General features: G+C 46.0%; 52 protein-coding genes (1 of these 52 running past the window's edge). 28 read left to right on the forward strand and 24 right to left on the reverse strand.

The features are described from left to right. Positions 1–367: 367 nt before the first annotated feature. From Q1A08_RS19390 to minE, 8 genes are all read left to right on the forward strand, one after another. Positions 368–1,306 (forward strand): alpha/beta hydrolase, encoded by a 939-nt coding sequence (locus Q1A08_RS19390; RefSeq protein WP_299776010.1) that lies wholly within the window; start codon positions 368–370, stop codon positions 1,304–1,306. Between the two features lie 146 nt (positions 1,307–1,452). Then, positions 1,453–2,511 (forward strand): quinolinate synthase NadA, encoded by a 1,059-nt coding sequence (gene nadA / locus Q1A08_RS19395; RefSeq protein WP_299776012.1) that lies wholly within the window; start codon positions 1,453–1,455, stop codon positions 2,509–2,511. A 175-nt stretch (positions 2,512–2,686) separates the two neighbouring features. Next, on the forward strand, positions 2,687–6,310 hold the full coding sequence (dnaE, locus tag Q1A08_RS19400; RefSeq protein ID WP_299776014.1) for a DNA polymerase III subunit alpha: 3,624 nt from the start codon (positions 2,687–2,689) through the stop codon (positions 6,308–6,310). A gap of 243 nt (positions 6,311–6,553) precedes the next feature. Next, positions 6,554–7,510 (forward strand): acetyl-CoA carboxylase carboxyltransferase subunit alpha, encoded by a 957-nt coding sequence (locus Q1A08_RS19405; RefSeq protein WP_299776016.1) that lies wholly within the window; start codon positions 6,554–6,556, stop codon positions 7,508–7,510. Positions 7,511–7,589: 79 nt separating this feature from the next. Beyond that, on the forward strand, positions 7,590–8,321 hold the full coding sequence (locus Q1A08_RS19410) for an SDR family oxidoreductase (protein ID WP_299776018.1): 732 nt from the start codon (positions 7,590–7,592) through the stop codon (positions 8,319–8,321). A 126-nt stretch (positions 8,322–8,447) separates the two neighbouring features. Next, on the forward strand, positions 8,448–9,299 hold the full coding sequence (minC, locus tag Q1A08_RS19415; protein WP_299776020.1) for a septum site-determining protein MinC: 852 nt from the start codon (positions 8,448–8,450) through the stop codon (positions 9,297–9,299). A gap of 8 nt (positions 9,300–9,307) precedes the next feature. After that, on the forward strand, positions 9,308–10,114 hold the full coding sequence (gene minD / locus Q1A08_RS19420; protein ID WP_299776022.1) for a septum site-determining protein MinD: 807 nt from the start codon (positions 9,308–9,310) through the stop codon (positions 10,112–10,114). 2 nt (positions 10,115–10,116) lie between these two features. Beyond that, entirely contained in the window at positions 10,117–10,368 is a 252-nt protein-coding gene (minE, locus tag Q1A08_RS19425; protein ID WP_166845039.1) for a cell division topological specificity factor MinE, read from the forward strand. 102 nt (positions 10,369–10,470) lie between these two features. Here minE and Q1A08_RS19430 read toward each other — a convergent pair whose 3' ends face one another. The 4 genes from Q1A08_RS19430 to Q1A08_RS19445 all read right to left on the reverse strand — a co-directional run bounded on the left by Q1A08_RS19430 (position 10,471) and on the right by Q1A08_RS19445 (position 15,012). Then, positions 10,471–11,976, reverse strand: a complete 1,506-nt coding sequence (locus Q1A08_RS19430) for a parallel beta-helix domain-containing protein (RefSeq protein WP_299776027.1) — start codon at positions 11,974–11,976, stop codon at positions 10,471–10,473. A gap of 2 nt (positions 11,977–11,978) precedes the next feature. Next, positions 11,979–13,142: a cytochrome c peroxidase gene (locus Q1A08_RS19435; protein WP_299776029.1), complete on the reverse strand. Its 1,164-nt coding sequence runs from the start codon at positions 13,140–13,142 to the stop codon at positions 11,979–11,981. A 55-nt stretch (positions 13,143–13,197) separates the two neighbouring features. Beyond that, positions 13,198–13,848: a c-type cytochrome gene (locus tag Q1A08_RS19440; RefSeq protein WP_299776031.1), complete on the reverse strand. Its 651-nt coding sequence runs from the start codon at positions 13,846–13,848 to the stop codon at positions 13,198–13,200. A gap of 93 nt (positions 13,849–13,941) precedes the next feature. After that, positions 13,942–15,012: a helix-turn-helix domain-containing protein gene (locus Q1A08_RS19445; RefSeq protein WP_299776033.1), complete on the reverse strand. Its 1,071-nt coding sequence runs from the start codon at positions 15,010–15,012 to the stop codon at positions 13,942–13,944. 327 nt (positions 15,013–15,339) lie between these two features. Here Q1A08_RS19445 and Q1A08_RS19450 point away from each other — a divergent pair, with 327 nt between their 5' ends. The 4 genes from Q1A08_RS19450 to Q1A08_RS19465 all read left to right on the forward strand — a co-directional run bounded on the left by Q1A08_RS19450 (position 15,340) and on the right by Q1A08_RS19465 (position 21,387). Further along, entirely contained in the window at positions 15,340–17,886 is a 2,547-nt protein-coding gene (locus tag Q1A08_RS19450; protein ID WP_299776035.1) for a TonB-dependent receptor, read from the forward strand. A 195-nt stretch (positions 17,887–18,081) separates the two neighbouring features. After that, positions 18,082–19,641: an alanine/glycine:cation symporter family protein gene (locus Q1A08_RS19455; RefSeq protein ID WP_299776037.1), complete on the forward strand. Its 1,560-nt coding sequence runs from the start codon at positions 18,082–18,084 to the stop codon at positions 19,639–19,641. A 126-nt stretch (positions 19,642–19,767) separates the two neighbouring features. Continuing rightward, positions 19,768–20,145 carry an MmcQ/YjbR family DNA-binding protein gene (locus Q1A08_RS19460; RefSeq protein WP_299776039.1) on the forward strand — a complete coding sequence of 126 codons (378 nt, stop codon included), beginning with the start codon at positions 19,768–19,770 and terminating at the stop codon, positions 20,143–20,145. Positions 20,146–20,181: 36 nt separating this feature from the next. Continuing rightward, positions 20,182–21,387, forward strand: coding sequence for an RDD family protein (locus Q1A08_RS19465; protein WP_299776041.1), 1,206 nt, complete (start codon positions 20,182–20,184; stop codon positions 21,385–21,387). 4 nt (positions 21,388–21,391) lie between these two features. Here the strand turns inward: Q1A08_RS19465 and Q1A08_RS19470 are convergent, their stop codons facing one another. The 5 genes from Q1A08_RS19470 to Q1A08_RS19485 form a co-directional block, all read right to left on the reverse strand. Continuing rightward, positions 21,392–22,393, reverse strand: a complete 1,002-nt coding sequence (locus Q1A08_RS19470) for a glycosyltransferase family 2 protein (RefSeq protein ID WP_299776043.1) — start codon at positions 22,391–22,393, stop codon at positions 21,392–21,394. Then, complete coding sequence (locus Q1A08_RS19475; protein WP_299776045.1) at positions 22,384–23,598, reverse strand: hypothetical protein; 1,215 nt, start codon at positions 23,596–23,598, stop codon at positions 22,384–22,386. Before Q1A08_RS19475 ends, Q1A08_RS19470 begins: the two co-directional genes overlap by 10 nt. Before the next feature lie 178 nt (positions 23,599–23,776). After that, positions 23,777–24,109: a GtrA family protein gene (locus Q1A08_RS21525; RefSeq protein WP_363323554.1), complete on the reverse strand. Its 333-nt coding sequence runs from the start codon at positions 24,107–24,109 to the stop codon at positions 23,777–23,779. Positions 24,110–24,380: 271 nt separating this feature from the next. Continuing rightward, positions 24,381–25,955, reverse strand: a complete 1,575-nt coding sequence (locus Q1A08_RS19480; RefSeq protein ID WP_299776047.1) for a transglycosylase domain-containing protein — start codon at positions 25,953–25,955, stop codon at positions 24,381–24,383. 35 nt (positions 25,956–25,990) lie between these two features. Further along, positions 25,991–26,374: a BlaI/MecI/CopY family transcriptional regulator gene (locus tag Q1A08_RS19485; RefSeq protein WP_299776049.1), complete on the reverse strand. Its 384-nt coding sequence runs from the start codon at positions 26,372–26,374 to the stop codon at positions 25,991–25,993. Positions 26,375–26,597: 223 nt separating this feature from the next. Here Q1A08_RS19485 and Q1A08_RS19490 point away from each other — a divergent pair, with 223 nt between their 5' ends. Beyond that, entirely contained in the window at positions 26,598–26,993 is a 396-nt protein-coding gene (locus tag Q1A08_RS19490; protein ID WP_299776051.1) for a hypothetical protein, read from the forward strand. 100 nt (positions 26,994–27,093) lie between these two features. Here Q1A08_RS19490 and Q1A08_RS19495 read toward each other — a convergent pair whose 3' ends face one another. The 4 genes from Q1A08_RS19495 to Q1A08_RS19510 form a co-directional block, all read right to left on the reverse strand. Then, the gene (locus Q1A08_RS19495; RefSeq protein WP_299776053.1) at positions 27,094–28,200 is read right to left on the reverse strand and encodes a phosphoribosylaminoimidazolesuccinocarboxamide synthase; all 1,107 of its coding nucleotides are present in this window, start codon (positions 28,198–28,200) and stop codon (positions 27,094–27,096) included. Between the two features lie 265 nt (positions 28,201–28,465). Continuing rightward, positions 28,466–28,705, reverse strand: coding sequence for a YdcH family protein (locus tag Q1A08_RS19500; RefSeq protein ID WP_299776055.1), 240 nt, complete (start codon positions 28,703–28,705; stop codon positions 28,466–28,468). A gap of 197 nt (positions 28,706–28,902) precedes the next feature. After that, on the reverse strand, positions 28,903–30,408 hold the full coding sequence (nhaC, locus tag Q1A08_RS19505) for a Na+/H+ antiporter NhaC (protein ID WP_299776057.1): 1,506 nt from the start codon (positions 30,406–30,408) through the stop codon (positions 28,903–28,905). Positions 30,409–30,491: 83 nt separating this feature from the next. After that, complete coding sequence (locus tag Q1A08_RS19510; protein WP_299776059.1) at positions 30,492–31,328, reverse strand: 6-carboxytetrahydropterin synthase; 837 nt, start codon at positions 31,326–31,328, stop codon at positions 30,492–30,494. Positions 31,329–31,428: 100 nt separating this feature from the next. On the opposite strand from Q1A08_RS19510, the gene Q1A08_RS19515 reads away from it, so the two are divergent. Continuing rightward, positions 31,429–31,749 (forward strand): YqfO family protein, encoded by a 321-nt coding sequence (locus Q1A08_RS19515; protein ID WP_299776061.1) that lies wholly within the window; start codon positions 31,429–31,431, stop codon positions 31,747–31,749. 76 nt (positions 31,750–31,825) lie between these two features. Here the strand turns inward: Q1A08_RS19515 and Q1A08_RS19520 are convergent, their stop codons facing one another. Both Q1A08_RS19520 and Q1A08_RS19525 read right to left on the reverse strand, forming a co-directional pair. Continuing rightward, positions 31,826–32,434, reverse strand: coding sequence for an NUDIX hydrolase (locus Q1A08_RS19520; protein WP_299776063.1), 609 nt, complete (start codon positions 32,432–32,434; stop codon positions 31,826–31,828). Positions 32,435–32,553: 119 nt separating this feature from the next. Continuing rightward, on the reverse strand, positions 32,554–32,901 hold the full coding sequence (locus Q1A08_RS19525; RefSeq protein WP_299776064.1) for a DUF3135 domain-containing protein: 348 nt from the start codon (positions 32,899–32,901) through the stop codon (positions 32,554–32,556). 354 nt (positions 32,902–33,255) lie between these two features. On the opposite strand from Q1A08_RS19525, the gene Q1A08_RS19530 reads away from it, so the two are divergent. After that, entirely contained in the window at positions 33,256–33,858 is a 603-nt protein-coding gene (locus Q1A08_RS19530; protein ID WP_299776066.1) for a CoA pyrophosphatase, read from the forward strand. 51 nt (positions 33,859–33,909) lie between these two features. On the opposite strand, the gene Q1A08_RS19535 is transcribed toward Q1A08_RS19530, so the two are convergent. Then, positions 33,910–34,641 carry a PepSY domain-containing protein gene (locus Q1A08_RS19535; RefSeq protein WP_299776068.1) on the reverse strand — a complete coding sequence of 244 codons (732 nt, stop codon included), beginning with the start codon at positions 34,639–34,641 and terminating at the stop codon, positions 33,910–33,912. Positions 34,642–34,849: 208 nt separating this feature from the next. On the opposite strand from Q1A08_RS19535, the gene Q1A08_RS19540 reads away from it, so the two are divergent. The 11 genes from Q1A08_RS19540 to Q1A08_RS19590 all read left to right on the forward strand — a co-directional run bounded on the left by Q1A08_RS19540 (position 34,850) and on the right by Q1A08_RS19590 (position 49,081). Next, a complete protein-coding gene (locus Q1A08_RS19540) occupies positions 34,850–35,374 on the forward strand; it encodes a gamma carbonic anhydrase family protein (RefSeq protein WP_299776070.1) in 525 nt (174 codons plus the stop codon). Then, positions 35,374–35,577: a DUF1289 domain-containing protein gene (locus tag Q1A08_RS19545; RefSeq protein ID WP_299776072.1), complete on the forward strand. Its 204-nt coding sequence runs from the start codon at positions 35,374–35,376 to the stop codon at positions 35,575–35,577. Before Q1A08_RS19540 ends, Q1A08_RS19545 begins: the two co-directional genes overlap by 1 nt. A gap of 48 nt (positions 35,578–35,625) precedes the next feature. Then, positions 35,626–36,813: a formate-dependent phosphoribosylglycinamide formyltransferase gene (purT, locus tag Q1A08_RS19550; RefSeq protein ID WP_299776074.1), complete on the forward strand. Its 1,188-nt coding sequence runs from the start codon at positions 35,626–35,628 to the stop codon at positions 36,811–36,813. 179 nt (positions 36,814–36,992) lie between these two features. Beyond that, the gene (locus tag Q1A08_RS19555) at positions 36,993–39,032 is read left to right on the forward strand and encodes a TonB-dependent receptor (protein ID WP_299776076.1); all 2,040 of its coding nucleotides are present in this window, start codon (positions 36,993–36,995) and stop codon (positions 39,030–39,032) included. 235 nt (positions 39,033–39,267) lie between these two features. Further along, complete coding sequence (gene hrpA / locus Q1A08_RS19560; protein WP_299776078.1) at positions 39,268–43,200, forward strand: ATP-dependent RNA helicase HrpA; 3,933 nt, start codon at positions 39,268–39,270, stop codon at positions 43,198–43,200. Between the two features lie 419 nt (positions 43,201–43,619). Continuing rightward, positions 43,620–44,201: a hypothetical protein gene (locus tag Q1A08_RS19565; RefSeq protein ID WP_299776081.1), complete on the forward strand. Its 582-nt coding sequence runs from the start codon at positions 43,620–43,622 to the stop codon at positions 44,199–44,201. Between the two features lie 346 nt (positions 44,202–44,547). Beyond that, positions 44,548–45,438 (forward strand): DUF692 domain-containing protein, encoded by an 891-nt coding sequence (locus tag Q1A08_RS19570; RefSeq protein ID WP_299776084.1) that lies wholly within the window; start codon positions 44,548–44,550, stop codon positions 45,436–45,438. Next, positions 45,431–46,186, forward strand: a complete 756-nt coding sequence (locus tag Q1A08_RS19575) for a putative DNA-binding domain-containing protein (RefSeq protein ID WP_299776086.1) — start codon at positions 45,431–45,433, stop codon at positions 46,184–46,186. The genes Q1A08_RS19570 and Q1A08_RS19575 overlap by 8 nt, the downstream gene beginning before the upstream one ends. Before the next feature lie 520 nt (positions 46,187–46,706). Further along, complete coding sequence (locus Q1A08_RS19580) at positions 46,707–47,633, forward strand: porin (protein WP_299776088.1); 927 nt, start codon at positions 46,707–46,709, stop codon at positions 47,631–47,633. A 129-nt stretch (positions 47,634–47,762) separates the two neighbouring features. Continuing rightward, a complete protein-coding gene (locus tag Q1A08_RS19585) occupies positions 47,763–48,176 on the forward strand; it encodes a hypothetical protein (RefSeq protein WP_299776090.1) in 414 nt (137 codons plus the stop codon). A gap of 176 nt (positions 48,177–48,352) precedes the next feature. Further along, positions 48,353–49,081, forward strand: coding sequence for a VacJ family lipoprotein (locus Q1A08_RS19590; RefSeq protein WP_299776092.1), 729 nt, complete (start codon positions 48,353–48,355; stop codon positions 49,079–49,081). Between the two features lie 57 nt (positions 49,082–49,138). On the opposite strand, the gene Q1A08_RS19595 is transcribed toward Q1A08_RS19590, so the two are convergent. Further along, the gene (locus tag Q1A08_RS19595) at positions 49,139–50,374 is read right to left on the reverse strand and encodes an ABC transporter permease (protein ID WP_299776094.1); all 1,236 of its coding nucleotides are present in this window, start codon (positions 50,372–50,374) and stop codon (positions 49,139–49,141) included. After that, positions 50,374–51,042, reverse strand: a complete 669-nt coding sequence (locus tag Q1A08_RS19600) for an ATP-binding cassette domain-containing protein (protein WP_299776096.1) — start codon at positions 51,040–51,042, stop codon at positions 50,374–50,376. Before Q1A08_RS19600 ends, Q1A08_RS19595 begins: the two co-directional genes overlap by 1 nt. 159 nt (positions 51,043–51,201) lie before the next feature. Between Q1A08_RS19600 and Q1A08_RS19605 the strand changes: the two genes are divergently transcribed. Further along, positions 51,202–51,918 carry a DUF3299 domain-containing protein gene (locus Q1A08_RS19605; RefSeq protein ID WP_299776097.1) on the forward strand — a complete coding sequence of 239 codons (717 nt, stop codon included), beginning with the start codon at positions 51,202–51,204 and terminating at the stop codon, positions 51,916–51,918. 35 nt (positions 51,919–51,953) lie between these two features. Here the strand turns inward: Q1A08_RS19605 and Q1A08_RS19610 are convergent, their stop codons facing one another. From Q1A08_RS19610 to Q1A08_RS19630, 5 genes are read right to left on the reverse strand one after another with little or no spacing between them, the layout of a single operon-like run. Then, positions 51,954–52,514: a DapH/DapD/GlmU-related protein gene (locus tag Q1A08_RS19610; RefSeq protein ID WP_299776098.1), complete on the reverse strand. Its 561-nt coding sequence runs from the start codon at positions 52,512–52,514 to the stop codon at positions 51,954–51,956. Continuing rightward, positions 52,507–53,439, reverse strand: coding sequence for a GTP cyclohydrolase FolE2 (gene folE2, locus Q1A08_RS19615; protein ID WP_299776099.1), 933 nt, complete (start codon positions 53,437–53,439; stop codon positions 52,507–52,509). The genes Q1A08_RS19610 and folE2 overlap by 8 nt, the downstream gene beginning before the upstream one ends. Next, entirely contained in the window at positions 53,436–54,770 is a 1,335-nt protein-coding gene (locus Q1A08_RS19620; protein ID WP_299776100.1) for a dihydroorotase, read from the reverse strand. Before Q1A08_RS19620 ends, folE2 begins: the two co-directional genes overlap by 4 nt. Before the next feature lie 5 nt (positions 54,771–54,775). Then, positions 54,776–55,387: a DUF2796 domain-containing protein gene (locus Q1A08_RS19625; protein ID WP_299776101.1), complete on the reverse strand. Its 612-nt coding sequence runs from the start codon at positions 55,385–55,387 to the stop codon at positions 54,776–54,778. Continuing rightward, complete coding sequence (locus Q1A08_RS19630; RefSeq protein WP_299776102.1) at positions 55,387–56,013, reverse strand: DUF1826 domain-containing protein; 627 nt, start codon at positions 56,011–56,013, stop codon at positions 55,387–55,389. Before Q1A08_RS19630 ends, Q1A08_RS19625 begins: the two co-directional genes overlap by 1 nt. 236 nt (positions 56,014–56,249) lie before the next feature. Between Q1A08_RS19630 and Q1A08_RS19635 the strand changes: the two genes are divergently transcribed. Continuing rightward, a complete protein-coding gene (locus Q1A08_RS19635; RefSeq protein ID WP_299776103.1) occupies positions 56,250–56,711 on the forward strand; it encodes a Fur family transcriptional regulator in 462 nt (153 codons plus the stop codon). A gap of 65 nt (positions 56,712–56,776) precedes the next feature. Here Q1A08_RS19635 and Q1A08_RS19640 read toward each other — a convergent pair whose 3' ends face one another. Then, positions 56,777–57,671: the 3' portion of a Zn-dependent hydrolase gene (locus tag Q1A08_RS19640; protein WP_299776104.1), read on the reverse strand. It continues 767 nt past the right edge of the window; 895 of the gene's 1,662 nt are visible here — the last part of the coding sequence; its start codon lies off the right edge, out of view; its stop codon occupies positions 56,777–56,779.

Consider the following 57,671-nt stretch of genomic DNA (forward strand, 5'->3'; position numbering starts at 1 on the left):
TGCAAGTGGTATGGCTAAGTTTTAACAAAGCCCCATTTTTCCTGTTCTTATAGTCAATCGATCCAATTCAACACCTCAACCCCGAGTACCTGCACGATGCAAGTGGTATGGCTAAGTTTTAACAAAGCCCCATTTTTCCTGTTCTTATAGTCAATCGATCCAATTCAACACCTCGGCTCCAAAATGGGGTCAGAACCCATGGGTTCTGACCCCGCCTCGCAGCCGAGGTGCTTAATCCAAAACAACACAATCAGAATCCACACCTCTCCTCACAGAAGTAGTAAACAAGCCCAGCCTACCCCCTTCCCCCAATCAAGCTCGCGCTTTATAGTACCCAGCTATTCCAAATAACAATAAAAGGCAGTACATGAGCCATAACCCAGAAACCCAATTCGAGGAATGGCAAAAGGCCATTCATGGCGACAAGCTTTATCGCTGCAGTTGGCGAATTGAAACCCCCAAGGCTGTTGTGCAGTTGGCCCATGGTATGGGGGAGCATATTGCTCGCTACGATCGCTTTGCACGCTTTCTAAATGCTAACGGCTACAGCGTTTATGGTGCTGATCACCGTGGTCACGGTAAAAGCTCTATTCCTAGCAGTTATGGGCATATGGGCAAGCGAGGCTGGGAAGGCTGCCTAGACGATATGGCTGAGCTGGCAGGAATCGCGCGCGAGCAGAACCCTGGACTGCCCTTGTTTCTTTTCGGCCACAGTATGGGGGCTGTGCTTTCTCAACAGCTAATCACCGATATAGAAGAGCCATACGCGGGTGTCGTTTTATCGGGTTCTCCTGGCTTTGTAAACAAGGCTCTAAGCAAGGTGGGGCGTTTGGTGGCTCGTTTTGAATCTTGGCGTCTGACTGAGGCTGGTAATAGCGGGCTGCTTAAAGCTTTGGTGTTTGATGGCAATAACAAGCCTTTTAAAAACGGAGGTGATACCGGTTTTGAGTGGTTAAGTCGAGATGCCTCAGCGGTGCAGGCTTATATTGCCGATGAGGCCTGTGGTTTTGTGTTGAGTAATGGCAGCATGGCCGAGTTCTTTGCGGGAATGTTGGCAGGGCAAGATGCGCAGGCTATTTCCAGCATTCCGAAAAGCCTCCCCATGATGATTCTATCAGGCACGGCTGACCCGGTTCATGAGGACACCAAAAACCTAAGGGCTATGCGCCTTGCCTATGAGCAAGCGGGCCTAAAGCCGGACTATAAGCTCTATCGCGGTGGTCGACACGAAATGCTTAATGAAACCAATGCAGAGCAGGTGTTCAGCGATATATTGGCCTGGTTGGACAAAAGTATTGACGTTTAAATTCTCTTTGGTGTGAGTGCAAACTACGCTTTCAGGTCATGCCCTGGTTGGCTTTATGATTCTTCACGATTGAAATTGCCCAGTATTGCTGGGCTCTGGCAGATATGTGGTAGAATCGCCCTCCGATTAGCCAGTTGGATAAATGCATGACCATTGTGAGCGATAGACATTCAAAGGATGTCTATGACTTAGTTAAAGATCATATCGCCAATCTTAGCCAGACCCCAAAGTTTACTCCCGAGCAACAAGCGGCCTATAAAGAAAAAATCAAAGCCAAGTTAAAGGAGCATAATGCGGTACTGGTGGCGCATTACTACACCGATCCTATCGTCCAAGCTTTGGCCGAGGAGACCGGTGGCTGCGTGTCTGATTCCTTGGAAATGGCTCGCTTTGGTCGTGACCATGATGCCGATACTTTAATCGTAGCCGGCGTTAAGTTTATGGGAGAGACAGCTAAAATACTGACCCCCAATAAGCGTGTTCTGATGCCAAATCTAGAAGCGACCTGCTCTTTAGATTTGGGTTGTCCAATTGATGAGTTTTCGGAGTTCTGTGATCAGCATCCAGATCGCACGGTAGTTGTCTACGCCAATACCTCGGCGGCTGTTAAGGCGCGTGCCGACTGGGTGGTGACTTCGTCTATTGCTCTCGATGTGGTTGATCATTTAGATGCTCAGGGTGAGAAGTTTATTTGGGCACCTGATAAGCACTTAGGGACTTACGTGGCTGATCAAACGGGCGCCGACATGATCTTGTGGGATAGCGCTTGTATTGTGCACGAAGAGTTCAAGGCGAAGGGCATTCAGGACCTTAAGGCTTTGTACCCTGATGCTGCAGTGCTTGTTCACCCAGAGTCGCCTAAAGCTGTTGTTGAGCTGGCCGATGTTGCGGGCTCTACCTCACAGCTAATTAATGCGGCTCAAACCTTGCCAAACCAGCAATTTATCGTGGCAACAGATCAGGGCATTTTTTACAAAATGCAACAGCTATGCCCAGAGAAAGAGTTCTATATTGCCCCAACGGCAGGCTCGGGCGCGACTTGTCGCAGCTGCGCCAATTGCCCGTGGATGGCGATGAATGAACTGGAAGCTTTGGCCAGCGTATTTGATAAGCCTGAAAATGAGATTTTCGTTGATGAGGATCTGATTCCCGCAGCAATGAAGCCATTACAGCGTATGTTGGATTTTGCGAAAGCTAATAAGTGATTGCAGAAATGTAGTCGCTAGGCGCCCGCAGTAGCGGGCGTTTTTGTTTGGCTTGAGTAAAAATTCAAGGGCCAAAAGCCTTGCCATTCAGTCTGAGTAATGTCTGAATAAGGGCTGTGTATTTTTCTAATGGGTAGGGCATTGAAGCCAGCCCAATAATAATTAGCGAGACTCCATGTCCACCTCATTTATCCATTTGAGACTCCATACTGAATACTCTTTGGTAGACAGTATCGTCCGTATTAAGCCCCTTGTCGCCAAAGTAGCTGAAATGGGCATGCCGGCGGTGGCGGTTACGGATCACTGTAATTTCTATGGTTTGATCAAGTTTTATAATGCCTGCTATGGGGCAGGTGTTAAGCCTATCGCAGGCGCTGATTTTTGGATGGCGCCTGAAGACGCTGAGGGCAAACCCACATTGATAACCTTGCTATCAATGGGCCCCAAAGGCTACCGTAATATCACCGAACTTATCTCAAGGGCCTACCAAGAAGGTCAGGTGCATGCGCACCCTTATTTAAAGCGTGAGTGGTTGGAAGAAAAGAGTGATGACATCATCGTTTTATCTGGTGGTCGTCACGGTGATATTGGCTTGTCTTTATTGGCCGATCGTCAAGCGCAAGCGGAAGAATCCTTGCAGCGCTGGTTGCAGCATTTCCCCGATCGTTTTTATCTTGAGTTGCAGCGCACTGGGCGTGAACACGAAGAAGATTATTTGCATGCGGCGGTGGATTTAGCAGCGCGTTTCAATTGCCCGGTAGTAGCTACCAACGATGTACGCTTCTTGGCGGCGGAAGAATTTGAAGTGCACGAAGCGCGAGTGTGTATCGGTGAGGGTATGGCCCTTGATGATAAGCGTCGTGAGCGTAAATATTCCGATCAACAATATTTGCGCAGCCCGGCTGAAATGGAAGAGTTGTTTAGCGATATTCCCGAAGCCCTGCAAAACTCCGTAGAAATTGCCAAGCGTTGTAGTGTTGATATCGAATTGGGGACTTACTATCTACCGGATTACCCCATTCCCGATGACTTTGAATCCGATCCATTTTTTAAAGAACATATTCCCTATGAGACTTTAGCTGGCTGGGCCGCTAAAGCGATGGAAGAAAAGTGGGCGGGTCGCGAAGAAGAAAAAGAATATAGAGAAATGCTACAAACCAATATCTTCTTCCAGAAGATATCTTATGAAGGTTTGTACGAGCGCTTGGAAATTATTCTGCCCGATAAACAAGCAGAAGATTACCCTGCGCAGTTAAAAGAATATACCGACCGTTTGCAGTTCGAGCTCGATATTATTATGCAAATGGGTTTCCCGGGTTACTTCCTGATCGTAATGGACTTTATTCAGTGGTCAAAAGATCACGACATTCCTGTAGGGCCTGGCCGGGGCTCCGGTGCCGGTTCCTTGGTGGCATACGCTCAAAAAATTACCGATCTCGATCCGCTAGAATACGATTTGCTGTTTGAGCGATTCCTAAACCCTGAACGTGTATCCATGCCCGACTTCGATATCGATTTTTGCATGGACCGTCGAGAAGAAGTGATTGAATACACCGCGCGCCGCTACGGTAAAGACGCGGTATCGCAGATTATTACCTTTGGTACGATGGCCGCGAAAGCGGTGGTGCGTGATGTGGCTCGCGCCCAGGGTAAATCCTATGGCCTGGCGGATAAGCTTTCTAAGCTAATCCCTGCTGACCCAGGTATGACTCTCGCCAAAGCTTACGATGGTGAGGAAGCCTTGCGTGAATTTTTGGCCGACGATGCCGATGGCCAAGAAATTTGGGATATGGCCAAGCAGCTAGAAGGTGTAGCGCGTAACGTAGGTAAACACGCCGGTGGTGTAGTAATTGCTCCCACTAAGCTGACCGACTTTGCGCCCTTGTATTGTGATGAAACTGGCGCGGGCCTCGTTACCCAATATGATAAAAACGATGTGGAATCGGCGGGCCTGGTTAAGTTCGACTTCTTAGGTCTACGTACTTTAACGATCATCGATTGGGCGAAAAAGATGATCGATAAGCGCCTGCTGGCCAAGGGTGAGCCGGAGCTGGATGTTGCCGCAATCCCCCTTGATGATGACGAAACTTTCGCGCTATTAAAGCGCGCAGAAACCACCGCAGTATTCCAGCTGGAATCCCGTGGTATGAAGGATCTCATTAAGCGCTTACAGCCCGATAATATTGAAGACATGATCGCACTGGTGGCGCTGTTCCGTCCGGGACCATTGGATTCGGGCATGGTTGATGACTTCGTAAACCGTAAGCACGGCCGTGCTGAAGTTGCCTACCCCGATGCTAAATACCAGCATGAAAAACTTGAGCCCATTCTAAAGCCTACCTATGGCGTTATCGTTTACCAGGAACAGGTAATGCAGATCGCCCAGGAGCTAGCCGGCTATACCTTGGGTGGTGCAGATATGCTGCGTCGAGCTATGGGTAAGAAGAAGCCTGAGGAAATGGCCAAACAGCGTTCTACTTTTGAAGAGGGTGCGATCAGCCAAGGAATCGATGGCTCTCTTGCCATGAAAATTTTTGACTTGGTAGAGAAGTTCGCCGGTTACGGATTTAACAAATCTCACTCGGCCGCTTATGCGGTAGTTTCTTATCAGACCGCTTGGCTAAAAGCTCATTATCCGTCGCAGTTTATGGCGGCTACTATGTCTTCGGATATGGATAAAACCGAAAAGGTTGTAACCTTTATCGAAGAATGTCGCGAGATGAAGCTCAAAATGTTACCACCTGATGTGAATATGGGTGAGTTCCAGTTCTCGGTAAACGATGAAGATGCTGTGGTATACGGTTTGGGAGCGATTAAAGGTTTAGGTGAAGGCCCTGTTGAAGCCATATTGAATGCTCGGAAAGAGGGGCCATTTAGTGATCTTTTTGACTTCTGTGCCCGTGTTGATTCGCGCAAAGTTAATAAACGTGCCCTAGAGGCTTTAGTTCGCTGTGGTGCATTCGATTCGGTTGGACCGCAAAGCGATTTGGATTTATCTCGCGCCATTTTAATGGAAGCTATTCCTGAGGCCGTTAAAGCGGCCGAACAAGCCAACGCCAACGCCAACGCCGGCATGATGGATATGTTTGGCGAGGTAGTACCACAAGCATCGGCAGGTGATGTTTATGAAGAGTTTGCTGATCGCACTCGTCGCTGGAGTTTGAAAGAGCGCTTAGAAGGAGAGCGCTCCACTTTGGGCCTTTACCTGACGGGCCACCCCATTGATGAATACCATGCTGAGATGAAGCACCTGGTAAGCTCGCGCATTAGTGACCTTCGCGCCGATAAAGAATCCCAGCAAGTGGGCGGTTTGGTGGTCGATATGCGGGTAATGAAGACAAAGAAAGGCGCTTCTATGGCGATCGTTTCGCTGGATGATCGCACCGGCCGTATTGATGTGGCAATCTTCCCAGAGGCCTTTGAGAAGTTTAAAGATTTGTTGGCGAAAGATAACTTGCTGATTTTAACCGGTAAGGTTAGCCACGATGACTACTCTGGTGGCTTGAAAATGAGCACCGATGCGGTTTCCAGTCTTACTCAAGCTAGGCAGCAGCGAGCTCGTGGCCTTAAGTTGCAAATCGACAGTAGCAGCATGCCGAAGGGCTTTATTGCTAGCTTGGCGGGCGTTTTTAACCCGCACCTTAACCAAGAGGGTTGCCCATTATTAGTGGAGTATAGTCGCCAAGATGCCCAGGCGGAGCTGGTCTTGGGTGGGCGCTGGCGTGTGGCCCCCAATGACGAGCTGATTGATGAATTGAAGTCCAGTCTTGGCAGTGAACGGGTAAGCTTGGTTTATTGAGTGTAAATTGGCAGCTCAATTGGCGAGTTTGTCCGTCTTGAAAGGCTGAATTATAGTCGACTCCAGAGACGCTTTCGCGTATCGTTACGGCTATTTAAATGATGGTGAAATCACCGCACATTCGGTGCCAAAACAGCCCAAAATCAAGCTGTATAGGCGCTGAATGATTGTAGGTTTTTTGAGCACTTTGTGGCTCTAAGATTTTGCTAAAGACCCCATTAGTGTAAAGGCGCCCAAGCACCTATGAACCCGAATTATCTGGATTTTGAGCAGCCCATTGCTGACCTAGAAGCAAAGATCGAAGAGCTTCAGTTGGTGAGTGCGGATAACGATCTCAATATCACCGAAGAGATCAGCAAACTGCGTGAAAAGAGCAACAAGCTGACCGAAAGCTTGTACTCCAATCTAAGCCCATGGGATATCGTAAAAGTAGCCCGTCATCCACAGCGCCCTTATAGCTCTGACTATATTGCTCGCATCTTTGATGATTGGGATGAGCTGCACGGTGATCGCCACTTCGGTGACGACAAGGCTATCATTGGTGGTGTTGGCCGTTTGGAAGGCAAGCCCGTAATGGTTATCGGCGAAGAAAAAGGTCGCAGTGTTACCGAGAAGGTTAGCCGCAACTTTGGTATGCCGCGCCCGGAAGGTTATCGCAAGGCTCTGCGCTTAATGGAAATGGCTGAGCGTTTTAAAATGCCAGTGCTCACTTTAATCGACACCCCAGGGGCCTACCCAGGTATCGATTCAGAGGAGCGTGGTATCTCTGAAGCAATCGCACAAAACTTGGCGGTAATGTCTCGTCTGCGCACGCCGATTATTTGTACCGTTATCGGTGAAGGCTCCTCTGGTGGTGCATTGGCAATTGGTGTGGGTGATCAGCTCAATATGCTGCAGTATTCCACCTACTTTGTTATCTCACCAGAAGGCTGTGCCAATATCATTTGGAAAACAGTTGAAAAAGCTCCACTGGCCGCTGAGGCTATGGGGGTGACTTCTGACAATCTGGAAAACTTGGGTATTGTTGATACTACTATTCCAGAGCCCCTAGGTGGTGCCCACCGAGATATCGATGCCATGGCGGCCAGTTTAAAAACTCACTTGGTAGAGCAGGTCGATCGCTTGGCCCAAGTGCCACTCGAAGAACTACTCGAACAACGCTATGAGCGTTTGATGAGCTACGGCAATCCCGATGCCTAAGTGATGTTCGAAAAAAAAAGCCCGCTGATGCGGGCTTTTTTGTGCCTTGCGGTTTAATAAGTTAATAGTGAGCGAGTATATGACAAAGCGAGTCTTAATCACCGGCGCCGGTCGAGGTATAGGTGCAGCGGTCGCAAAAGAGCTGGCAGCTTCAGCTTATACCGTAATTATTAATTACCGCCAAAATCGTCAAGCCGCTGAGGTATTAAGTAAAGAAATCGAAACTGCTGGGGGCGAATCCTATACGCTGCAAGCGGATATCAGCCAGCGGGCGGAAGTCTTGAGATTATTCGAAGATATTGATCGGCAGTGCGGGCCAATCACCCATCTTGTTAATAATGCGGGAATTTTATACGCGCAGTGTCGCTTTGAAGATATCGGCGAAGATCGTTTTCAGAAAATTCTTGATACCAATGTTCTCGGAAGTTTCTATTGCTTACAAGAGGCGATAAAGCGAATGCAGTCAGGCTCGGCCATTGTCAATGTATCCTCCTTGGCAGCCATCACAGGATCACCTAATGAATACATCGATTATGCTGCCTCAAAAGGCGCTCTCGATAGCATGACTATTGGTTTGGCCAAAGAACTGGCTAGCAAGAATATTCGAGTCAACGGCGTTCGCCCGGGTTTTATTTATACCGATATGCATGCCGATGGGGGTGAGCCAGGCCGTGTTGATCGCTTAGCCAGTCAAATTCCTTTGCAGCGTGGCGGCCAGCCAGAAGAGGTGGCTAAGGTGATCGCATGGCTGCTATCGGATGAGGCGTCTTATGTGACTGGAAGTTTTATTGATGTGGCTGGCGGGCGCTGATTTTTTGTTTGAAAAGTGTTCAATATTTCCCTGTGCCCATAGGGCTGGGATTTTGCACTACCTTTTTCCCTCAAAGCCAGTAAACTAGCGCCTTTGGCGAGTTTTATATAAGGCCCTTTGGCAGTAATGAGTGTATCTGAAGTCTGCTTCCAGTTAAAAGGAAGTAATATCACCTCCATAGTATTGGAGCTGAAAAACTACCCCTCCTCTGATTTTCTCAATCAATTGCAGAATAAGGTGTCTCAGGCGCCACAGCTGTTTGCGGATTCGGCGGTGGTTATTAGCCTGGAAAAGTTTAGCCCTGATTCAGTGGTTGATTTTCATGCCTTAATTGGCGACTGCTTTGAAGTGGGCCTGCACCCTATGGCCTTTCGGGCCGTAGCTGATGAGTTGCTGGATGCGGTGAAGCAAACAGGTCTGCCGGTTTTACCAGGTGCTGCTCGATCAGCATCAGTTCAGGAGGCCGGAGAAGATAATAGTGCTCAAGAGCAGCCCTGTGCTGTAGTAGGTGATGGGGAACAGGTCGAGATGAGCTTGGAGGCAGTTCCGTCAGCTAGCCAGCAGGGTGATATTCCACCGGAACCTGAAGCCGTTAAAACCATCATAGAAACACGGGTTGAGATTCAAGAGAAGCTAGTACATAGGCCGGCTAAAATCATTGAGCGACCTGTGCGGGGCGGTCAGCAAATCTATGCAGAAGGCTGCGATCTTATCGTTTTAGCACAGGTGAGTGAGGGCGCTGAGGTTTTAGCCGATGGCAATGTGCACATCTATGCTCCATTACGAGGTCGTGCTCTTGCGGGCGTTAAGGGCGATAGTAATGCCAGAATATTTTGTCAGCAGTTGGAGGCCGAGTTGGTTTCGATTGCTGGTATTTTTATATTAAGCGATGAGCTCAAAGATAAAGCTTGGAAGCAAACAGCTCATATTCAATTAAAGGACGAGCGACTAGAAATCGCGAAAATTAACGATAAGTAGGTGAACGAGTGGCAAAAATTATCGTAGTGACATCAGGAAAGGGCGGTGTTGGTAAAACCACCACCAGTGCATCCATTGGTACAGGCTTGGCTCAGCGTGGCCACAAAACCGTTATCATCGATTTCGATGTGGGCCTGCGCAACCTAGATTTGATCATGGGCTGCGAACGTCGTGTAGTGTATGACTTTGTAAACGTTATCAATGGTGAGTCTAATTTAAAGCAAACTCTTATCAAAGATAAGCGCGTTGATAATCTTTATATTTTGCCTGCATCACAAACTCGCGACAAAGATGCGTTATCTCAGGAGGGGGTGGAAAAGGTTCTTGATGAGTTGAGTGAAGACTTCGATTTTATCGTCTGCGATTCTCCTGCGGGTATTGAGCGCGGCGCTCAGATGGCCTTGTATTTTGCTGATATGGCGATCGTTGTAACCAACCCAGAAGTATCCTCGGTACGTGACTCGGATCGTATTTTGGGTATTTTGCAAAGCAAGTCCCGCAAAGCCGAAAAGGGCGAGGTTGTTGAAGAGAAACTATTGGTGACTCGTTATAACCCTGAGCGTGTAGAAGAAGGCGAGATGCTTAGCGTCGAAGATGTGAAGGAAATCTTGGCGATTGAATTACTAGGTGTTATTCCTGAAAGTGAGGCGGTGTTAAAAGCGTCTAACCAAGGTAGCCCAGTTATTCTTGATGATGAGTCTAATTCGGGTAAGGCTTATAGTGATGCTGTAGGTCGTCTGTTTGGTGAGGAAATCGAACATCGTTTCTTGGAAATAGAGAAGAAGGGCTTCTTCAAGCGTTTGATGGGGGCTTAAGGATGAGTATTTTTAGTTATTTCAGATCACAAAAGAAGCCGAGCTCGGCCTCTGTGGCGAAGGAGCGTTTGCAGATTATTGTAGCTCATGAGCGTAATAAGCGTGAGCAGCCGGAATATATCGAGAAGATGCAGCAGGAAATTCTTGCGGTGATTCGAAAGTATGTTGAGATCGATGATGAGCAGGTCAAGGTGAACCTTGATAATAATGATGAGTGCTCTATTTTGGAGTTGAATGTAACGCTTCCCGAATAAGCTGCGCTGATCGAGTAGCTCCGGGGTCAGATTCCCAAAACAAAAAATGGGCCACTAGGCCCATTTTTTGTTTTGGGAATCTGACCCCTTTTCTTTTGAATTCTAGTTAGTACGGCTCAACATGTACTCAGCAACCGCCAAACGAGTATCTTCATCTAGGTAATTCTGCGGTGGCATTTCTGGATAGTCGTCGCGTTTCTTGGTTGGGTTCGCAATGTAATCCGCAAGGCCCTGTGGGTTTTCCATATATAAAGCTTGAATTAGCTGAACCGGAGGGCCAACAATTCGGCCTGTATAACTGTGGCAACCGGTACAAATACCCAAATAGGCAATCTTGCCTTTGTTTTCTGCAGTAATTTCTCTCGGTGGTACTGGCTCCGATAAACTGTAAGTTACAACGTCATCAGTGTTGTTAAAATCACAATCTTTAAAATCGTTGATGCCCACAGTGATGTAGCGATGACGGTTGTTGATGCAGCTGTCGCTGCTTTTCCCAGCTCGAATAATATCAGGATCACCCGTTTTGAGCTCGGTAAGCATCAGTGCTTTGACTTCATCAATGGTGTCATAACCGTTACGCATCATTAGATTATCCAAAATCGCTACTTTATCTGGATAAGGATCGGAGCCTTCATCGATTGTGGTGTTAGGCGCGTTATAGTGATCGGTGATCATAATGCCAGCGGTTTTGTGATCGGTAATAATATTATCTTCAATAACTACTTCATCAGCGGCCATTACCAAGATGCCGGTTCCAGGCGGGATGCCAGCTACAGTGGACCCTGGTGCGCCAAAATTCGGATGGTTATTGCCAACTACAAAGTTGTTTCGAATGATGACATCGTAAGTGGTTTTGATGGGCAGGCCAGGAGTAATAAAAGCTAGGATGCCGCCGGTATTATTATGAACATAATTATCTTCCACGATACAGTGGCGGCTGTTTTCTATTTCAATACCGGCTACTGAATCAAATACCTCGTTATGGGCGACGTGAACATTATCGCTCATACCCACGTAAATGGCGGCGTCTTCAATACCTGAAATAATATTATGGGAAACGATGCCGTTTTTGCCTAGCTGCGGGAAAATTCCGTATACGCCGGTATCAACAATTACATTGCCGCGAATCTCAAAATTATTACCGGCCTGGCCCATAATGCCATTGCCTTTGTATTTGGTGATAAGAAAATTTTCGACAGTAATATTGTTGCCAGAATACAAAATGGCATCGTTTAATTCACCTCGACCATTCAGCTCGGCGCGTTGTCCTTCTTGGATAATACCGACTAAACGAATACTGTCTTTATCGATATAAATGGTCTCTTCATAGCGGCCGGGCATCACCATGATGGTATCGCCTGGCTTGGCGGCAATCACGGCATCTTGAATTTTTTCACCAGGGCTTACCGTTATAGTATCGCCGCTACCGGGTAAGACAAAATCTACTTCGGCGTTCAAGTTTTCATCTTGCTCGGCTTGATAACCACCTGCGAAGCTTTTATCCACCTGATTAGCCTGAATAACTGGGGCTTTGTCTTTGGCCAGAAACTGTCCAAGTCCAAAACCTACGGCTAAGGTGATGGCAGCGAGTAAAAGGCTTTTGTTCATTGTTATCTTCTCATTGCTGTCTGTGGGGTGCTGTCTTTGCTTTCCTTGCTTGCGGCTGGTATATCAGCAAGCACTGGCAGGCCAGAGGGCAGCTGTTTAGGTGTTTCGGGTTTAAAGGTTTCATCGCTCAACGTTTTCATAAAGCTGACGATTAAATCTAATTCTTCTTCTTTCAGATTGGGCTCCCAAATATGCCAATGGATTTGCATCTCTACGCCATTAGGAACCGCATGGCCGCGGCCCTTGTTATAAAACTCTGTGGCTTCACGTAAGCTTGGGAACACACCGGAGTGCATATAGGGCGCGGTAAATTCGATGTTTCTTAAAGTGGGCACTTTAAAGCCACCTTTTAGTACGCTGCTGTTAAAGGTTTTCTCAGCGCCAATATCTAACACCATACCCTCTGGCTCGGGGGTGCCAATAACGGCGATTTGGTTGTTGGTAAACAATGGCGGTGTATGGCATTCGCTGCAGCGCGCGACAAAAGAGCGAAATACATTCATGCCGGCTATCTCTTCGGCATTTAGTGCTTTGTGGTCACCGTGAGCATAGCGATCGTAGCGACTATTTAAAGAAATTAAGGAAGCTTGAAATGCTGCCAGTACCATTAGCAGTTGTGGCTCTTCGATCACAGTGCTGCCAGGAAAAGCCTCACTAAAAAGTCTTTGGTACTCTTTGTTTCGATTTAGACGTTCGAGCAACTCTACTGGCTTATTGTTCATTTCCTCAGGGGCATACAGTGGTCCTTTAGCTTGCTCTTCTAAAGTCTTGGCTCGGCCATCCCAAAAGAAGCGATCTAAAAAGGCACTGTTCCATAGGCTGGGTGCCGATCGCGGAAGCAGCTTTCCGTCGAAGCCTACCGATCGACCATGGCCATCACTAAAGCCTTTGTCGGGTTGATGGCAGCTGGCACATGACTGCACCTGGTTTGCAGATAAGATAGGATCAAAAAATAAATAGCGGCCTAGATCAATTTGCTGCGGGCTGTAGCCATCCACATGTTTTGGCAAACTGGTTTGGGTGCCGCCGACTCCGCGATTCTGTAGGGAGTCGTAAAACTGATATACCGTTCTAAGCTCACAGCGATTGCCCTCTACCTTTTCAAATCCGGCAGGGCAATGGCTACTAAGGCTAATTCCGGCGGCTAATATAAGGCTGCTAATCATTCTCTATTCTGGCCTTTGTTTTTTCTCAAAGCTATCTTTAAGCTCTTCTTTTAACTTAGAGCTTTGCGATAAATTGGCTTATCAATTTGATGTCTTGTGGCCCCTTTAAGGTATTTGCCATCATTTGCATTTGTTTTGCGTAGCGGCTATTTGCACTGCGCTTACCGCTTCTAAAGTGTTCTAGCTGCCTTGTTAGGTAAGCTTCATCCATACCGGCCAGTCGAGGAGAGTTTAGGGCTTTGTTGCCCTCGGCTTTGACGCCGTGGCATCCACCGCAACTGGCTTGATATAAACGATAAGCAGCATCACCACTGCGTGCGGGTACTTGAATCTCTTTGCTGGGTAGGGCACTGATGTAGTTGGCCAATAACTTCCGTTGTTGTTCATCTTGCAAGCTGGCTGACATGGCGGCCATTTGTTGAGCGTAATGATCTTCTTGGCCGCGTTTGCCAGCGGCAAACTCCGCCATGGCTCGCTCTAAATACGAGGGCAGCTGTCCGGCCAGTGTTGGAGCACCAAGTGCGGCTTGCCCTTCAGCTTGCTGACCATGACAGCTAGCGCAACTTTGAAAAAGTTGTTTGGCCTGTTGTTTTGCAGTTGCTTCGGCCGATGCGGCGCCGCTAAAAGGCATGAGCAGTACAGCGCTAAGCAAGGCAATGGGCTTAAAGCTTAGGCGTAGGCTAGCTTTAAAGGGGCGCTTTATCATGACAAATCACTCGCTGATATTATTGTCAGCGTAGATTGCCGTCATTAAAGGCTGAAATCTCAGTGATTTTAAAATTCGGCAGCGAAAGATCGCCTAGTTGAGCTGGCTTTTGCGATAAGCGGTGGGTGTCATGCCTTGGCTATCCTTAAAGGCTTTATTAAATGAGCTCAATGAACGAAATCCCGCATCAAGTGCGATATTCAAGACAGCGGTGTCTTGCTCGGTTTTTGAGGCGAGCCTTTCGCATGCTTCTTGCACGCGGTAGCGATTCAGAAAGTCATTAAAATTGCGATGGCCTAGGCCTGCATTGATGATGCGCCGTAAGCGATACTCTTGAATCTCAATCTTCTCTGCTAGTTGGCCGATGGTAAGCCCCATCTCGCGATAAATCTTGTCACCTTCCATCAGTTGGCTAATGGCATCAAGAACTTCTTCTGGAATCTCTTCTTGTTCTTGAGGGCGCTCAACTTTTGAAGCATTGGGTTCTGTTTCTATCTCGGTATTGGCTTGAGACACAGGAGGCGCTTGCTGATAAAAAACGTCCTGCTTAAATTCCAGCAATACACAGTTACACAGAAATAACATGACCCCAGCGGGCGCGTATTGCCAAATGGCCAGCCATTCGACGCTTGGAAACAATAGTTGCTGCGCGGCGATTAGGGCGAAGATGTAAAAGCCAATAAAGGCCGAAAACCAAATGCGCAGATTTCGGCGTTGCTCTAAAAGATCATCTTGCCAGTGGGCCAAAATGACTTTGAGCGCCCAGCCGAGGAGCACAAATTCAATAAACTGAGGTAGCTGAAACCACAGCAGTTGGCCTATTTGAGATTCACCTAGATCAGCGAAAGTTGCTGCCGTGGGGAAGACAACGGTAATGATAAAGGGGATTAACTGCCATGGTCGCAGCCGGAAATGATCGTCAAATAAGCTATAGCTAAATAACCAAAATAATCCGGGTACCATGGTTTGCGCAGGGTACAAAATGGCCCTAGCCCAATCGGCGCTAACCCAAGGGATAATCAAATAGGCGGCATCGGCTAGCAATAAGGCAATAAACAGTTTTTCGCTTAAGGCATGCCCTGTTGGGCGACGCAACAGCAGTACTGTGCATAACAGCAGCTGGGACAGGGAAAAGCTGATAAAAATATCAATCAGATTGCTCACGGATTACTTTACTTCCTTTACCCCATAAAGGCATCACTCAGGGCGTGCTGGGGCTTTATTATTTTATCTTTGCTTGAGTCTAACGCTTGCTGACTTCGGCTGCCAGAGTTCTTCATTATTCTGATATTCCCTGATTTGGGCTTCTGGATTTCGAAAACACTCACTCAAACGCTGTTTGGCCCGCATTGTGGGGGCTTGGACTGCAAAAAAATCAATGACGATTTTTAAAAACACTAAGCATCTATTGCCAGATTCTGGCAGATTTCACGCTCATAGCTATAACAGCAAATGAAATAACAATAATAAATAACAACGACGGAGAGCGTTATGTCGCGATACCCAGCCTACAGGCCGGCCATTCTCAGTTTGGCCATCAGTCAAATTCTTATCGGCAATGCCAATGCCCAAAGCAATGAACCCAAGTTCGCCCTAGAAGAAGTTGTGGTAACCGCTCAAAAGCGTGAGCAGAATGTTATGGATGTGCCTATTGCCATTGATAACTATTCTTCGAAGGATATCGAAAATACCGGTGCGCTCTTACTTGAAGATATCGCCGATTATATTCCGGGGTTTGAGGCCGGTGGTGCGCTAACTCAAAGTACCTTAACCATTCGCGGTGTCGCCAGCTCCAATATCAGCTCTGGTGGAGACGCCTCGGTGGCCACTTTTTATGATGGCGTCTACCTGCCGCGTTCAGCTACCACCATTGCCTTCTCGGATATGGCCCGCATCGAAGTACTTAAAGGTCCCCAGGGCACTCTGGCTGGCCGCAATGCCGCTGCAGGTGCGGTCAATATTGTTCCTAATCGCCCGCAGCTAGGTGAGCAAGAAGGCTTTGTAAAATTAAAAACGGGTAATTACGATTTTCAGCGCTGGGAGGCAATGATTAATCAGCCTTTATCTGAAAATGTCGCTGTTCGTGCCAATCTAATGCTTAACCAACGTGATGGCTATATCGACAATGTGGTGCCAGGCGGCGCTGATATCGATGCCAAGGATATGCTTACCGGCCGATTGGCCCTGCTTTGGGAGCTTAGTCCGGATACCCGCTTGCAGCTTAGTGCGGATTTCGATGACTCCGATAACGGCCCGGCTCCATCGGTAGGTTATAGCGCCTTCTCGCATAATCGACAGCCCACTAGTGGGGTAGTGGCCAACGATGTGATCAATGGCCAAGAAACACGCGATATGTACTCTCTAGGCTACCGCTTAGAGCACGATATCAATGAAGAGTGGTCGCTAGCATGGTGGGCGAATTATCGCGATCTAGACACCACCAACCGTCAGGATGAAGATGGTGGTAGCCACATCGATCGATATTTAGATACCGATAATATTGAAACCAGCGAGTTGTTCTATACCGAGTTGCAATTGAACTTTTCCAATGAGCGATTCAAATACGTAGGTGGTTTCACCTATTCGAGTGAAGACAAAAGCCAGACCACACAAATTAATACCACCGCAGATACAGCCGCAAACTTGGCTACCCAGGTATCCAATGGTTTGCTAGCGGCTGTAGGTGCAGGCTTCAGTATCGACAGTATATGGGATCCAACTGGTTGGGCCATGCTAACAGGGGCGCTTGATCAATTGGCCGGAGGTGCTCTAGGGACGCCTTTGGATCAATCATCGGCCTCTTATAATGGTGTGTTGGGCTTTCTATATGCCAGCCCCTTTGCGCCTCAAATTCAGCCATTTAGCCCGGTACTAGCCGCCGGTTTTATCGCTCCAAGCTACAGTGGCCAGCTGTTCACCGAAGAAGTACGAAACACCGGTGAATTCGTTAACTGGGGTGTTTATAGTGATATCGATATTAGCGTAACAGATGACTTTAATCTGATCTTCGGCTTGCGCTACAGTAAAGATGAAAAAGATTTTACTTGGTTCAATGCGACAGCGCCTTTAGCTACTCAGCTCAATCAAGAGCGTGCGGCGCTGGCAGCTGCTGGTTTGCAAGTTGCGGCTTTAATTCCACAAGCTACCAATTTGCTTAGCCCTTTGAGTCAACAAGGGGTTGGCCTAGTGACGGATCGCTTAGTGAGCGCTAAAGATAGCTGGAGCAAGACAACCGGTCGGGCCATTGCCCAGTATCGCCTCAATGATAAGGCGATGGTGTTTGCGTCTTACTCAACGGGCTATACCTCTGGTGGCTTTGACAGTTTCGTCGTTAATACCGCGCAGCAACCATTGGCCCCAGAAGAGGTGAGTAACATTGAGCTAGGTGTTAAGGCAGATTGGCTCAATGATCGATTGCGTACGCGCTTAAACTTCTTCGATATGAGCTTCGATAACCGCCAGCGCTCTGTATTTTCAGCTGATCCTAATATTCCAGGTTTTTCAGCGCCAATTATTATTGCAGGAGATGAGGATATCGAAGGTTGGGAGCTAGTGATGCAGTGGCTGCCAACGGACAATATTCAACTTGGATTGGTAACCACCTCCCGTGAAACCAGCAGTCGCTATAGTGAATATATTGACGCCAATGGCAATCAACGCGGCGGTGATCAAGAAACGGCGGATACCTTAGATGAATACACCTTTACCTTTGATTGGGCCTTCGATGCCGCCCAGGGGCAGGTGAATTTACATGTGGATTATGTCTTTAAAGAGCAGCAGTTCGATGAGGATGATGCGGGCTATTTGCCGGAGTATGAGCAAATCGAAAACTTTGGTGATGACCGTAAATTCCTGAATGCTCGAATCGCTTGGCGCAGCCAAGATGAGCGTTATGGCATAGCTTTGTGGGGGCAAAACCTATTAGACAACCGCTATACCAGTATCCCCGGTGGATTAGCGGCCTCGGACTTGGCTTCTCCCACAGTCTCCCTAACAGAACCTAGAACTTACGGTATTGATTTGGAGTATCGCTTCTAGCCTGACCAGGTATATGGGGCCTGTAGAAAGGGCCTCCTTAGCTCCCGATTTCATCCTCTATCTCCTTGAGCAAAGGGGCAATTGCCCCTCTTTTTCGGGTTTTCTTCTGTCTACTCGTTAATTATAGTGGTACCCGGGGTTTGAGCCCGGCTTATACCCCAGACACTCTCCTAAAATCATAAGAAAGGTTTTCTCATGTCAGAGACCCCAGATACTCTTGCCGCAGAGGCGGTTGAAGCAGCACAGGCGGCTTCAGCGGATGCCGGCACCTCCTTGCAGACCATTGTAGACGCTATTAACAGTGTGGTTTGGAGCCCTGCGCTTATCTATACCTGCTTAGCGGCTGGGCTGTTTTTCAGCATCATGACCCGCTTTGTACAGCTGCGTTTATTTAAGGAAATGATTCGCCTGCTGTTTTCAGGGGGTGCTTCAGAGAAGGGGGTGTCCTCGTTTCAGGCTTTGGCCGTATCGTTATCTGGTCGTGTCGGTACCGGTAACATTGCTGGTGTTGCAGCGGCTATCGGCTTTGGTGGCCCCGGTGCAGTTTTCTGGATGTGGGTAGTGGCTTTTTTAGGGGCTTCTACTGCTTATGTGGAATCTACTCTAGCGCAAATTTATAAAGAAGAGCATGAAGGTCAGTATCGTGGTGGCCCGGCTTTTTATATCGAAAAAGCGACGGGTCAAAAATGGTACGGCATTTTGTTTGCTATCGCGACGATTCTGGCTTGCGGCATATTGCTGCCAACGGTGCAGTCCAACGCGATTGGTAATGCAGTAGATTTGGCCTTTGGCAGTGGCACCATGTTGGATACCGCTTTGGGCACTATCAGCTCAACTAAGGTTATTACCGGTGCAGTCGTTGTGATGATTTTAGGCTTTATTATTTTCGGTGGCTTAAAGCGTATTGCTAAGTTCGCTGAATTTGTCGTGCCATTTATGGCGCTGTCTTACATCATTATCGCCTGTGTGGTTTTGGTTCTAAATATCGATCAAGTTCCAGCGGTATTTGCTTTGATTATTGGGGATGCATTCACACCAATGGCAGGTATTGGTGCGGCCATCGGTTGGGGTGTTAAGCGTGGTGTTTACTCCAATGAAGCCGGTCAAGGTACTGGTCCTCATGCGGCAGCGGCGGCGGAAGTGCAGCATCCAGCTCAGCAAGGTTTGGTGCAGGCGTTCTCGGTATATATTGATACCTTGTTTGTATGTTCCGCAACGGCATTTATGATTTTGATCAGCGGCGCCTACAATGTTCATGGTGAAGGTGGCTTCTTGGTGCAAAACTTGGCAGCGACTGTTGATGCCAACAGCCCGGCATTCACCCAGCATGCAATCGAATCAGTATTCCCAGGTGTCGGTGAACCCTTTGTGGCGGTAGCCTTATTCTTCTTCGCCTTTACCACTATCTTGGCTTACTACTATATCGCTGAAACCAATGTTTCTTATGTGCTGCGTAGCATTAAGATTCCAGGTGCTTTCTTTATCTTAAAAGTGATTATGATGTTTGCCGTATTCTACGGCAGCGTGAAAGCGGCGACTCTGGCCTGGGGCCTTGGTGATATTGGTGTGGGCTTGATGGCTTGGCTGAATATCGTGGGTATCTTAATTATCTTCTTTATCGCTAAGCCAGCGATAAAGGCCTTGCGTGACTATGAGGCGCAGCGCAAAGAAGGTGTCAGTGAATACCGCTTTGACCCTAAGGCATTAGATATTAAACATGCTGATCTTTGGGAACAGAAAAACTCTGAGTCTTAAACTCAGTAAAGACTAGCAAACGGCCACTTCTTGTGGCCGTTTTTGTTTGAATAATTCGAATGCAAAGTGTTTATCTGAAGCGATAAACTGCCATTCTAATCTGGCACTAAAGGCTATGGAGGCAGTATGACCAATGAAGAATTTAATACTTTTTGTGCTTCTCAAACGGCCACAGAGCATGTTGTACAGTGGGGTGGGGCGGATGTGTGGAAGGTTGGCGGTAAAGTGTTCGCCATTGGTGGCTGGACAAAAGTAAAAGGCCAAGCAGATAAAGAGGTAGGCTTTACTTTCAAAACCTCTGAAAACAACTATCTTTTTTTAGAAAATAAAGAGGGTTATCGGCCTGCTCCGTACCTCGCCTCAAGAGGCATGAAATGGATTCAAAAAATTGGGGTAGATAGTTCTGAAGACGAAGCATTGCGCTATTACATTTTAGAATCTTATAAGATGATCGCCGCTGCCTTGAGTAAAAAGAAGCAGCGAGAGCTGGGTATCATCAACTAGACGAATCAATATAACAAATATAGGGGCTCAAGGCCTGTGGATGAACAAGCATTAGCAGCTAACCAAAGCAAAAAAGATCCTAAGAAATTTATAACACCTTTTGCTTTTAGTGTATCTCCCAATCTTTACGGAGTGGCTCTAGCATCGCCACTAAAAAGAGTGCTGGCTATATTGATTGATCTTTTTGTTATTGTGCTATTGGCGGAGTTAAGTAGCACATTGTTGGCTATTTTGATTGCTATCGTTTTTTGGCAGATTAGCCGCCAATTTGCATTGGCCGATGAAAAACCGGTGTTAAAAGTCTGCTTACGTGTATTTGCGAGTCTTATATTGTTCGGGCTTTTGGCATTCTACTATGCGCAAAGTGGCTTGCTGGAAGAAGAGCAAAGCTTAAACTGGAGCGTTGGGGATGAAAGCTCTCCTACAGAGGATGCATCCCTGGCCCAAGGTGCCGCCTATGCCATTACCGCTTTTCAGCAGAATCGTTTAATAGCAGAGAAAAAAGAAAGTCTGATCGACAAGCCTTGTGAGCCTGCCGCTGCATGTTGGCAGAGCACTTTTAATGGCATGGCACAGCAGCTAGTCGACATAAAAGCTCCCAAAGGTGTTGCAGAAGATATCATGGCGGCGGCTTTTGAAGAATCTGAGTTGTCGGCCGAGGCCATTGCCGAAATTCGTTCTAAGTTTCCTAAAGCTTATCTTCAACTAATAGCAGCTGTGCCGAGCGATATCCAAGAGACGGCGAAAATTACTGAAAGTGATTCTACAGCTGCCCAAGACAGCACTGAAAAAGAAGAGTTAAGTAGCGCGGCTCAAGCGGCTACTGAAAGCGCGGAAGAAGAAAATGATGGGCAGCATGAAGACACTGGAGCGAGCCAAGCAGAGCCTAAAAATAAATACAGTATTGTCGCCTATATTAATGCCCTCTTGGCTGATTTGGGCCTAGGCTTTGGTTGGGCCGCCTTCTACTTTACGGTAATGAGTGCCTGGTTTACCGGTCAAACCGTGGGTAAATACTTGATCGGCATTAAGGTGATCAAGCTTAATGGTGAAAAGATGAGCTTGTGGGAAAGCTTTGGTCGTTACGGCGGTTATGGTGCCGGCTTGGCCACCGGCTTAATGGGCTTTATACAAATTTATTGGGACCCGAATCGTCAGGCCATTCAAGATAAAATCTCGGAAACTTTGGTTGTTGACTTGAGAAAAAGTCGTTATGACTTTTTACATGAATCAATAACTTAGCGCATTACATGTTTCCTGCCTGATCGTAAACTAGATCCCCTGCTTTTTTTGTTTGATCATCTAGGCCAACTGCTTGTTGTACTAAAAATCTAGGCCGTCCTTTAAGCTCGTCGTAGATTTTGGCAATATAACTGCTAATGGCGTGTAGCCCTACCATAATAATACTGGTAGTGAATAGTTGCAAAATAATTACAGTGGTGAAACCTTCATGGGCGTTACCTGTAGCCCAAGTGTATAGCGAGTGGAAAACTAAGATAAAAGATATTAGCAGCATTAGGTAGCTAAATACCCCAATGAGTTTAAGTGGAGCATAGCTAAAAGCTAGAAGGCTATTCTTGGCGTAGCTGAACAGCTGGAAAATAGACCAGGAGCTTTCCCCTTCGGCGCGCTCAAGTGGTCTGAAGTCAAGTTTCTTCTCTGGGTACCCCATCCAAGCTATAAGGCCCCGGAAAAACCGTTCTTGTTCCGGCATGGACAGATACTTCGTGATAATTTCTTTATCTAGTAGCTTGAAGTCGCTTGCTTTCTGGATATTAAAACCACAAATTTTGGTAAACAAATGGTAGTAGGCGCTAGCAAATGTTCTCATTACATAGCTTTCGGATTGTCGTTCACTTTTAACGGCTGAGACAATCTTATATCCCTCATTTATCCAGGCGGAGATCATGCTGGGAACCAGGTCAATTGGGTGTTGAAGGTCAGCATCGATTACGATGGCCGCGTCACTTTGGCTTTGTGTTAAGCCTGATTCAATTGCCGCCTCTTTACCAAAGTTTCTCGCGAAGTTTATTCCAATGATATTGGGCAATTTCTCTGATAGCCCCTCGATTCTATTCCAGCTATCATCAGACGAGCCATCGTTTATGAATATTATTTTATAATCAACTTTGGGGAGCTCGGCATTCATCACTGAAGATAGCTTTTCCTCGAAAAGGTGGATATTCATCGCCTCATTGTATACTGGCACTATAAAATCTACAGTATGGGGGGAACCCTTTAATTGCATGTTTCTTTCCCTGTTTCTACTTTAGTCAATTCTCCATCGCTATAAGCAAAAATTGCCTTACTTTTCGGGCAGTCACATATCTTATAGCAGGCTTTTGGGCCGGTTTCTGATTGTAAAACTCTTTCCCTTATATCGTACAAACCTGCGTGATGCCATTTTGCGCCAGCAGGCTTTAGAATGCTGAATGATCTTTCTGCAAATAGAAACGCCTCACCTTCTACTTTTGTGCGTTTAAATATATCTCTGTGGAGGTTTGCCTTAGCTAGTGGAGACTGTGGATTGTAAACGCTTAGATTCTTGTAGGTGCTAAAGGAAAATGCGATGATCAGCAGCAGGTTAATGCCTAAGTTTAGCTTTTTGGAGCGACAAAGAATGTTAGCCCAAAGCACTGGTAATAGTAGCATTACGAAAACAGCTACGAAGGTATAGTTATAGTTTACTCTTGCCGTTGGCATTACAGGGTAGGCTGGAACTAAAACGCCAACAGCAAAGCTCGCTCCGACCATGAATATACCCAGTGTTTTTAGTTTGTTTGCTTTAAATACCACTGCCAGGCTGACAAAAAGTAAAAGGACATAACTATACATTAAGCCCTTAAAGTGATTGAAGTTGATGATACGTGTAAAAAAATTTACGACATCTGTAATACCTTGATGCTCTATTTTCGGACCATAGCCGCTTATAAGTCTGTCCCAACCTAGTGCGTAGGCTCGATAAGGGATGTAGATTAAAACAATGACTATATAGGGGAGTAAGTGTCGAATCGCACTCCAGCTTCGGTTGTTTATTGCAATAAAGGTCAGGTATGCGGTGAAGAATCCAAACAAAGGAACATAAACTTCTTTATTTAAGCAGGCAACAAAATACGCAATGGCTGAAAAAATAAGCTTCCAATAACCTCCTTTTTCAATGAAGTTCTTAAGAAGCACAACACTTAGGCAAGAATACAGTAAACCTTCGATATAATGCCTAGTGCAGAGAATTTGTATTATTGTATAGCTAACTGGCGTACTTAGAAAAAACAGACTAAAGCTTGCTGCAAGCCAGGTCGACATCCAATGGCTCAATACCCAGTATATAGCTAGGCCACAGATGGTAACAGATATTACTTGATGTATATGTGCTGTGGTTGGGTCGAGGCCACCTATTTTATAGTCTATCCAATAATTAAATAGAAGCCAGGGGGTAAAATTGGCCGGTATCATACCCAGCTCCTCGGCTGGTGTTGTGAATACTCTTAGGCCGTCTAGGGCTACCTTTTTTACGTGTTGGGAGTCATCGAACATCCACCATGTTTCTAGAAGGAAGCTGTAGTAATAGCCAAGAAAGGAAACGACGATAATTCCTGGTATGACTATGTTAAGTAAGTGGACAGTTTTTTCTCTACTTGTATACATAGTGCTTTAGTAATAGGTAGTTAGTTGGAATAACTAAACACTCAAATGCCAGTTTAATAATGACGATATGGAGGTCTGATATGGTGGAAAAGTATTCAATTCCAATGAGGACTACGCTATATGCAAATATCCATACAAGTACATATTTTATCCAAGTTCCAATTGTGTTCTTTTCCGTGTCCTTAAAGCTGACTTTTTTGTGGATAAAGTAACCGCCAAGGGCTCCGGTGATTCTCGCAATTAGTAATGAGACCGGGGTGCTTAGAAAAATGGCAGTAATTAGAAAAGTTAAATTGTCTAAAACCCAAATCAGTCCCATAGATAGGACATAGCGAAATTGTGTTGAGTTCAGTAAAGGGAGGCTTGCCAAGAGAAATTCCTTTTTAGCTTGCTTGCCGGATAAAAGATAGTGGCGGGATGATACATAAAAATGACAATCATGGATATGATCTGTTACTCCTTCTGGTTTATTTTTCTCCCATATGGTTCATTGATAGTGATGAGTGGTTTGAGCTTGGCATGGACTATGAGCCTTCGCCTATTTGAATTCTTTGCCTGTGGGATGCCAGCAGGCAAAGGGATTTAAAAGATTAGTTTTCGATTCTATTGAGGAGCCGCAGTTGGCGTGCACTGGCTAATTGGGGATTGGCTACCATATTGAATCTTTTCGGTGCCTCTAAGAACGGCACAAGCATAGCAGATTCCGCTAAACGAAGCTCTTGATAGGGTTTTTTATAGTAGAATCTAGCAGCGCTTGCCAGGCCCCATGCTCCATTACCAAAATAAACGCGATTTAGGTACATTTCCAGTATATCTTCTTTACTGAAATTGGCTTCAATAATACGGGCCAGCTTGGCTTCTTTGAATTTTCGTTTTAGTGATCGTTTTTCATTTAAAAAAGATTTGGCCAGTTGTTGGGTAATAGTAGAACCACCTGCGACAAATTGATTCTTGCCACTGAGCCTAGCGCCAATATTACTTAGAGTGGCCCGGGCCACCGATTTTAGGCTAATGCCTTGATGATTGTAAAATCCTTGATCCTCGTGCTGCAATAATGCCCGAGTTAATGTGGCGGGAACCTGTTCGATATCTACTGAGGGGCGTGTTCTAAGGATATTCTGATAACTCTGTTGAATGTCCTGCAAAGCTAATTGCTCTAGGTATTCGTCTTGACTTTGTTGGTTGAAATGGGTGAGCAAAGCAAGGCTGACGATAAAGCTTAGAGTGGGGATAGCAATAAGTTTACGCTTGAGTGTTGCTGGCTTGATAAGCATATGAAGTCTCCGTTTGAGCGTTTTTTGACTTAGCCAGGCTTGTGTTGCAAAGCCCGTTGTTTGGCTTTGTACTCGCTCAGCGCTGCTGATTAGCAGCTTGCTGTAGGTTATGGGGCTGCTATTGGCTACCGTTAGTTGGTCGCACTGCAGCTCTCTTATAAGTTCTCCGTGGCGGCAAAAAGCCCAAAGTAATGGGTTTAACCAAAATAAATGCTGAAGTAATTTCTCGGAGAGTGACCACTGATGGTGGTTGCAACGCAGGTGATTGAGTTCATGCTCTAGAATCAATCGATATTCTTCGCTGTCTTTTCGCAGTAGTGCCGGAAGAAAGATTTCGGCATTACTTAGTCTAGAGGAAAACGGCTGTTTTAAGTTGTTACAGTGATAAACTCTTATATTGCCTAGATTTTTGCAGTCTCGCCGAGATTTCCTGAGCTGACCCAAACTGTAAAAAGTTACAAGCAACTTTACGGTAAACAGTAAAAAGCCTATGGTACCAGCAAATATTATTAGGCTACTTAGTATGTGGATTGTGTCGGATAGCCCTAAGCTTAACCCTGCGTAGTCTCCATTAAAATTTAAATCTTCCTTGCTTTCGATTTCACCCTTAAATTCTTTAGATAATCCTTCAGTTGAAGCATGCGTACTAAAAGACTTAGCTTCAATTATTACAGGATTAGCTTTGATTGCATTATTTAAAAATACGGCGATAAACAGGGGTGGCAGAATCATCAAAAGAAGAATGCTCTTTTGAATCTTAATGTTCCAATCTAACGGCAATCGACTTGGATTGATGAATAATACTGAACACAGCAAAGGGGCTATAAATAACTGGGTAAGTAGAAAATACAAAAACAGTTGCTGTAAAAAGAAACTTATTTCAAACATCATCGTAGGCCTCAAAATTGCATCGTCACGTTGACACTTTATTTTTGCGCTTCTTTTTCTTTAATCATCGCCTTTAGCTCGTCCAGCTCTTCGGCACTGAATTCATTTTCCTGTAAAAAGTACTCCGCAAAGGAGAGCTTATTGCCGGAGAATAAGCGGGTGATGATGGTACTTAGGCGTCCTTTGGTGACTTGTTCGGATAATATCTTTGCAAAATAAGCATGCTGCTTGCCTTGTTTTTGGTGGCCAACCAATCTCTTGACTTCCATTTTTTGTAGGGTCTTTAAGACGGTGGTATAACCAGGCACATCCGATTCAGGCCAAAGCTCGATAATGGTATTGACCGTTGCCGCCTCACCGTTTTGCCAGATGCATTGCAATATTCTCAGCTCAAGCTCAGTTACTTTTATTTCGTCGTTCATACTCAATGATCTCAAGGCTAATACAGCTATTGTTCTCACATTTGTCATCATTACGGCAAAGACACCAACCTACGATGTTTGTCGTACTTGAAATAGCTTAATACGACACTTGTCGTATATCAATAATTTATTACTATTTTTGTCGTATTTTCTCTCACCTCTTGAAATATAGGGCCTCGCCCTCAGTAATAGCTGTAAATCAGCGTGTTTGTGTACTTGCTCTATGTTGCTATTAAGAATTGTTTTACTGATCTTTGCTTTGGTTCTGGCTGCCTATGGTGGCTATGCAATGCTGGCTGCTGAGCTTATTTTGCCTACGCTTAGCGGAGTGGAAAATGGACGTTTTGTGCAGCTGGGTGGGCTAACAGCTTTGTTTGGTGGCGCTACGGTATTGGGCTTGGCTGTTATGTTAGCCTGCTCGATGTTTGGAGCCTTAACTCGCCACCCTGTTCGCGAAATGCAGTTGCAAGATGCTTCGGGAATTGCTCTGAGGATTGCATTCGCGGCTTTTACAGTTGCCTTAATCAGCGCGGTGATGGGGTGGGATAGTATCTATAGTGGATTTTTGGCTGTGAGCGAACCGGTGGATGTGCATTTGCACCCCAGCGCTATTGAGTAGAATGATTTTAGTCGCGCTATGACATGGGTTGGACGAGGGGAGTTAGTGAAGGCGTAAATAAGCCTAGCATCGCTTCCGGCACCAGGCTTTAGCGACTTAATTAGGCGTCAATTAAGCCGTACTCGTCACTAAGGATATCGATGATTTCTGATTTTGGATTGGCAGAAAGCTCGATTTTTTCGCCAGTGATCTTTTCTGCAATACCGCGATAGGTTTCAGAAACCTGCATTAAAATAGCTTCTGGCAATGCATTGTCACGGGCTAGGGCGTTACGCTCATCCATACGCTCTTTATTTAAAAGAATGTCTGGATCAGGGAAGTGGTTCAGCAATAACTGACGGAATTCTTCTTTTGAATTCTCCACAACTTTTCCGTCGCGATAAGATGGGCCGTCCCAGATGCGCGAAGAATCTGGAGTACCTACTTCGTCCATATAGATCAGTTTTTCCTGACCATCTTTACCGGTCACGTAACCAAACTCAAACTTGGTATCAACAAAGATTTGATCCAGTTTTTCAAGCTCAGCCGAGATAACATCAAATCCTTCACGCAATAACTTCTCGTATAGATCGATATCGTCTTTGCTCTTGAAGTTGAAAGCTTCTACGTTATTGTCGATGTCCTGGCGAGTAATGTTTACATCGTCTTGCTCAGGTACACCTGGAATACCTGTAAGGATACCTTTGGTAGAAGGAGTAATTAGCAGCTCTGGAAGCTTGCTGTCTTTCTGTAACTCGTCGGCGATCTGAATACCGCAGAATTCGCGCTCGCCCTTGGCGTAGCTGCGCCACATTGAGCCAGTAATGTATTGACGGCAAATCGCCTCGATCATGACAGGCTTAGCTTTTTGTACGATCCACACAAATGGGTGTGGAATATCTAGGATGTGGCTATCTGCCAAACCCTGCTCTTTAAACAGCTTAAACCAATGATTAGAAATGGCGTTTAAGGCTGCACCTTTACCGGGTACGCCATTCATTCCACCTTCGCCATGCCATACACATTCGAAAGCCGAAATACGGTCACTGATTACCATAATGGCCAACGGGGAATCAGGTGCTACATCGTAGCCCTTTTCTTCGATAAGGCGACGGCTGTCGGCTTCGGTTAGCCAGTATACAGAGCGAACTTTACCGCTGTGTACAGGGGCATCGGTACGGATAGGTAGGTCGTTATTTACGGCCAATACTTTATCGGCAAGACTCATGGGTTTGTCCTGTGCATTGCTTAGCTGTTCAAAGGTTACTTTTTGCTGCTTGCGTCAGTTGGCAAGCGATCTAGAAGCGCCAAAGGCATTGGGCGGGTTTTCTAGAAAGGGGATTCTACCAGAACTCGCCGCAGTTGCCAGATTTTCAGGACTTTTCGGCGTTTATCACCAGTAGCTATGGGATATGAAGAGCTGATGGCTTTGGAGATGAGGGTACGGCCAAGCAAGGCTTGGCCGAAGAGGGGCATAAAGCCCCTAGGGGAAATCAGGCCTTTTGCAACATGGCGAACATTTCGTCCTTCAGGTGCAAACGCTTAAGCTTAAGCTCTTCCATATGCTCGTCACTGGTTGGAGAGTCGTTTTGCTCTAGGCCACGCACATTGTGATCAAGATCGTGGTACTCCTTAAACAGTTTGGCAAAGTGGCGGTCATTCATTTTTAGATCGTGAATTTGATCGCGGTATTCTGGTAGTTCGTGAACTAAATCGTGCTTCTCAATATTCATGATATTTCCTCAGCTAGTTTGAAAGAAGAACCTTTTGTTTGGCTTTATTATCGGCCTGCTAGCTATTGAGGTGTTGATGTGGGTCAACAATATATGCGGATAAAAACACGGATTGTTAGAGGCCGATTAATGGCGCTTAGAAAACAAAAAAGCCGCTAAAAAGCGGCTTTCAGATTGCTTCAGGAATAAGGGTTTGCTTATGCCTGAGCTTGCTCTAGCGGAGTAATTTTGAAATTAGTGAAGCCATAGATTGTGGTTATCACCGGGCTTAACAAATTAAAGAAGCAAAAGGGTAGATAGGCAAATGTGGCAACGCCTAAGGTGCCCGCCATAAATACACCGCAAGTGTTCCAAGGGATCAAAGGTGAAGTGATAGTGGCACTGTCCTCGATGGCTCGAGACAGGTTTTGCGGCGCCAAGCCACGCTTTTCAAACTCAAGCTGGTACATGCGGCCAGGAATCACAACGGCAATATATTGATCTGAAGAAACAAGGTTCACACCAATACCTGTACAGACGGTAGTGAAAATAAGGCTACCCGTATTTGAGGCTAGGTTAATCAGGCTATTTACCAAGCGCGCTAGAATGCCGGTCTTTTCCATAATGGCGGAAAAGATCATCGCACAGATAATCAACCAAACGGTATTGAGCATGGAGCTCATACCGCCACGGCTAAGCAGATCGTCGATATTGCTATCGCCAGTAGTGGATTTATAGCCGTCAAATAATACCGTCCAGCTGCCTTTAAGCATCTGCAGAGCATCACCTAAGTTCTCGCTGGCGCCCATCGCAATGACGCTATCAGCTTGAAAGATTACCGCAAACACCAAGCCCAGCATGATACCGGCCCAGATGCTTGGTATCACCGGAAACTGCTTGTAGGCCAATGCAAAAACAACGGCCAATGGCAGCAGCAAATACAAGCCAATAGTGAACTGACCTTCCAAGGCTTGCATGGTGCTATTTAGGGTATCCAGCTCGCCGCCGCTAGTGTGTTGGCTGCCAACCCAAGTAAATAGAATAAGCGCAATAATAAAGCTTGGCGTAGTGGTCCACAGCATGTGGCGGATATGAGTGAATAGATCGGTGTTGGCCGCGGCGGCTGCTAGGTTAGTAGTGTCAGATAGTGGCGACATTTTATCGCCAAAATAAGCGCCAGAAATAACCGCGCCGGCGGTTGCCGCTAGGGAGAGATCTAGCACTGTGGCAGCGCCAATAAAGCCAATACCGATGGTGCCTGCAACTGTCCAAGAGCTGCCAATACATAGAGCTACAATTGCGCAGATCAAGCAGGCCGCAGGGTAAAACCAAGCAGGGTCGAGCAGCTGTACCGCATAATAAATCATCGATGGCACAGTGCCTGACATAATCCAAGCGCCAATAAGACTGCCCACCGAAAATAAAATCATGATGGCTTTTAGGGCGATAACAATACCAGATTTGATGCCGTCTTCGATTTCATCCCAGCTATAACCGTTTTTAATACCGATGGCGGCAGCGACCGCAGCGGTAAGAATTAAAGCGATCTGGTTGGCGCCACTAGAGGAGCTATCACCATAAAAATATACCGAGGCAGACAGTAAGGCCATCAATACCAAGGCAGGGATAATGGCATCAAAGAGGCTGGGGGTTCGGCTATCCTCACCCTTACCCTCGCTAATAATTGCTGGGCTCTCTTCTTTGGTTTCGCTGATTTCGCTCATTCTTGTTTACTCATTGTTTTTATTGTTTGGCCCTAACCATTAGCTGATCTAGGGCTGTGCTTGCCAAGGTTCTTTCGGCAAAGCTATATTTGATAGACGGCACCCTTACCGATGCCCTCAAAGGCGCGTACTTTGAATTGACTGTTAGGCGCTGCCTTTTTTAGCTGCTCAGCGATATAGCAAGCAATCCATTCTACTGTGGTGTCGGTAGGAAGTAGCTCGCAGCAAGCCGCTGGCAAGCTGATATCAAAGTTACCCTGGGCGCTTTGATAGGCAAAGCTGAGCTGTGTATCGCTACGCTCGCTGACATCAAAGTCACTGCCTAGATAAATATCACGCCAGCGCTCAGACCATTGAGTCTCTAGAGCTTTGTCGCGCTCGCCGTCGCGCCAAATTTGGATGCGAGAACGATGGCCGTGAGCAATGCGTTGGCAGTTGCCGGCATGCTTTTTTAAGCCATGGCTGTAGTGGTAAAAAGCGTTATCGCCCAGCTGTTCAGGCTCGAATTCTAGGCTCAGGCGTTCAATAGTATCCGGAAGAAGGGAGCGAAGCTGTTCAATACTCCACTTGGCCACGCTGCTTGCGTTGATTTCTTCGGCGTCAATTAGGGTAATCGCCTGTGCAGGAGAGCGACAGCTGAGTTCTTTATCTCCAAAGCGCCAGCGCAAACTGATGTACTCACCCTCTTCTAATAGGCTTAAGTTTGGGCTGTGTCTTGGTACTAATAGGCAGTGATCCAGTATTTCATCCAGCCAGTTACGCAGTGTTTTTTTCACAATGCCGAAGTCGCAGACCATGCCCTGTTCATCAAGGGCGCCATCCAGTTCGGTGCTGGCCAGCCATGTTTCACCCAGTAAGCCACGGTTTGGGTGCAGGTAACTGAAATCAACATTGGTCAGTTCATCGACAAATAACAACATAGGGGGTAAATAGCTCGATCAAAAGGCCGCCTATGATATAACAGCCCTTGCAGCTGGGCTATTGTCCAAGCCAAGTTCAGCATTTTTGATGGAATCTATTATGCGTCACAATTATAAACTCAGCTTTTTTGTCCCTCGTGATCACTTGAATGCGGTTAAAACGGCTGTTTTTACAGCGGGTGCTGGGCAGCAGGGGGATTATGAGCATTGCTGTTGGCAAACTTTAGGGCAAGGGCAGTTTCGCCCGAATGAAAAGGCCTCTCCTTACATCGGTCGATCTGGCGAGCTAAGCCAGGTGGAGGAGTACAAAGTAGAAGTGTTGTGCAGCGCTGAATGCATTAAGGCGGCCATAACCGCCTTAAAGACTGCCCATCCTTATGAAGAGCCGGCTTATGATGTGATTGAGCTGCTGGACTTTTAGTTGGCTGTCCAGCTTATTTCCGTAGTTTATTTCCAGGAATCCAATTGGCGTTGTTACCAGCTCTTAGCTTGAAGGCTTAGGCATCTGGGTTTACTGGGCCAGTATTACCTAGGGTATAGCGCGCTGGCTTGGGCGGCTTCCAGTCTCGCCCTTTGGGGTGCACAAGATCTTCGCTGCGCACAGGGTATTGCCCGCTTTGGCGATCATTGAAGTAATACTTAAGGGTTTTGCCGACAACCATAAACGCTAAATCATCCCAGGGAATCTCATCTTCACTAAACAAGCGAACTTCTAATGACTCCGGGCCTGGCTCAAAATCAAGTGAACTTAACTGCCCTCGATAAAACAGGTGAACCTGGTTTATCTGGGGCAGGCTGAACATGGTGTATAGGCTGTCTACCGCTATTTTAGCTCTGGCTTCTTCCCAAGCTTCGCGCAAAGCGCCTTCTTCGGTAGTTTCGCCGTTTTCCATAAAGCCGGCGGGTAAGGTCCACTTGTCGTAGCGCGGCTCAATAGCCCGGCGGCACAGCAGTACTTTGTCTTCGTGAATGGGCAGGCAGCCTGCAATAATGCGAGGGTTGCTGTAATGAATGGTGTCGCAGCCGTTGCACACGTGGCGTTCGCGGTCATCCCCAGGTGGGATAATCAAGGTCACTTTTTCGCCGCAGTGGCTGCAATGGTTCATAACTCAATCTCTTCTTCGACAATCAGTGAATTATACCGAAGTGGTGAGGCAAGTTTAGGGTTGAAATGGGCGAAAGTTGGTCGTGAAGGAATTGTGGGTGGCATAGCCACCCAAATGCATTAACCCGGAAAGCTTAAAACCTTTGCATTCTCAGCCATTGGAGCTGGACTGATTTCGGTCTTACCGGTTTGCTCATTTAAGATTTGGCTAAGTTCGCCAAGAGATTTTTGCATCATCTCATAAACCTTAACGCATGAGCCCATAGGATTATTGTGTAGTTGGCGCTGGGCATCAACTTGGAATTGGATACCTCGCAAGCGACGCTGCATATGACTAGGAGCACTAGTGATGGCGGCTTCAATCTGACTGCTACGATAAGCCTCAAAAGCGGCTGGGTCGTTTACTGCTAAATCTTTCAGTTCGTCGAAGCTGAGCTCCGTGCTCGATGTGTTAGTTTGACTACTCATAAAGCTAACTCCTGTAAAAGCGTTTGCAGACTACCTTTCCCCGTCAAAAATACTGCGCTTGCAAACCAATGGTCTTGGGTGTTTTGAATATTGTTGTTTTTTTGACGCTGGCTGCATGTTAGCAAGCTCGTTTTCGGCTGGATAGCCTGGCGCCTATATCTTCTTTTTATAAAAATATGTCTTTCTTATTTGATTTTCTGTCATTTTGAACTAAGGCGTAAGGGAAAATTCCCTTTAACCGACATGTGGTTGATTATTAAACGTCTAGCTTGAGGCCAGAAATGGCGCGGATTTAGAGCATATTCAGGGAAATGGGTTTATACTCTTAGGCATCTTTTTACTGATGAGGACACTATGCTTAAGCGCCTGCGGTCTGGCCTTGAAGAAAGCCCAATTAGCCAAGAAACAGGGACAACTAACCGACAAGCGGCAGTCTTGTTGGCGCTCACTGACGATCCAGTTGAGCCAGAAATTGTCCTTACCCGACGCGCAGAGCACCTCAATAGTCACTCCGGTCAGGTAGCCTTTCCCGGCGGTAAATGGGATGAAACCGATAACAGTTTGATGGAAACCGCCCTACGGGAGAGCCATGAAGAGATCGGGTTGCCCCCAGAGCAGGTCGAAGTGCTGGCTAGTTTACCCTCCGCCAAAACCCGTTTCGGTATTCATGTCACACCATTTGTGGGTGTAGTTCCCAAGGATCAGCCGCTAACGCCTAATTTTGATGAGTTAGATGCGATATTCAATGTACCGGTAAGCTTCTTCTTAGATGATGCTAACCGCAGCCGCACCGATATCTTTGATGGCTCTATGGGACGCTTTTGGGCGCCCGTTTGGCATTACGACGGTTACGAGATATGGGGCTTTACCGCGGGCATACTGGCGAACTTTCTCAACCACACGTTGGACGCTGGCCTAGGTGAGCAAAGCCAAGCACCCGTCAAAGTCTTCGCCTGAGCTTTCTTTCTATAGGCATCTATTATCTATAGACATCAGACATCTATTCCTTTATGGGCCAAGCAGCTTCATTCGAAAGCGCCTAAACCTCTGTGAAGTTAAGAACCACAACCCATAGCCTGAAGCTAAGGTTACTAAGCCCAATATCGACATAAGCTTTAACAGCCAGTTGTTAAAGTCTTCGCGCTCTTCAAAATCCATAATATGCAGCATCCAAAGGAAATCGAAACCCCGCCATATCCAATTTCTTCTGGCGGTAACGCGACCACTGTTGGCGTGCACATAGAGTTTGCTTTGCTTGGGGTGATCAAAGCTTATTTGGAAGGCTGGTAAGGGGCCTTTGTATTCCGAGTTGTGTTGCTGCAATAGCACAGTACTGAGAATAGGGCTGTTATGTGCAAAGTCGTCTTTAGCGATGGCCTCTGCGGTAGCGCTGCTGATTGGGCTAAGCAATTGCCCTGTGCTGGCTTCAACTAGGCGGCTCTGATGGCTGTCATGCTTGAACCAGTATACCCAGCGCCCGCGCCACTGGATGAGTTCAACGCTATGAATAGCGGCTAAATCGACTTTTTGCTTAAGCTCAGTAATCGCCAACAAGCTTTCGGTATCGAGAGCTTTAGCTTCAGGCTTAGGTTTCACATCGTATTGGCCGCGGACATTATCAATATGAAACCAAGCAAAGTAGGCGCCCCCTAATGTCCAAGCAAAAAACTGTAGGCCGATCACTATGGCTAGTCGTCGGTGCCAGCGTCGCATAAAGCTTTGCAGGGTTTTCTGTCCCATGGCTTCTCCTTTTTATTGTTTTGACTATTTAAACACAGTTTGTTGTTGCCATAACTGTGGCGAAAGGACGCAGCGCCATACCAAAAATTGCAATGATGAATAGTGATTATTTCTTGTGCAGGCTGCCATTTGGTGGTGCTTGCCCCTCTAAAGCTTCATAATGCCGTACGTGATTACCCTGAAATATAAGTAGGTGAGAAGGCGAGTTATGAAATACCGATTGGGTGATAAAGCCCCCGAATTGCGTGGTGAAAAACACTTTATAGCCGACAGCGCTGATGTGATTGGCGATGTAATTTTAGAAAATAACAGCAGCATATGGTTTAACGCTGTACTGCGTGGCGATAATGACACGATCACCATTGGCGAAAACTCCAATGTACAGGACGGCGCTGTTTTGCATACCGATCCAGGCGTAAAGCTAACTTTAGGTAAAGGCGTCATTGTTGGTCACAATGTAATGCTGCACGGCTGCGAGGTGGGTGATAACAGTTTGATCGGCATTGGTGCTGTGGTTCTTAATCGCGTCGTTATCGGTAAGAACTGCATCATTGGCGCTAATGCTTTGGTGACTGAAGGCACCGTCATTCCTGATAACTCTATGGTTCTGGGTTCACCTGCTAAAGTGGTTAAGCAAATAGATGATGCAACCGCTGAATTTTTAAAGCTCAACGCCCAAGTCTATGTTGATAATTTGGAGCGTTTTAACGAGCAGCTGGAGCCAATTGACTGATGGTTAATATTATCAGTGAAACGGAAACGCCATTGCCCTCACCTTGTGTTTCCATCTGTGTATTAAATGACGACGACATCTGCGTCGGTTGTTATCGCAGTGGTGAAGAAATTAGCCGTTGGGGTCGTTACAACAACACTGAAAAGCGTGCTGTTTTTGAAGCAATGCAAGAGCGCGCTAAAAAACTGAATCCTTTTTTGTAAGAAATACGTATTTTTAAAAACGCATAACAAACGGAGCATGGGGTCTATATGAGCACAACGGTATTTGGCACACCATTTTCAAGCGCTGCCACTAAGGTTCTTTTGTGTGGCAGCGGTGAGCTCGGTAAAGAAGTGGCGATTGAATTACAGCGTCTAGGCTGCGAAGTTATTGCCTGTGATCGTTACCCCAATGCACCAGCCATGCAAGTTGCTGATCGTAGTCATTACTTTTCAATGTTAGATGGTGAAGAACTACGCCGTGTTATCGAGTTAGAAAATCCTGATTATATCGTTCCTGAAATTGAGGCCATTGCCACCGATACCTTAGTGGAGCTAGAGCAAGAAGGTTTTACGGTAGTGCCTACTGCCAAAGCTGCGCAGCTCACCATGAACCGTGAAGGTATTCGTCGTTTAGCTGCAGAAACCTTATCTTTGCCCACCTCTAAGTTTTGTTTTGCCGACACTTTAGAAGCGTATCAAGATGCTGTTGCTGAAGTGGGCATGCCATGTGTAATCAAACCGATTATGAGTTCTTCGGGTAAGGGGCAGAGTGTTGTTAAAAGCGAAGCAGATATTTTATCGGCTTGGGAATACGCTCAAGAAGGTGGCCGCGCTGGAGCAGGGCGAGTGATTGTTGAAGGTTTTGTCGACTTCGATTATGAAATCACTTTGCTAACCATTCGCCACAAAGGTGGCACCAGTTTTTGTCAGCCTATTGGCCATCGCCAGGAAGATGGCGATTACCGCGAATCTTGGCAGCCTCAACAAATGTCAGAGACTGCGCTTGCAAAATCTAAGCAGGTTGCTGCCAGCATTACCGATGCTCTCGGTGGTTGGGGCTTGTTTGGTGTGGAACTGTTTATTAAAGGTGATGATGTGTACTTCAGTGAGGTCTCTCCGCGTCCTCACGATACCGGCATGGTCACTTTGATTTCACAAAATCTATCCGAGTTTGCTCTTCATGCTAGAGCCATTTTAGGTTTGCCTATTCCTGAAATTGAGTTTTATGGACCTTCGGCTTCGGCGGTTCTTTTAGTAGAAGGCAACTCTCAGGATTGTCGTTTTCATAACTTGCCCCAAGCTTTGGCGGAGCCTGGTACGGACTTTCGCTTATTCGGAAAGCCTGAAGTTGTCGGGCAGCGCCGCATGGGGGTGGCTTTAGCGCGCGATAAGGAGAGCGATTTGGCGGTTGAAAAAGCCTTACGCGTTAGCCGAGCGGTACATGTGCAGTTATAATTTGACTAAAGACGCCTGATTGCTATTGTGGCTTGCATGTTGGCAGGGCCTTACAAATAATCCTGCCAACATAATAATCAATTTGTAAGCACAATAATCGGTCACTAATGAATACTGTACTTTCTTCCCAGCCTAAATTTCGAAAGTTAAAATCACCTATAAGTTTTATGGTCTCTACTTTGGCATTTTCCATTGCTCTGCAATCAAATGCCAGTAACGATGACATTGAACAAGTTATTGTGAGTGCGGAGAAAACGCCGCGTCTGCTCTCTGATCTTCCGCTTAGCGTCAGCCAACTTGGTCAACAAGAGCTGCAGGGTATTGATGCTGTTCATCTTAATGAAGCATTGGCTCGCGTGCCTGGAGCTTGGATTAGCCGTGGTAATGGGCAGGAGCAATTAACGTCTTTACGCTCTCCTGTGTTAACGGGTGCCGGCAGTTGTGGTGAGTTCTTTATTGCAGAAGATGGCGTTGCCTCTCGTCCAAGTGGTTTTTGTAATGTAAACCAGTTATTTGAGTTAAATACCGAGCAGGCCGCGGCCATTGAGGTAATTAAGGGGCCGGGTACCGTTTATTACGGTGGTAATGCACTACACGGAGTAATCAATGTTATTTCTCCAGAGCCAAGGGCCGGTGGTGAGCTAAAGCTTGAGGCTGGGCCCGACGATTTCGCTAGAGCACAAATGCGCATTGGCCATAAGGCCGATGAGCAGTCCATTGAGCTGCGTTTTTCTGGCAGCCACGATGGCGGCTATAAAGACGATTCTGGCTATGATCAGCAAAAGCTAGGCTTGCGCCATGATTACACCGGTGATCAGTGGACGGTTAAAACGCTGTTTTCAGCCAGCAATCTTAATCAGGAAACTGCTGGCTTTATTTTGGGTAAGGACAGTTTTAAAGATTCCGATTTAAAACGCAGCAACCCCAATCCTGAGGCCTATCGTGATGCCAGTTCTTGGCGTTTGAGTAGCGCTTGGAGTCGAGCTGTTTCTGATGATGCTGAATTGACTATTACACCTTATGCTCGCTCCAGCGAAATGGAGTTTATTCAGCACTTTTTGCCAGGGCAGGCTTTAGAAGAAAATAAACAATCGAGTTTTGGTGTACAGGCAAAATGGCAGCAAACTATTAGCAGTGATTTAATTTGGACTCTTGGCTCTGAGTTAGAATACGCAGATATGGAATTACGCGAATTCCAAGAGAACGACACCGATCATCCGAGTGCTTTTTTACGGGCAACGATTCCTGCAGGCCTTCACTATGATTACCAGGTCGATAGTAACTTGGTGGCACTCTATAGCCAGTGGCGTTGGCAGTTAAGTGAAGACACCCTGCTAGATGCTGGTGTTCGCTATGAACGTCTAGAATACGATTACGATAATTTAACGACTGATGGAACCCTGAAAGTAGATGGTAGCCAATGTTTGCTATTCGGCTCACCGCGTACTTGCCGTCATGCTCGTCCTTCAGACCGAGAAGATAATTTTGACAATGTGAGTTATCAGTTAGCATTGCAGCAGGACTTTACTGAGCAGCTTAGCGCTTATGTAAGGCTATCAAACAGTTTCCGTGCTCCGCAGACGGCTGAGTTGTACCGTTTGCAAAAGGGTCAGACCGAGGCAAATCTAGATTCTGAATCTTTGCAGAGTTTAGAGCTTGGTATGCGTTATTTATCGGAACCGCTTAGTTTGCAGCTGGCTGCTTATACTATGCGCAAAGATGATTTCATTTTCCGTGACGGTGATGGTTTCTACATCGATGAGGGTAAAACTAAGCATAAAGGTATTGAGCTTGATGCTAAGTTAAAGCTCTCTGATCAGTGGCAGTTAGCGGTGGCAGCTAATTGGGCTGAGCATCTTTATGATAATAACCCTGATCCAAGCTTGGGTGAGATTAAGGGCAATGACATCGACACTGCGCCGAATACTCAATTCAATACTCGTTTACGTTGGCAGCCGAATGCGCAACTGAGTACGGAGTTAGAGTGGCTCTATTTGGGCGACTACTATTTAGATCCTCAGAATTTGCATAAGTACAGTGGTCATTCCTTGTTAAACCTTCGTATGGCATGGCAGCAAGATGAATGGCGTTTAGCCGCTCGTTTAACGAATTTAACGGATAGAGATTATGCTGAGCGAGCTGATTTCGCTTTTGGTGACTACCGTTATTTTGTTGGCCAGAGCCGTGGTTTGTATTTGAGTGCGGCTTATAGTTGGTAAATTCTGAATATAGTCGGTGGATATCTGACCGGCTGTTATGGGAGAGGGAAGCTTTGCCGGGGACGCAAAAAACTGGAGCCGAGCTAGCATGGACGCTGTTTTTTGCGCCCCCTACACGCCCTACCCCACCTATGATATTCGTTCAGTCTTGCACGTTTTACAATTTGACTATTCGGGCTTGGCTAGCAATAAACCCTCCAAGCCAGCTATAATCGCGCTTTTGCCAGTTTCCCTTATGAGTCAGTCCCCCAGCCAGAACCCTGAGCTGCAATTCCTATTTGAACAGCTAAGCAACACTATGGATCGCGATGTCCATCGTTTGCGTCGGCAGCTGCGTGATCTTCAAGCTCGCCTGAAAGACGGTAAAGAAATCGATCAGGGCTTAGCAAAACTGCAGAAGGTTGTAGCGGATTCCTGCGCGCTAAAAGAGCAGCGCCAACAGGCAGTGCCGGAAATTGGGTATCCAGAAAACCTACCCATTGCCGAAAAGCGCGAAGATATCGCCAAAGCCATTGCTGAAAACCAAGTGGTGGTGGTAGCGGGTGAAACTGGCTCGGGAAAAACTACTCAGCTGCCTAAAATTTGCCTGGAACTTGGACGTGGAATTGGTGGTTTAATTGGCCATACTCAACCAAGGCGAATAGCCGCAAGAACCGTTGCTAATCGTATCGCTGAAGAGCTTAATACGCCCTTGGGTGAAAAGGTGGGTTACCAGGTTCGTTTTAATGATCACTCAGGTCCAGATACCTACGTCAAATTGATGACCGACGGTATTTTGCTGGCAGAGATTCAACACGACCGGTTTTTAAATAAATACGACACCTTGATTATCGATGAGGCTCACGAACGTAGTCTCAATATTGATTTTCTACTGGGCTATATAAAAACTATACTACCTAAGCGCCCAGATTTAAAAGTTATTATTACCTCCGCGACCATCGATGTAGACCGCTTTAGTAAACATTTTAATGATGCACCAGTGATTGAAGTTTCTGGTCGAACCTTTCCCGTGGACGTGCACTATCGCCCCATGGGGGAGAGCGATACCGATGATCTGGATTTGAATCGCGCCATTATCGATTCCATTGAAGAGATTCAAGATATGGAGCGAAGCGGCGGAAAGCGCGGTGGTGACATTCTTGTCTTTATGAGTGGTGAGAGAGAAATTCGTGAAGCCGCTTTGGCGATTCGAAAAGCCAATATCCCGCATTTTGAAGTGTTGCCTTTGTATGCTCGCCTGAGCTTAGCAGAACAGAATAAAGTTTTTCAAAACCATAAAGGTCGTCGCATTGTTTTAGCGACCAATGTGGCTGAAACCTCGATTACTGTACCGGGCATTCGTTATGTTATCGACCCTGGAACTGCCAGGGTGTCTCGTTACAGTTATAAAACTAAAGTACAGCGCTTACCTATTGAAGCGGTTTCACAAGCCAGTGCCAACCAGCGCAAAGGTCGCTGTGGCCGAGTCAGTGAAGGGGTTTGTATACGCTTATACAGCGAAGAAGATTTTCTTTCCCGCCCTGAATTTACCGATGCCGAAATTCTGCGAACAAATTTAGCCGCTGTTATTTTGCAAATGTTGCAAATGCGTATCGGTGATGTACGCCATTTTCCCTTTGTTGATAAACCTGATTCTCGATTAATCAATGATGGTTTTAAATTACTGCAAGAGCTTCAAGCTATCGATACTAAGGGCAAGCTGAACCCGATGGGGAAGCAGATTGCCAAACTTAATGTCGATCCGAGTTTGGCGCGAATGGTGCTAGCTGCAGGGAATTTAGACTGCTTGGAGGAAGTATTGATTATCGTCAGTGCTCTTTCCATTCAAGACCCCAGAGAAAGACCGGCGGAGAAAAAGCAGCAGTCGGACGAAAAGCACCGTCGCTTTAATGACGAGCATTCGGACTTTATTAGCTTAGTAAATCTCTGGAAATACGCCGAAGAACAGCGTCAGGAGCTTTCCCAAAACCAGTGGCGCAAGCAATGTAAAAAAGAATATTTATCTTATTTGCGTTTGCGTGAGTGGCGAGATATTCATCACCAGCTGCGTTTGGCGGTAAAAGATTTAAAGCTCAAGAGCAATGGCGAACAAGCGGCCAGTTATGAAAATGTGCATCGCGCATTGATCAGTGGATTGCTTGGGCGAGTGGGTTTTCACGATGAAGAGCGTACCTATATCGGTGCACGTAATCGACGCTTCACAATCTTTCCGGGCTCTGGACAATATAAAAAGCGCCCTAAATGGATGCTTGCTGCAGAGCTAATTGAAACCTCACAATTATTTGCCCATACGGTCGCTAAAATTGAGCCGGAATGGGTATTAGCAGCCGCCAAGCACTTAGTAAAACGAAGCCACTCAGAGCCCCACTATGCAGGGCGCAGCGGGCAGGTTATGGCTTTTGAAAAAGTTAGCCTATATGGTCTGGTTTTGGTTGAAAAACAGCGGGTTAACTACAGCCAAATAGATCCAAAACTCAGTCGTGAAATATTTGTTCGTGAAGGCTTAGTGGAGGGGAAGTATCCGCAAAACCGCAAGGTTCAAGGCAGCAAGGCTAAGTTCTATCAGCATAATCAACGCTTAATTGCCGAGCTACATGAGCTTGAAGCAAAAAGCCGTAGGCGTGATCTTTTGGTAGATGATGAAGTCATCTACGAGTTCTACGAACAGCACTTGCCAGAATCGATTGTTAATTTGGCGGGTTTTGAACATTGGCGTAAAGGTATTGAAAAAGAGCAGCCTCAATGTTTGTTCTTACAGCGCGAAACTCTAATGCGTCATGCCGCTGAAGGTATCACCGAAGCACAGTTTCCCGATGAGCTGAACTGGGAAGGACTAGGCTTTTTACTGAGCTATCACTTTGACCCTAAAGCAAATGATGATGGTGTCAGTTTACATGTACCTGTTGGTGCACTGCATCTTGTGCCAGAGCATCGTCTGGATTGGTTAGTGCCAGGTTTGCTACGTGAAAAGTGTATTGCCTTGGTGAAAACACTACCGAAGGCTATGCGCAAACATTTTGTGCCGGTTCCAAATTTTGTGGATAAGGCCTTAATGGGAATGGATGCGCAGAACCGACCACTCACCGAGGTGTTGGCCGAGCAGCTTAAGCGGCATACCGCCGTTGATATTCCTAAGGAAGATTGGAGGGTTGACTCTTTAGATGCCTACTACCGCTTAAATATTAAAGTAGAAGATGAGCGAGGCAAGTTAATTGAAGAAGGGCGTGATCTGCTAGAGCTGCGTGAGCGCTATAAGGGACAAGTTCAAGAGCGTTTGGCTGATGCAGGCAGCAGTATCGAACGTGAAGCTATTGAAGAGTGGAATTTTGGCGAGTTAGCCAAGAGCTGCGATCTAAAGCGTGCGGGTGTTAGCATCCGGGCTTACCCGGCCTTAGTGGATGAAGGTAAGCAGATTGCACTGCGCTTACAAGATAATCCTGTTGAGGCCGAGGTGCTTAGCCGGCAGGGGATTTTGCGCTTAGCCCTAAAAAGCATGCCTGCAACGGTTAAGTATCTGCATAAGAACACTTTAAAGCAGGGTAAGGACATCGGCTTGAGTGTGGCCAATATGGGTTCGCGCGATGGGGTTATTGATGATTTATTGCTTTGCGCTCTAGCCGAGCTTCTACCCACAGAGCTACCGCGCCAAGAGCAAGACTTTAAGCGATGGTTAGAACATGCAGAGCCCGCGCTAACGGCCAAAACCAATGAGCTTGCGGCAATATTTGAGCGTGTTCTTAAGGGCCTGGTAGACGTTAAGAAAACCCTTAAACAGCACAAATCCCAATTGGCAATGGCCTATGCGACCGCGGATATTAACGAGCAGATAAATAACTTGTTTTATCCAGGTTGTCTCTATCTTAATGGCGCCGAGCGGATTGCTGATTATTTGCGTTATCTTAAAGCGATTAGTCTTCGATTAGATAAAGTGGTTTTGAATGTGCAGCGTGATCGTGTTCACATTGCTGAGCTGCAACCTCTATGGCAGCAACACTTTGAGCGAATCAACAAGCTTGGCCTAGCCAGTTTTAGCCAAGACGCCAAATGGCAAGAATATCGCTGGTTACTAGAAGAACTGCGTATTTCACTGTTTGCACAAAGTTTAAAGACCCGTGTCCCTGTTTCCAGCAAACGTCTCAATAAACTGTGGCTAGAAATTATTCAATAAAGCGTTTTTATCACTGTACCACGCTTTTGTCGCCTATTCTTCCTGAAGGTCTGGGTGACAGTTTTGTTTTAGTGGGGTCGTTTTATTCTCTGGAAGCCCCGTAAGCGTTTAACTTTTATAGATAGACCCTTGCTGTGAAGGGTTTTTCCTCTATTCGTTAGTGGCTTGTGATAGAACCGTGACAACTTTTCCCAGTATCTTGAGTCATACTTCACACATCGCAAGTTTTTGCAATCGCCAAGCGCTTTAACTCGTTATACAGTGGCTTGGCAGAGTTAAAGCTTTTACTTATTCTGGTTTTGTTCTAACCTTCTAGAGCTGCTTTAGCCAGTAATGATGTGTAATTTCAATAACATGCGCCTTGTCGCATAACAGTACAGAATAGAACAGTACATACGCATATACAGAGGAAATGAATTATGTCTAAAAAAACTACAATGACTCCTATCGCTGCGGCTGTTGGTGCGGCAATGTTGGCATCTGCTTCCATGAGCACCGTAGCGGCTTCTGAAAACCCATTTGCAGCCACTGAACTAAGCAGTGGTTACCAGCTAGCTGCTGCCGATATGGAAGGCAAGTGTGGCGAAGGTAAGTGCGGCGAAGGTAAAAAAGCCGGCGAAGGCAAGTGCGGTGAAGGTAAATGCGGCGGCGACAAAAAAGCTTCTAAAGAAGGCAAGTGCGGTGAAGGTAAGTGCGGCGGCGACAAAAAAGCTTCTAAAGAAGGTAAGTGCGGCGAAGGTAAGTGCGGCGGCAAAAAAGCTTCTAAAGAAGGCAAGTGCGGCGAAGGTAAATGCGGCGGCAAAAAAGCCGGTGAAGGTAAGTGTGGCGAAGGCAAGTGCGGCGGCAAAAAAGCTTCTAAAGAAGGTAAGTGCGGCGAAGGCAAGTGCGGCGGCAAAAAAGCTTCTAAAGAAGGTAAGTGTGGCGAAGGCAAGTGCGGCGGCGACAAAAAGTCTTCTAAAGAAGGTAAGTGTGGCGAAGGCAAATGCGGTGGCGCTGCCTAAGCTTAGCTGAGTAAATTCATTATTCAGTCTAAAAAAGCGCCGCAATAGCGGCGTTTTTTTATGCTCATGGATGAGCTGTATCCAGCGGGCGCCTGAGCAATTCCCTTGGAGGGAATTTCGGCTTGGCCGCAGGCTGGACACCTTGGATGGTGTTCATCCACGGCGTAGGAGCTGGGCATGGTCAGGACGACCGGCCTAAATTTGCTCCTGCAATTTAGGCATTTACCACATACCTTTGGTTCGTATCCAGCGGGCGCCATGACGCTGTAAATAAAAAACAAAAAATCATCTAGCTTGTGAGATTAGCGCTGCTAAGGCAGCATCAAACCATTACCAGGAGACTAATATGTCAGTAATTGAAAACTTTCCTGTGCAAGGTGTCGGCGTTGGCTTGCGCCGCAGTATGCTAGATGATGCGCAAAAACTCAGCCTAGATGATGTGCAGTTTATGGAGGTCGCCCCTGAAAACTGGATTGGCGTCGGCGGCCGTTATGGTCGTATGTTCAAAGAGTATAGCGAGCGCTTTCCAATTATTTGCCATGGGCTCTCCCTTTCCATTGGCTCTCCAGACCCTGTCGATGTCGATTTAGTAAAATCTATTCGTCAATTTATGAATGAGCACAATGTCCCTTATTACTCAGAACATTTAACCTATTGCAGCGAGCAAGGCCATCTATACGATTTACTCCCCATTCCATTTACTGAAGAAGCTGTACATTACACTGCCGAGCGTATTCGTCAGGTACAAGACATTCTTGGTGAGCGCATTGCGATGGAAAACGCCTCTTATTATTGCGCTCCCGGGCAAGAGATGAGTGAGATTGAGTTTATCCGGGCGGTTCTAGAAGAAGCTGATTGCGATTTGCTATTGGACGTAAATAATATTTTTGTAAATAGCATCAACCACGGCTATAAGCCTGAAGAATTCCTTGATCAGCTTCCGGGTGAGCGAGCTAAGTATATTCATATTGCCGGCCATTACGATGAGGCCGATGATTTAAAAGTCGATACTCACGGTGCCGATGTGATTGATCCGGTATGGGGCTTGTTGGCTCGGGCCTATCAAAAGTTTGGTGTATTGCCGACGCTGCTGGAGCGTGATTTTAATATCCCACCAGTTGATGAGTTAATGATTGAAGTAGATAAAATTAAATCTATACAGGCTGAGGCCGAGGCTACTGCGCTTACTTCAACACAGCAAACAGCAGAGCCGCTTGGGGGCAATCAGCATGTCTAAGCAGAATTTAAGGCAGCTGCAACATGAGATGGCGAGCCATTTGCGAGACCCTCTCAATGTCGCGGGCCCTGATGATGTCGAGCGACGTCGTTTGAAAATCTACCAAGATCTGATTTTTAATAATATCGAAGGTTTTATATCGGGCGCTTTTCCGGTATTGCGTGACTTATATAGTGAAGAGCAGTGGCTCAGCTTGATGCGCAAATTTGTAATTCAGCATGAGAGCCATTCACCGTACTTTCTCCATATCAGCCAGGAATTTCTTCGCTTCTTAGAAAATGAATATGAATTGGGCCCGAATGATCCGCCATTTATGCTGGAGCTGGCCCATTATGAGTGGACCGAGTTAGCACTCGATGTTTCCGAAGAGGAAGAGCCAACGAGTAGCGATTTACTGACAATGACTGACGAAGCCTTACTCGATGCACGTCCGCAACTGTCGCCATTGGCGTGGCCATTGTCTTATCAGTTTCCGGTGCATCAAATTGGGCCAGATTTTCAGCCTGACTCAGTGCCGGCAGAAAATACTTTTCTGGTGGTTTATCGCCAAGACGAAGAAGTGAAGTTTATCCAATCTAATGCCGTGACTGTCCGTCTATTGCTGTTATTGGCTGAGCATGATGAAAGAAGCTTAAGGGATGTTCTTTTACAGCTGGCTGATGAAATGCAGCATCCACAGCCGCAGCAGATATTGAGTTTTGCGCTTGGTCTAGTTCGAGATTTACTGTCTAAAAACATTCTCTATTAGCTGAAATCTAGGCAGTTTTCTTTTTGATCAATCTTGCTTGTTTTTTAGCTTCTTGAGTATCTTTTTGCTTTTCAAAGCGCCTTCCGACAAGTGGTGCATTATTGAACAATTCGCAAAGTGGCGTCTAAATTTTCAATTTTTGAAACTTAAAGCGCCAAGTTGCTGTAAAAATGCGCTCAGTTGCTTCTGTGCGTTTTTTATCCTCCCTTTGTAAGCCCCTGATTTTATTGCCGATTTAAATTTTTTTAATTCCACTACTAATTCCTCGCTTTGGTCATATAACTGAAATATTTCGCGAGTAGATTAGCTGCATTCATTTTTTGAGTCAGAGCCGGGCTTTAAAAAATCTGTAATGTTTCTGTCATAAACGCCGATAGCGGGCTTAAATGATAGTAGGTGGGCTCTGAATTGAGTTTTAGATGTACCGGGTGCCTTCACTACGATGGCGCTTAAAAATATAAAAGCGCGTTAACTAGCGTTTGAACAGATAGCTGAAATAATCGATATAGGGGACTACTCCATGAAAAAAGCACTTTTGCCTCTGGCTATTGCTGCTGCACTGCCAATGTCAGCTCTAGCTGATGTAACCGTTTACGGTAAAGCAAACGTTTCTCTTCAGTCTACTGACGAGAAAGGTGATCGCACCACTGAATTAGTAAGCAACGCTTCTCGCATCGGCTTCAAAGGCAAAGAAGACCTAGGTAATGGTCTGAAGGCTATCTATAAGTTTGAATACGAAACTCAAATCGATGACGGTGACAAAGACGGTCAGACCTTCACTCAGCGTAACATCTACGTTGGTTTGGAAGGTGGTTTCGGTCAGGTTATCGCTGGTAAGTTCGATACTCCTCTGAAGAAAGCCCAGAAGAAAGTAGATCTATTCAACGACTTAGAAGGTGATATCAAGTCTATCATCACTAAGAGTGACAACCGTACTAGCAACACCGTTCAGTACACTTCTCCAAAGTCTTGGGGCCCAATCCAAGCTAAAGTTGCTTATGTTGCTTCTGAAGATGACAACGTAGATAACGGCATCTCTTCTTCTGTTGCATATAACGACAAAGACGCTGGTGTTTACTTGGCTGTTGCTTACGATCAGGACGTTGAAAAAGAAGGCGCTGAAGTTGTACGTGCTGTTGGTCAGTTCAAGTTGAGCTCTTTGCAGTTGGGCGTACTTTGGGAAGATCAGGACGCTGGCCCATCTTCTTTGAATGACGGTGACGGCTGGGTTGTTTCTGCTAAGTTGAAAGCTTCTAAAGACGTAGCTCTTAAAGCTCAGTACGGTCAGTCTGACATCGTTAAAGACGATGCCAAGACTTGGAGCTTGGGTATGGACTACAAACTGTCTAAGAAAACCAAGTTGTTCGGTTTCTACACCCACGAAGAAGCTGATAACCTAGCGGAAGATAACGATTACGCTGGTATCGGCATCGAAATGAAGTTCTAAGATCCCTTTGTGATCAGCCCCGTACTCTAAATACGGGGCACTTCATTTTAGAAAATGCCACTTGTATACAAGTGGCATTTTTGTATCCACTTTATAATAACTCTCTTTAACTTCGCTCGGAGTATCAATATGAAGCCACTTCTACTCAGTCTATTATTGGCCATTAGCCTATCTTTTCCGGCCTGGGCCATTGCTCAAGAAGATGATGAAGACTGCGTATACGCTGTTGATATCGATGACGAAGATATGTCCGACTACAATATTTGTGGTAAGAATAGCGGCATCAATAAGGTGTTGAACGATTTAATTGATGGTGGTGAAAAGAAGTCCACTGCGTCGAAAGAATTTAAGCAAAAGGTCGAAAAGGTAGAGGCTGTGAAGATTGACTGGCTAAAGAGTGCCGATGCTCTGTCTCAGCGCCGTTTCGAACTACTGCAATTGATTGCCCAAGAATGCCCCAATGGCTTTGAAGTAAAGGGTGAAAAATATGCAGTTGGCCCAAATAACGGCCTAGATCTGCAGTTTGATTATCGTTGCAACTGATTTTTCTCTGAATTGTATACAATTAGCTCACTCTTAGCCTGCTAAGTCGCCCCTCCTGCTGGAGTGAGCTATTAACAAATCTTATTAGAGCTATAGCGGAATCCTTACAAACTCGAATTGTCCAAACTGCCTAAGCAACCTACAATAGTTTAACGGTAAATATTAGGTGAAATAACGTGACGATTCGCAAAATGGCCGTTGCAGCACTACTCAGTATGGGTTTGGCTGCCGGCGCTTTGGCCGAAGAGGCCAAGCAAAAGGAAAATCCCGCTGACCCATGGGAAGGTTTTAACCGAGGTGTCTTTGCTTTCAATGACACCATTGATGGTGCTGTAGTGAAGCCACTGGCCAAAGGCTATAAAGCGGTTACTCCAGATGTCGTGGAAACCGGGGTTAGCAATGTATTTAGCAACCTTGGTGAAGTAGGCAATATTGTTAATGGTTTGCTGCAATTCAAAATAGGCCAGGCCAGCAATGATACCGGCCGTTTATTGATTAACTCTACTTTCGGTTTGGCGGGTCTATTCGATGTTGCCAAGCATATGGGTTTAGAGAAGGGCACCGGGGAAGACTTTGGTCAAACATTGGCCGCTTGGGGCGTAGATTCTGGTCCTTATATTGTCCTGCCATTTTTAGGCCCTACTACGCTGCGTGATGGTGTTGGCTTGCCGGCAGATAGCTATCTGAACCCGGTAACTCACATTGATCATGTACCAACTCGTAATACGACATTTGCAACAGAATTGCTTGATACTCGTGCATCCTTACTAGGAGCCGAAGGTGCAATTTCTGGCGACAAATACAGCTTCATTCGTGATGCTTACCTGCAGCGTCGTGAATACCTGATCAATGACGGCCAGGTGGAAGATGACTTTGGCGCTGATCTAGATGATGAAGATTTCTAAGAGTTATCTGCATTAGTGCTTATAAAAGCTCGTCCAGCGGACGGGCTTTTTTATTGCCTATTGTTTAAGTGCGCTTAAACTATGTCGGTAAGCCTGCACCGCAGGTAAGCAAGCTGCGAGAATAGCCGCTAGCAAAATCCACGCGGCCAGCTTGCCTGTTTCAAGCCCAATAAAATCAGCGCTGATATATATTCCGTACTTGCTGCTTAAAAAGCTTTGCCCTAGGCTTAATGCAATAAAAAGCATGGATGCTCCGAGTGCCATGCTTGCTACTGTGAGCAAAAGCGTTTCAAGCTGAACCAGCGAGAATATATAAATAGGTGAAGCGCCAATAACTCTTAGTAATTTTATTTCCTGCTTACGTTCACGTGCATTGGCCATCTGTAAGGCAAGCAAGCCCAGTAGGGCTGATATAAGCACAAGAGCTGAAACCAAGCGTAGGATATTTTCCAAGCTGCCCATCATATGCCAGAGTTCTTTTAAGGTGACTCCCGGCAAAATAGCGAGCAGGGGCTCGCTTGGGTAGTTGCTAATCAATCTTTGCAGCTTGAATATATCAATCTTCCTCTCTAAGCCCAGCATAAATGCGGTAATGCTGTGGCTGCTTATGTCGCTATTTTCTAGTTTTAAGTTACTTGGATCCAATGAGTTTGCCAGCTGCTTATCATGAATAATTTCAATGCCGGCTAAGCTGCTAATTAAAGATTTGTCTACGGCAGTACCGGTAGCTTTGAGAATGCCACTTACGGTAAAACTGTAATCATCGTGTTGGTGAAAGCTACTGGAACCTATGCCGTGGGCAATATGAAGTTTGTCGCCGACTTTATACCCTAGGCGTTGCGCAACTTCAGCCCCTAAAACCACGTCCAGAACAGTCTCGTATGCATGGCCCTGCTCAAATTGCAGGGTTTGGTTTTGGCCATATTGGAAGTATTTAAAATAATCTTGATTGCTGGCGATAACGCGGTAGCCCCGGTGTGAGTCACCCATCGATAAAGGTATAGACCACTTTACCTTGGGGTGCTCGGCTATCTCTTGATAGCTTTGCCAGCTCAAATTATTATTGGGTGAACCGATATGGAACACAGAATATAAAAGAAGATTCAGTGGGCCGCTGCGCGCACCGACTATAAGATCGGTACCTGAAATGGCTTTGGAAAAACTTTCTTTTGATTGCAGTCGAATGTGCTCAACCCCCAGCAAAACAAAGATGCTTACACTAAGAGCGATGAGACTGATGATTAAAGATTCTTTTCTATTCAATAGGCTCTTATAGGCTAGTCTGATAAACATCACTTGACGCCTCGCTGAACGATGTTTTCAAAAGCTTGTATGCATTCAAAATGCGCTTGTAAGGCCTCATCGTGACTAACCATGAGCAAGCTGCAATCGAGCTCCTCGAGTAATGACTTCAATGTACGCATAAAATCATCACGATTTTTCGCATCCAACGCAGAGCTTGGCTCGTCGGCTAAGAGCAGCTTTGGTTTTTTTAGTAGGGCGCGCGCTATCGCAACGCGTTGTTGCTGCCCTATACTGAGTTCTCTAACAGCTTGCTGCCAGCAAGGTTTCGGTAGATTCAAGCGCTCAAGCATCTCCCCAGCCGAGGTTTTGCCGACCGGATTATTATTGCCCGAAAACTGAGACTCCAGCTCAATATTCTCTATGGCGTTTAGGTAGGGGATGAGATTGAACTGCTGAAATATATAAGCGGTGTGCTGAGCTCTAAAACGATCTTGCTGCCTACGGCTGAGCTTGACGATATCCTGACCAAGAATGCAAATTTCTCCTTCTTGTGGAGTAAGCATTCCGCTTAGCAAGTTGAGAAAAGTTGACTTGCCACAGCCTGAAGGACCATGAATAAGCACTTGCTCGCCCTGCTTTAGCCGCCAATGGGGGATCTCAATAAAGGGCTTGTTTTGCCTCGGGTGGCGAAAGCTTAAATCTCTTATCTCAATCAAGACTGTCTACCGTTTGCTCAAAATTGTCTTCCGCATAGCCTATGTTTACAGTGGGTATGCATTATCTTGGTGATGTTATAACATAACATATTGGGTTTGATTTGAATGCCTTTTATGGGCTCGTTAATGACATTCAGTGGCACTTGTGCAGAGTAAAAAATGTACGGATTGATAACTTCAGTATTTTCTTTTAGTAAACGCTTTGTTTTGAGGCTGGCTCTCGTTTGTGCGAGCTTTATATTGATTTCGGCCTGCTCGACTGAGCGAGACGGCGAGACCGATGTGGTCGTGATTATGGAAGCTGACGAGCTAATTAATGAGCTGGCGGAAGAGTCGAAATCGGCCACCAAGGTGCCGCAAGGCAAAGTCGGCACGAAAAAAATCGACTATTTTAAGCCTGTTGAGTGGATGGATTTGATACCTGAAGATGATCTCAAGGTCTTAATGAGTCCGCCAGAATATATCGCAGATATAGAAGAGGGTAGTGAGGAAGATAAGTTTAGCTTATCTATTGAGGGCGCCTTAAACGATGCCATGGATGATGACTATATGCGCGCAATGACATCAACAAAAACTGTAGCCGAGCTAGATGGTCTTGCCGTACGAATTCCGGGCTTTATTGTGCCTTTGGATATGGATGAAGAGCAGAGAGTAACGGAGTTGTTTTTGGTGCCGTATTACGGCGCTTGCCTACATATGCCCCCGCCCCCACCAAATCAAATGATCTATGCCAAACTGGAGCGGGGTATAAAAATGGATACACTCTATGATCCATTTTGGCTATCAGGTGTTTTGAGCTCTTCGGTCGTTGAAAATGATACGGCGACCTCGGCTTACCAAATGGAGGTGTTGGACTATGAGTTGTTTGATCACTAAGAAAAGTATATCTCTAGGGTGTAGCTAAAGAAAGCTTATAGTTCGCCGTAAATTTTCTGATAGCCGTCGCTAAGGTATTTATTGGCAGCGACTACCGCTTTGGAAAATTCTTTTTGTGGCTCAGATAAATTGCCAAGTTTGCTTAAGTCTTCCTCATTTTCCATTCGGCTTAGTGGTGGTACATGGCAATTTGCTGGTATGTCGATACCATCAATTACAGCATTATGGCGAATAACACAGTTATCCCCCACAAAACTTCTGAAAACCACACTGTTGAAACCAACAAAGACATTGTTAGCTATTTGGCAGGGGCCGTGAATAATACTACGGTGTGCGATTGAACAACGTTCACCTATGCTGACCTCAGCACCTGCCACCGAGTGAATAACCACGCCGTCCTGAATGTTGCTATTGGCACCAATGCGGATAGGCATCATTGTGCCTTGTGCATTAATTTCATCAGCCCGAATCACGGCGTAGGGTCCTACAAATACATTGTCTTCAATTATAACCTTTCCGCAGATAATGGCCGTTGGGTCAATAAAAGCACTATGAGAAATTTGAGGCTGGTCGCCGCTAGGGTTTGGTCTAATCACGGTTATATCTCGAATAAAATTTACTATCAATAGCTACGGCATTATGGGCATGCAAGCTTTCTTGGTGTTCTACTTTGATATAGAAATCGGTGATGCTGGAGTCTGTAAGTAAGGCTGACTTTATTCGCTTTGCCGCGTCTTCGCAGAACATGAGATTTTCAGCGTTTAGGCGGGCGAACTCTTGTTCATCTTCCCGCTTTACGGCTGTTTGAACGGGAGTGCCAATGCTTTTCTCAATCTCGAAAATAAGTTGTGGAAGTTTCTTCGGATAAAAATTCTCGAGCTTCAAGTTTATATAAGCCATGGAGCGCTGGCTATGGGGTGTTGCGACCGACCCTTCTTCAGACTTAATCCAATTCAGTATTGTATTGGCATCAAAGGGCTCAATTTCGAATCGCTGCTGTAGGCGATCTGCCAATAGTTGGCGCGATAGGGATGCTGAGTAGGGGCAAGTACTGGAATACGGTATTTCTAATAGTAAGTCGTGAAAAAACTCGCCCTGTCGATACTCCAAGGAGAATTGAATGGGGTAGCTTTGATACCCAGAGTATTCGCTTAGTAAAGCTGGTTTTTTGAGGCAAAGCGGAAATCTCAGTTGTAGCTTGGCATTTTGACTGATGCCATCTTGCCCAGCGACGCAGTTTTCAAGTAGCAACTTTAGCCTGTTAGTATTTAAGTCTTGATGGCTAAGTTGCTGCTTAAGCGCTAGATAAAGGCGAGACATATGAATGCCTTTTTGCTCTGGGTCGTCTAAGCTTACGTAGATGTCGACCTCTGCGTTAAGTTGTTCTTGAGCAAGACTACTACCACTAAGCCGAATCGGTAATGCAATACCTTCCATGCCAACCCACTGTAAGCAGCTGGCGTTTTGGTATTCTTTTTTTTCCGTTATATCTGAAAGCGTGTTCGGGTTGAGACTGTTCATTTGTTAAAAGCTAATCGTTGTGCACATGGATCGCTGATGATTTTATTTCCGTCAAAGACCTGTTGGCCATTGACCCAGGTAGAGCTGATTTTTGACGAAAATCGATGCCCCTGAAAGGGTGTCCATTGGCAATGGTAATAATTATTGTCATGGCAGGCCATTGTGTTGTTCTCGAAATCAACTGCGACTAAATCGGCAAAGTACCCTTCTTTAATAAAGCCTCTTCTATCAATTTGATATCGCCTGGCAGGGTTGTGGGCGGTTTTCTCTACCACATCAAATAAACTCAAAATTCCATTGTTGACATGATCTAGCAGGCTTAGCAGGGCATGTTGTACTAGGGGTAATCCTGCCGGTGCAGTAAGGTAAGGCTGTTGCTTCTCTTGCCAGGTATGCGGGGCGTGATCGGTGGCGATGATATCAATAGTGCCATTTCTCACTGCGTTAAGAAGCGCACTTCTGTCGCTGGCCTTTTTGATAGCAGGGTTACACTTGATTAAGTTGCCGCGCCTAGGGTAATCCTCCTCGGAAAACCAAAGGTGGTGTACACAGGCTTCGGCTGTTATGTGTTTGTTATCAATAGGCCCTGAATCGAACAGCTCGAGCTCTTTTTCGCTGCTGATATGGAGCACGTGTAATTGGCTTTGGTGCTTTTTGGCCAGCGCTACAGCTAGAGAAGAAGAGCGATAGCAGGCTTCAGTGTCTCGAATTTTGGGGTGATCCACTATGCTCGGTTTCAAACCAATCTCTTGGTAGGCCTGTAAGTTATTTGCGATGGTTTTGCCATCTTCGCAATGCGTCACAATAAGGCTTGGACACTCTCTAAATATGGCTTCGAGCTTTTCGCTATCTTCCACAAGAAGATTTCCTGTAGACGCCCCCATAAACACCTTTAGACCGCAGTGTGATTTTGGATCTAGTGCTTTGATCTCGTCGAGGTTGTCTTCTGTAGCTCCTAGATAGAACGAGTAATTGCCAAAGGAGTTGTGTTTAGCTAATTCAAATTTGCTTTCTAAGGCTGCAATACTGGTGGTGCTAGGATCTACATTTGGCATCTCCATAAAGCTGCTTATGCCACCTGCGACTGCAGCACGTGATTCGCTGGCGATAGTGCCCTTATGAGTAAGTCCTGGTTCACGAAAATGAACTTGGTCATCGATCATCCCAGGTAAAAGAGTTTTTCCCTGTAAATCAATAACACGGTAATTGTTGTTAGCACTTATGCTTCCAGCGATGCTATCGATTTTATCCCCTTTGATTAGAAGGTCTGCTTCAATGCAGTTACCTTGATTGATCACCAAGGCATTTTTTAACAGTGTTGCTTTTGTCATTAGGACTACTTAAAGATCACTTTGCTATGGTTTTTGCTGAGTTCTTCGTGCCCCTGATGCTGATTTTTAATCCAGCTAACATCTAATTTCTCAATGGCAGGAAATATCTCGTTTAGGTTTACGCTCAAGCTTTTTATGTGATCGATATTTGTGCAGTTGAAATGATAGTGTGCACTAATATCGCTATGCTGCTTGGCTTCGGGAATACTGATGTGGGTAGTATGTATATGATCTGCAATATTGCTTCTTTTATCTTCGACTGCAGAAAAGTCGGAGTTATGTTCAAGCAGTTTGCAGTCGCCGCCTTCGAATTGAAAAATCGAGCGAGCGGCTTGAAGTTTGAGCTTTGCCTGGGCTAGCTTTAGTTTTTCATCTTTCTTATGCGCTTTATGCTCAAAACCTACAATATCGGCAGCAGAGCTTTGTAAATCTATTTCAATATCCTCACCTTCCATGGCGATGCTCATCTCAGCTTCGCCATGTTTGTGTGCGCTAATGGTTTTGTGATGGTGCTCGCTATGTCCATAGCATAAGCAGGAAAAGCTGAGTATTAAAAAACAGACCTTGGTGAAAAAGATAACAGTGGCAGGCATCTCGAAATCTCTACAATTAATCATCAAGCAAAATCTAAGGTGAGTAATAAGCGTTTTTCATCGGCTTTAGGCGAACGATGAATTAAAGCAGGGATCATCGAGCCCTCCCAAGAGCCACCTTTAAGCAAGGCGACATCGCCTGCATTTAACTGGCGTGTTTTATTGTCCTTATGATTACGATCATCGCTGCAATCACTAGTTAGAGCGTTAATAGCCTTTAGATCTTTATGGTCGGCAATCCACTCTGTACCTGGGCCGCAGTAACTGTGTACCAAGCGGCAGGGAACTTGGTCGACATGAAAGCGAGGGCACATAGCATGATCGAGCACGCGTAACCGCATTCCTGCTTGTTGCAGCCCAAACAAACAGCAGAACATATCGATAAGCTGGGCTATATCTTGGCTTAATTTAGCGCCCAATTTTTTTCGCATTAACATAGTTTGGGCATTCTCAGGGCTCACTATTTCACGCAGCTCAAGAGCATGCTGGCGTGCCAATAGTGTTTCTAACTCTTCGTTGATAGCCGGGCTGATCTCTCGTTGCCAAATGGCAATATTGCAATGCTCTTCATAGATCTTTGCGAGAATGTCAGCCTTATCCGATATCTCTGGGCGAGCTAATGGCAGGCTTAGAACTTGAGCTGATTTCATGGTATTCCTAGGTGTTGAATCTTGTTTATCGGTTTGTTTTCACATATGCTCTTCTAAATGATATGTTATATCATTGCACATTTGTGGTGATAAAAACAAGCTTATTTAGCTCTGTCCATGGTGTGCGCTTGAAATGGTTGCCCTAGGGGCTCTTTGCTAGCGGCTTGTTGATTAATGGGGTACAGTGCTGGCTTTTATGGTGGGCCTTCAATCGGAGGCAATAAGAGAGGTGGCTCGTGGGAGTTCAAGAAGTGCAAGCCTGTTTAGATAGCGCTCATCAGCGCTGTAGCGAATCGGGTTTGCGTTTAACGCAAAAGCGGGAACAAATTCTTAGGTTGATGCTGGAAGCCGAGGCGCCTTTATCTCCTTATGAGGTGGTAGATCTATACAATGCCCAGGCCGAGCAAAATATGCCGCCGAACTCGGCCTACCGTATTTTGGATTTTTTGGCCGAGGCTAATTTGGTCCACAAGCTGAACTCTGCAAATAAATACATTGCTTGTTCTCATATTGCCTGCTCGCATCCACACAGCGCTTCCCAGTTCTTAATCTGTAGCCAATGTAAAACAGTAAAAGAGGTTATGATGGAGCCGAAGCTGCTCAAGGAAATTCAGAAAAACGTCAGTTCTGCGGGCTTTAAGATGCGGCACCCAAGTGTTGAGCTGGAGTGCTTATGTGGAGAATGTTCAGAGTCGTAAGCTTTGTATCAATAGATCGATTTAATTAAAAAACGGCAGCGTGCAAAACACGCTGCCGTTTTTATTTATAAGCCGAGTACTTGCTTACCTTGCTTAAAGGTAATGTCCACAGGGATATTGGCTTCTTGCAAACGGGCTAAATCAGCCGCCAGGCCTTTACCAATATTACCTTTTTCGTCAAAAAGCTTACCAACACCTTGGTAGTCGCCTTCACCTTGTAAACGTAATATTAGCTCAGATAACGACGCCATGGCTTTGCTCATATTATCCATGTTTACGCCATACTGGCCTTTGTCGTTACGATAAAAAGCGCCTTTTTCGGCGAAATAATTAAAACGAATCATATTGGCTTTACCATGGGCAGAGCTGGCACCAAAGCGAACCGAGCGAAAAATACCCGCTAGGAAGGTGGTGTAATAATCTTCCAGCTTGCCTTCGGTGATCATGCCATCTTTTAATAGCTGGCTAACCATGTATAAACCTAGAATGTCGGCCTTACCTTCTTCCAGTGCAGAAGCATGCTCTTTTAATGCTTGTCGAACAGTACCTTTGCCATTGATGGTATTTTTAATGCCAAGGCCGTGGGCGACTTCGTGGAACATGGTGTTGCTAAAGAAGGCATTGAAAGTAATATTTTTGCGTTGCTCGGGAACGATCAATACTTCAGAAATTGGTTTTAGAATATGATCAAACTTGGCTTGCATAGCATTCTTAAGCTGCAAACGGCGTGTGCCTTTTGATAACTGAACTTCTTCGTCATTGGGTAGGTTAATGGCGATGGTTTTACCACCCGCATTAGAATGCCCAGCATAATAAATGACATCGTAGGCGTTTAGATCGGCGTTACTACCCGGCATTTCTTGCTTGTACTTTTCAGGTACAGGTAAGCCCTTTTGCAACGCAGGCAGTGTGCTTGCAAACTTGGCTAGGCGCTTACTCCAGGACATGTCTTTTACAAGG

It is taken from the genome of uncultured Pseudoteredinibacter sp. (genome assembly GCF_947500695.1).
GTDB lineage: Bacteria > Pseudomonadota > Gammaproteobacteria > Pseudomonadales > Cellvibrionaceae > Pseudoteredinibacter.

What these genes read in the sequence shown, in the direction of transcription:
- Q1A08_RS19390 (WP_299776010.1), top strand. Translation starts at nt 368, where the DNA reads ATGAGCCATAACCCAGAAACCCAATTCGAGGAATGGCAAAAGGCCATT.
- nadA (WP_299776012.1), top strand. Translation starts at nt 1,453, where the DNA reads ATGACCATTGTGAGCGATAGACATTCAAAGGATGTCTATGACTTAGTT.
- dnaE (WP_299776014.1), top strand. Translation starts at nt 2,687, where the DNA reads ATGTCCACCTCATTTATCCATTTGAGACTCCATACTGAATACTCTTTG.
- Q1A08_RS19405 (WP_299776016.1), top strand. Translation starts at nt 6,554, where the DNA reads ATGAACCCGAATTATCTGGATTTTGAGCAGCCCATTGCTGACCTAGAA.
- Q1A08_RS19410 (WP_299776018.1), top strand. Translation starts at nt 7,590, where the DNA reads ATGACAAAGCGAGTCTTAATCACCGGCGCCGGTCGAGGTATAGGTGCA.
- minC (WP_299776020.1), top strand. Translation starts at nt 8,448, where the DNA reads ATGAGTGTATCTGAAGTCTGCTTCCAGTTAAAAGGAAGTAATATCACC.
- minE (WP_166845039.1), top strand. Translation starts at nt 10,117, where the DNA reads ATGAGTATTTTTAGTTATTTCAGATCACAAAAGAAGCCGAGCTCGGCC.
- Q1A08_RS19430 (WP_299776027.1), bottom strand. Translation starts at nt 11,976, where the DNA reads ATGAACAAAAGCCTTTTACTCGCTGCCATCACCTTAGCCGTAGGTTTT.
- Q1A08_RS19435 (WP_299776029.1), bottom strand. Translation starts at nt 13,142, where the DNA reads ATGATTAGCAGCCTTATATTAGCCGCCGGAATTAGCCTTAGTAGCCAT.
- Q1A08_RS19440 (WP_299776031.1), bottom strand. Translation starts at nt 13,848, where the DNA reads ATGATAAAGCGCCCCTTTAAAGCTAGCCTACGCCTAAGCTTTAAGCCC.
- Q1A08_RS19450 (WP_299776035.1), top strand. Translation starts at nt 15,340, where the DNA reads ATGTCGCGATACCCAGCCTACAGGCCGGCCATTCTCAGTTTGGCCATC.
- Q1A08_RS19455 (WP_299776037.1), top strand. Translation starts at nt 18,082, where the DNA reads ATGTCAGAGACCCCAGATACTCTTGCCGCAGAGGCGGTTGAAGCAGCA.
- Q1A08_RS19460 (WP_299776039.1), top strand. Translation starts at nt 19,768, where the DNA reads ATGACCAATGAAGAATTTAATACTTTTTGTGCTTCTCAAACGGCCACA.
- Q1A08_RS19470 (WP_299776043.1), bottom strand. Translation starts at nt 22,393, where the DNA reads ATGCAATTAAAGGGTTCCCCCCATACTGTAGATTTTATAGTGCCAGTA.
- Q1A08_RS19475 (WP_299776045.1), bottom strand. Translation starts at nt 23,598, where the DNA reads ATGATACCGGCCAATTTTACCCCCTGGCTTCTATTTAATTATTGGATA.
- Q1A08_RS21525 (WP_363323554.1), bottom strand. Translation starts at nt 24,109, where the DNA reads ATGGGACTGATTTGGGTTTTAGACAATTTAACTTTTCTAATTACTGCC.
- Q1A08_RS19480 (WP_299776047.1), bottom strand. Translation starts at nt 25,955, where the DNA reads ATGATGTTTGAAATAAGTTTCTTTTTACAGCAACTGTTTTTGTATTTT.
- Q1A08_RS19485 (WP_299776049.1), bottom strand. Translation starts at nt 26,374, where the DNA reads ATGAACGACGAAATAAAAGTAACTGAGCTTGAGCTGAGAATATTGCAA.
- Q1A08_RS19490 (WP_299776051.1), top strand. Translation starts at nt 26,598, where the DNA reads ATGTTGCTATTAAGAATTGTTTTACTGATCTTTGCTTTGGTTCTGGCT.
- Q1A08_RS19495 (WP_299776053.1), bottom strand. Translation starts at nt 28,200, where the DNA reads ATGAGTCTTGCCGATAAAGTATTGGCCGTAAATAACGACCTACCTATC.
- Q1A08_RS19500 (WP_299776055.1), bottom strand. Translation starts at nt 28,705, where the DNA reads ATGAATATTGAGAAGCACGATTTAGTTCACGAACTACCAGAATACCGC.
- nhaC (WP_299776057.1), bottom strand. Translation starts at nt 30,408, where the DNA reads ATGAGCGAAATCAGCGAAACCAAAGAAGAGAGCCCAGCAATTATTAGC.
- Q1A08_RS19510 (WP_299776059.1), bottom strand. Translation starts at nt 31,328, where the DNA reads ATGTTGTTATTTGTCGATGAACTGACCAATGTTGATTTCAGTTACCTG.
- Q1A08_RS19515 (WP_299776061.1), top strand. Translation starts at nt 31,429, where the DNA reads ATGCGTCACAATTATAAACTCAGCTTTTTTGTCCCTCGTGATCACTTG.
- Q1A08_RS19520 (WP_299776063.1), bottom strand. Translation starts at nt 32,434, where the DNA reads ATGAACCATTGCAGCCACTGCGGCGAAAAAGTGACCTTGATTATCCCA.
- Q1A08_RS19525 (WP_299776064.1), bottom strand. Translation starts at nt 32,901, where the DNA reads ATGAGTAGTCAAACTAACACATCGAGCACGGAGCTCAGCTTCGACGAA.
- Q1A08_RS19530 (WP_299776066.1), top strand. Translation starts at nt 33,256, where the DNA reads ATGCTTAAGCGCCTGCGGTCTGGCCTTGAAGAAAGCCCAATTAGCCAA.
- Q1A08_RS19535 (WP_299776068.1), bottom strand. Translation starts at nt 34,641, where the DNA reads ATGGGACAGAAAACCCTGCAAAGCTTTATGCGACGCTGGCACCGACGA.
- Q1A08_RS19540 (WP_299776070.1), top strand. Translation starts at nt 34,850, where the DNA reads ATGAAATACCGATTGGGTGATAAAGCCCCCGAATTGCGTGGTGAAAAA.
- Q1A08_RS19545 (WP_299776072.1), top strand. Translation starts at nt 35,374, where the DNA reads ATGGTTAATATTATCAGTGAAACGGAAACGCCATTGCCCTCACCTTGT.
- purT (WP_299776074.1), top strand. Translation starts at nt 35,626, where the DNA reads ATGAGCACAACGGTATTTGGCACACCATTTTCAAGCGCTGCCACTAAG.
- hrpA (WP_299776078.1), top strand. Translation starts at nt 39,268, where the DNA reads ATGAGTCAGTCCCCCAGCCAGAACCCTGAGCTGCAATTCCTATTTGAA.
- Q1A08_RS19565 (WP_299776081.1), top strand. Translation starts at nt 43,620, where the DNA reads ATGTCTAAAAAAACTACAATGACTCCTATCGCTGCGGCTGTTGGTGCG.
- Q1A08_RS19570 (WP_299776084.1), top strand. Translation starts at nt 44,548, where the DNA reads ATGTCAGTAATTGAAAACTTTCCTGTGCAAGGTGTCGGCGTTGGCTTG.
- Q1A08_RS19575 (WP_299776086.1), top strand. Translation starts at nt 45,431, where the DNA reads ATGTCTAAGCAGAATTTAAGGCAGCTGCAACATGAGATGGCGAGCCAT.
- Q1A08_RS19580 (WP_299776088.1), top strand. Translation starts at nt 46,707, where the DNA reads ATGAAAAAAGCACTTTTGCCTCTGGCTATTGCTGCTGCACTGCCAATG.
- Q1A08_RS19585 (WP_299776090.1), top strand. Translation starts at nt 47,763, where the DNA reads ATGAAGCCACTTCTACTCAGTCTATTATTGGCCATTAGCCTATCTTTT.
- Q1A08_RS19595 (WP_299776094.1), bottom strand. Translation starts at nt 50,374, where the DNA reads ATGTTTATCAGACTAGCCTATAAGAGCCTATTGAATAGAAAAGAATCT.
- Q1A08_RS19605 (WP_299776097.1), top strand. Translation starts at nt 51,202, where the DNA reads ATGTACGGATTGATAACTTCAGTATTTTCTTTTAGTAAACGCTTTGTT.
- folE2 (WP_299776099.1), bottom strand. Translation starts at nt 53,439, where the DNA reads ATGAACAGTCTCAACCCGAACACGCTTTCAGATATAACGGAAAAAAAA.
- Q1A08_RS19620 (WP_299776100.1), bottom strand. Translation starts at nt 54,770, where the DNA reads ATGACAAAAGCAACACTGTTAAAAAATGCCTTGGTGATCAATCAAGGT.
- Q1A08_RS19625 (WP_299776101.1), bottom strand. Translation starts at nt 55,387, where the DNA reads ATGATTAATTGTAGAGATTTCGAGATGCCTGCCACTGTTATCTTTTTC.
- Q1A08_RS19630 (WP_299776102.1), bottom strand. Translation starts at nt 56,013, where the DNA reads ATGAAATCAGCTCAAGTTCTAAGCCTGCCATTAGCTCGCCCAGAGATA.